Below are 57671 nucleotides of genomic sequence, written 5' to 3' on the forward strand. Positions count from 1 at the left end.
ATATTAGAATGAAAAAGGGGACTTTTAGTCCCCAGTATAATAAACCTCTGTACTTTCAGTGCAGAGTGATTTAGTTAACACAAGAGCTAAAATAGCTCATGTTTTATATTTTATTGGAATCCGTTGATGTCACAATAGTTACCTACAACAGCTCCATAACATCTAGATCCAGGGAAAATACCACCAGATAAAGTAGAAGGGTAAGAACATGTAGTTCCTCTTGTACCATCAGTTTTAGTATAGTGTCCTTCAACAGTATAGCTAGAGCTTGGTGGGCAAGGTACTCTACCTCCACCAATTAAACCTCCATTGATGTTTTTTTGCTCAGTCTTGCTTAACGACTTTCCTAAGTTTAAGATTGATTTTTTCATAATATTTGAATTTTTAAAATTTATTTTCCCTGATCATTTATAGACATTCAAGGCTTATGTCTGTTATCGCGAAAATTTCTTTAATGATCTTAAGTTGGTTGTGAGATAATAGCAGTTTAATAACGCAATTTCTTGAGGAAATAAATCATTTTAATTTATAGCTATTTTTCTCTTATCAAATTTATGAAGCGTTCGTTGGAAAAAATAGGGATTAACTTGTTTGACAAATGATATATGTGTGCTTTTTATAAAAAGTCGGATTATTTTTGTACTGTTTTTTAGGCCTTTTTTTATTAAAGAGCTTCTATTTCTTTTTGGTTTAAAGTAATGATTTTACTATTGTTGCTAGTTTTATTTAGGAAAAAAAAGAAACAGAAAACAAAAAACACATGCATTTAAAAGTTGAAATAAATCAGAGCTCTTATAACATGTGTTTTTTTATAAAATGATATGTCTTTTAATCGAGAATTTGTAAAATCCGATTGACTTTTTTCTATGAAAATCTAATGAATAGGGATTTTTATGATGTATTCTTTTTTACTGTTGTTGTTTAATTTGGTTTCCCTTAACCAAGGGTTCACTAATTTTAATTCTTTGTAGGTAATATTGTATTGTTTTGCAAAATCAGCTAAATCTGGAATAGGATAGTCAACTAATATTTCTTTTACTTCAGGAAAAGTGTATAAATCTTCTTGGTCAAATACGAAGCCATATTTTTTTGGGTTTGACATTATTTCTTTTAAAGCAAGAATTCTAAAAACATATCTTCCAGTTTCAGGATTTAATAAAAGATCATAATAACTTGTTACTTTTTGTTCTTTTAAACGTTTAGAGATTCTACCTCCGCCAGCGTTATAAGCTGCTGCAGCTAATGTCCAACTACCAAATTTATTTTTGGCTTTCTTTAAATATTCAGCAGCAACTTTTGTAGATAATTCTAAATTATAACGCTCATCTACATTGCTGTTTACTTCAAGACCATATTCTTTTCCTGTTCTAGGCATAAAATGCCAGTAGCCAGCTGCTCCTTTATATGAAGGAACTTGAATTAAAGCACTTTCAGCAACACATAAATATTTAAAATCATCAGGCAAATTGTGTTTTTTAAGTAATGGTTCAAGTAAAGGAAAAAACTTATTAGCTCTTTTCATCAATAAAAGACCATTAGATTGCCAGTATGTATTTACTAATAACTCACGATCTAAACGTTCTTGTATGTCTAGCTGATCTAAAGGAACAGGTTCTCCTGCAAATTCCATTTGCTTAGGCAATTTCACCGCTTTTACCTCATATAAATGACTAACATTTTTTTCTGTTTTCACAATAGTTGAATCTTGTAATGATTCAATTTGTTGGTTGTTTTTAGTTTTAACATTGTTTAAATTCAATAATAAAAAAACAATGCTTAAAAAAGAAAGGACGTAAAAGATGCGTAATAATTTTACCTGCATAAATGTGTTTGTATTTTTATTAGAAATGAATTTAACACTCGCATTTTTCAGCTAAAATTTTTGAAATAGTTTTAGCTTTATTTAAAATCATAATGTGAGTACCATTATCCACTTCTATAGCGTTTTTAATATGTTTAATAGGAAATACTTCGTCTTTATTTCCATGAATATGAATTATGTTATCTAATTCATAATCTTGTTTCCAATTTAAAACATTGTGTATTGCCCATTCTAAATAATCTGCGTTACGAATAGACAAGTACATTTTATATAGTTCAGCTCTTTTCTTTAAATAATCTCCAAAAAAAAGATGTTCATATTCTTCTATGTTTTCAACTATTTTAGTCGGAAACAATTTATAAGCCTTAGTCTTTTGAGCTAGTTTTAATCTGTTAGGAAGTTCTTTGTTGCTCTTCATACTAGAGATAATAACCACCTTTTTACAGTTTGTTTGCTTGCTCATTTCTTGTACCATAACTCCACCAAAAGAAACACCTACTAAAATTGAATTATCATGTTTAATAGATTCGCACATGCGCTTGGCATAACTTTCTATTGTTTCTTCAACAGATAAAGGCAAAATCCATTCCAAAAAATGGGTTTCAAAATCTTCTTTTGGTAAATCTAAGTACTCAAATATTTTCGTGTTTGCTGCTAAACCTGGTACGAAATACAAATGAGTTTTTTCCATATAATTTTTTATTCAAAGAATTTCTTTTCAAGTAAAATTCCTTCAATGTATTCATGTAGATCCATTAATTCTTCAGGAACGTCATCATTCCATAATCTAATTTTTATTTGTTTACCCTGATGTACTATGTAAGTAGAAGGTAGATCCATTATTTTAGGATTGTCATAAACAGCATTAAAGGATGAAAATTTCTTTTTGTTTAATTTATTATTTATTGTTTCTAGTTCTTTATCCGAAAGTTTAAATTCCTTTTCACCTTCTTGTAAAACATATTGTTTTCCGTTATATAAAACAACACCTTGTTTGTTTATTGTAATATCGTAACTCGGACAATCTCCAAAACAACCAGTTTTACGCATGCTTAACAAAGTGTTTTCTTCTTTTTTTATAAGGTCTTCAACAACATTTTTAGCATTTACTTTTACTGATCTGAACTCACTAGAAGAACCTAGCGCTTTAAGCCAAAAATCATATTTGTCATTTGGAATTTCTACAACTGCAATTTTAGAAGCTCCATTATCGAAAACCATTTTTTTCCATTGCACTCCACTATTTTTTAAGAACTCTTTAATTTTATCTTCACGAGTAGGATCATTTAAAACTAAAACTAATTGTCTTTTATAAAGATCAGCGTTAGTATCTTCAGTATTTATAGATGTTTCTTTTTCTGGATTTGCTTCTGTTTTATTAGTATCTCCTTTCGGAGCTCCACAGCTTAAAGCAAGTAAAAAAATAGATAGAAAAAATATTTTCATAATGTTATTGAGGTGTTTCTTGATTTTTTGTGCAAACAATTTAATGAATAACTTCCGTATCAACAAAATCGAAACGTACTAATCCATCTTCATCAATCTTAGTTAGTTTTACATTATGAATAGTGTTTACTAATTCAGGATTCCAAGGAGCTTTTACTTTTACATAATTTTCTGTGAAACCATGAATGTACCCTTCTTTATTTTCACCTTCGAATAAAACAGATAAGGTATTTCCTATTTGACTTTCGTAAAAAGCTCTACGTTTTTTAACTGAAAGTCCACGTAACATTTTACTACGTTTAGCTCTAACATTTTTAGGAACTACGCCATCCATTTCTGCAGCCTCTGTATTAGCTCTCTCAGAATATGTAAATACGTGTAAATAAGAAATTTCTAATTCAGATAGATAATTATATGTTTCCAAGAAAAGTTCATCAGTTTCCCCTGGAAAACCAACTATAACATCAACACCAATGCAAGCATGTGGCATTACTTCACGTATTTTAGCAACACGATTGGTGTATACTTTACGTAAGTAACGTCGTTTCATTTTCTTAAGTAATTCGTCACTACCAGATTGTAAAGGAATATGAAAATGAGGAACAAAAGTATCTGATTTAGAAACAAATTCTATTGTTTCATCTTTCAATAGGTTAGGTTCGATAGATGAAATACGTAATCTATGAATTCCTTTAACTTTATCTAATGCCTGAACTAATTCTAAAAATGTATGTTCGTGTTTTTTATTTCCGAATTCTCCCTTACCATAGTCTCCAATATTAACTCCAGTAAGTACAATTTCCTTAATTCCTCTTTCAGAAATTTCTTTGGCGTTTTTTAAAACATTTTCTAAAGTATCACTTCTAGAAATTCCTCTAGCTAAAGGAATTGTACAATAAGTACATTTATAATCGCATCCGTCTTGTACTTTTAAGAAAGCACGAGTTCTATCTCCAATAGAATAAGAACCAACATAAAAATCAGCATCTTCTATTTCACATGAATGAACTTCTCCGACATCATTTTTTGTTAAATCATTAATGTAACTAGTTACATTAAATTTTTCAGTAGCACCCAAAACTAAGTCAACACCATCTACAGTTGCTAATTCTTCAGGCTTTAATTGCGCATAACAACCTACAGCAATTAAAAAAGCTTCGTCATTTTGTTTAAGTGCAGACTTAACAATTGTCTTAAATCGCTTGTCTGCATTATCTGTTACAGAGCAAGTGTTAATTACGTATATATCAGCTTTTTCTTCAAATTCAACGCGTTCAAAACCTTCGTTAACAAAGTTTCTAGCGATAGTAGAAGTTTCAGAGAAATTTAGTTTACATCCTAATGTGTAAAAAGCTACTTTTTTTTCCGCATTCATTCTTGTACATTTAACCGACTGCAAAAGTACAATATTGAAAATGATTTTTGAAACTGAAAGACTAGAAGTTAGATATCTAAAATTAGAAGATATAGAAGGATATTATAAATTACAAAGTGATCCTTTAGTTTTGAAATACGCTACAGGAGAAGTTGACACTTACGAAGGTGTTCAGCAGAATTTAAAAGAAGTAATAGCTAAATATACATTGCCGAATAATGATTTCTGGATTTATGCAATTGAAGATAAAAAAACTAAGAATTTTTTAGGAACACTAGCACTAGTAAAAGATGAACAAAATGAAGATGAAATAGGTTATCGATTTATTAGAGAGTATTGGGGTAATGGATTTGGATATGAAATTTGTGAAGGATTAATAGCGTATGCTAAGCAAATAAAAATGACAAAGCTGATTGGTAATGTTGTAAATGAAAACATAGCCTCAGCTAAAATTTTAGAAAAATTAAATTTTAAACCAGTACATCAGTTTGTAAGCAAAGACATTGGCTTACCTGAAACTAAATACGAATTAAAATTATGATAGCGAAAATTTTTACAGCACCATATTACGCAGTAATATTTACAACAATATTAACAGATGATATAGAAGGATATCATGAAATGGCAGAAAAGATGGATAATTTAGCTAAAGAACAAGAAGGATATTTAGGAATAGAATCTGCTCGAAGTGAAGTTGGTATTACAGTGTCGTATTGGAAAAGTTTAGATGCTATATCTAAATGGAAAAATAATGTAGAACATACATATGCAAGGGAAATGGGACGACAAAAATGGTATCAACAATATCAATTACGAATATGTAAAGTAGAACGAGAATATGGTTTTGAGAAATAGTTTTATACTATTATTATATGTGTTTTTAGGATCTTGTAAGAATGAATCTTCTAAGTTTAAAGATGATCAAGTATTTCGTTATAATGAGCATTCTAATATTTCTTCTTTAGATCCGGCTTTTGCAAAAGATCAGCCTAATATATGGGGAGTCCATCAGTTATTTAATGGTTTAGTACAATTAAATGATAGTTTAAAAGTAAAACCAGATATAGCTAAAAGTTGGACTATAACTGAAGATGGATTAACATATAGATTTGTATTACGAAACGATGTTTATTTTCATAAACATAAACTTTTTGGTGATCGTAAAACAAGAAAAGTAGTAGCTAAAGATTTTGAATATTCATTTCGTAGATTATTAGATGAAAAAGTTGCTTCTCCAGGTAGATGGGTTTTACAACACGTAGATAATTTTAAAGCGATAAATGATTCCATATTTAAAATAGAATTAAAACAACCTTTCCCGCCTTTTTTAGGTTTGTTAAGTATGAAATATTGTTCTGTGGTTCCTAAAGAAGCTATAGATTTTTTCAAGAATGATTTTAGGTCAAATCCTATAGGAACAGGACCTTTTCAATTCAAATTATGGGTAGAAAATACTAAGTTAGTTTTAAGAAAAAATAAAAAATATTTTGAAAAAGATAAAGAAGGAAATTCTTTGCCGTATTTAGAAGCAGTAGCTGTTACTTTTTTACCAGATAAACAGAGTGAGTTTTTACAATTTATTCAAGGGAATATAGACTTTATGAAAAGTTTAGACGCTTCTTACAAAGATGAGATTTTAGCTACTGATGGAACTTTACAAAAAAAATATAAAACTAAAGTAAATATGCAAAAAGGAGCATATTTAAATACAGAGTACTTAGGGTTTTATATGGATGTTGCTAATGAGTACCCCACAAAATCAAGGTTAATTAGAAAAGCTATTAATTACGGTTTTGATAGAGAAAAAATGATGAAATTCTTGCGTAATAATATAGGGAAACCTGCAATACATGGTTTTATTCCTAAAGGATTACCATCGTTCTCTGGAATGAAAGGTTATACATATCAACCTGAAAAAGCGAAACAACTAGTAAATGATTTTAAAAAGTCTACAGGAAGAAAAGAAGTAATAATAACAATTACTACGAATAGTAATTACTTAGATTTATGTGAATTCATTCAAAGAGAATTACAAAACATAGGTTTAGATGTTAAAGTAGAAGTGATTTTACCATCTACTTTACGACAAGGGAAAGCTAATGGTAAACTTCCTATATTCAGAGCAAGTTGGATCGCAGATTATCCTGATGCAGAAAATTATTTATCACTGTTCTACAGTAAAAATTTCACTCCTAACGGTCCAAATTACACACATTTTAAAAACGAAACTTTTGATTCTTTATACCAATTAGCGATTAAAGAGACAAATAATGTTAAACGTTATAAGCTCTACAATAAAATGGACAGTATAATAATTAATGATGCTCCAGTGATACCTTTGTATTATGATGAAGTAATTCGTTTTTCAAAGAAAAATATACAAGGCTTAGGTATAAATCCTGTAGATTTGTTGGTTTTGAAAAAAGTAAGGAAAAACAAATCTCTTGTTATTGATTAAATGTTTATTTAACATTGTTTTTGTTAAATTTTTAAAAATTTAAGTTAAAATAAAACAGTTTTGGCTTTTTTGTTGGTTTTGGAAGTAAATTATTTTTAAAGAATTGATTTTGATATTTTTAGGATAGTTAACCTTTCAAAATTAAAACAAAATGAAAAAAATCTACCTTGTTGTAGTGCTATTTCTGGCGCTACAATTGAGTTATTCCCAAAACTCAACTAAAGATTTAAGTGTTTTAGATCAACATTTTAAATCACTTCAAAAAAAAAGTGAAGATACTCCAACAGACTTTAAGGAGTGGAAAGTAACAAGTACCGCATCATCACTTAAAAAAGGCCTTACCCATTACTATGTAACACAGTACTACAAAGGAATTCCCATTGTAAATGCAACATCTAATCTATCTGTGTTTAATAACAAGATTAATTTCGAAAAAAATCAATTTATTACAGGTTTAGAAGCTAAAATTCCACTTCAAAGAGGTGGAGGAATAAATGAAGAAACTGCTATTAATACAGTGATTCGTTCTCATAACCTAAAACCTGCGTTGCGATTAGTTAAAACTTTGAGTCGTTCTTCAGAAGGAGATAATTTAAGTATATACTCAAATACAGGAAATACTCAAGACAACGAGCCTATAACTGTAAAGAAAGTATATATTTCTCATGAAGGTAAACTTCACTTATGTTGGAATGTAGCTTTATACGAAGAAGGAGGGCAAAACTGGTGGAATAGTTTTGTTGATGTTACTTCAAATACTATCGTAACTGAAGATAACTGGGTTATCTCTTGTAGTTTTGGAGATCATGATCATACTCATGTTTTAAAGCATAAAGAACATAAAAAAGAAGAAAATCATGTAATGGCTCCGTATGCTAATACTTCTATGATGTTTGCTCCAGATTCTTATAATGTATATGCAATGCCTTTGATTAATCCAGACGATGGAGGAAGAAGTATTGTAACAAATCCTGCTGAAGCTACAGCTTCTCCTTTTGGATGGCATGATACCAACGGTGCTGCAGGAGCAGAGTTTACTATCACAAGAGGTAATAATGTTTGGGCTCAAGAAGATGCTAATGGAAATAATGGTACAGGAGCTTCACCAAGTGGAGGTTCTAGTTTAGATTTTGATTTTCCTGTAAATTTAAATCAATCGCCAAGTTCTTATAGAGATGCTTCTACAACAAACTTATTTTATTGGAATAATATTATGCATGATGTATGGTACCAGTATGGTTTTGATGAAGCTAGTGGTAATTTTCAAGAAAATAACTACGGAAGAGGTGGTACTGGAAGTGATTCTGTAAATGCAGATTCTCAAGATGGAAGTGGAACTAATAATGCAAACTTTGGTACACCACCAGATGGAAGTAATCCAAGAATGCAAATGTTTTTATGGAATAGAACTAACCCAGGAAGAGATGGATCTTTCGATAATATAATAATTGCGCACGAATATGGGCATGGTATTTCAACTAGGTTAGTTGGTGGAAGAAACTCTAATGTTTTAGGAGGTTCTGAGCAAATGGGAGAAGGTTGGTCTGATTGGTTTGGATTAATGTTAACCATGAAAGCAGGAGATCAAGGTGCAGATAGAAGAGGAGTTGGAACTTATGTATTAGGCCAAGGTTTAGATGGTTTAGGAATTAGACCAACAGTGTATTCTACAGATAGATCGATAAATGATACAGATTATGCTGATATAGGAGGTTTAGCAAGACCTCATGGTGTTGGATATGCATTTGCAACAATTCTATGGGATATGACTTGGTTATTAATCGATCAAGAAGGTTTTGATCCAGATTTTTATAATGGTACAGGTGGTAATAATATCGCAATGGCTTTAGTAATTGAAGGATTAAAAAATACAGCTGCAAATCCTGGTTTTGTTTCTGGTCGTGATGGAATATTACAAGCAGATCAAGATTTATATGGAGGACAGTATAGATGTTTAATCTGGAAAGCTTTTGCTGAAAGAGGAGTAGGTGAAGGAGCTAATGAAAATAATAATGGTGGTTCGAACGGACAAACAGATCAAACGGTTTCATTTACAAATCCATGTGATGGTGGAGGACCAGATCCAACGCCAACAGATTGTACATCTACAGTAGATACTTTCCCATATAGTGAAAGTTTTGAAACAAACGATGGTTGGACTCAAGTTACCAATGATGATGGAAATTGGGTAAGAGATGCTTCAGGAACTCCTTCTTCAGGTACAGGTCCTAGTTCAGGAGCAGATGGAAATTTTTATATGTTCTTAGAAGCTTCAACTAATGGAAGTACAGGACAAATAGGTAGTAATGCTACAGCAATTTTATTAAGTCCGTGTTACGATCTGTCTGCGCTTAGTACTGCTACGTTCTCATTTAGTAATCATATGTTTGGTACAAGTGTAGGTTCTTTAACATTAGAAGCTTCTACAGATGGAGCAACGTGGACAAGTATTTGGAATCAATCAGGTAATCAAGGTAATCAATGGAATGCAGTTAATGTTGATCTAGCGTCTTACTTAGGTGAAACTGCTGTACGATTACGTTTTGTAGGAACAACAGGTTCAAGTTGGTCTAGTGATATTGCAATTGATGCAATTTCGTTATCAACTGGAGGAACAGATCCTGATCCAGATCCAGGATGTGCAACGTTAAACTTTAATGATTTTACTATAACTCCATTTTCAAATCAAGATGCTGCAGGTGATTTCTCTATAGGATCAGGAGGTGCATCGTTAACATTAACAAATAATACATGGAAGTATATTCCATTAAATTATACTGTAACTCCTAATACTGTAATAGAGTTTGAATTTAGTAGTACATCGCAAGGAGAAATTCATGGAGTTGGTTTTGAAGATGATAATACATTAACTTCTACGCGTTATTTCAAAGTTCATGGAACACAAAATTATGGAATTACCAATTTTGATAATTACAGTAGTGGAACAACTACTTATGTAATTCCGGTTGGAGATTCTTACACAGGAACGATGGATCGTTTAGTATTTATTAATGATAATGATGGTGGTTCAGGAAATAATTCAACATTTACAAATGTTAGAATTTATGAAGGAACTTGTAGTAGTTCGTCTGCTGTTGTTGTGAATGACTTTGGAACTAGAGTAGATGTTTTAGGTGATGAAGATGAAGGAATTTTAACTTCATTAACAATAGCTCCAAATCCTGTTCAGAAAGGATATTTACTAAACCTAATAGGTGGATCTGATAAAGAATTATCGAACACAACATATACTATTATAAATATGTTAGGACAAGTAATTGAAAAAGCTCCTTTAGGAAAGAAAAGAACAATTAATATCGATCGATTTGAATCTGGTGTATATATTTTAAGACTTGAAAATGAAAACACAAAAGTGAATAACCGATTTATTATCAAATAGTTTGTAGAGAACTAATTTTTTAACCTCTTGAGAAATCAAGAGGTTTTTTTATGCGCTTCAGTTAAGAATAAAAATCAAACGGTAAAGTTTAAATTATATGCCTTTAAGGTATTTGTTTGTTTTTGAGTGATTTAAATTTAGAAATTAGAAGTAACTAATCAATACACAGCGGCCACTGTTTTAAGAAAAGTGATGGCGTCACCTGAAAAGCCAAAAAATAAATAGAGTAGGGAATTAAAAAACAAAATTATGGGATTTTACGGTAAAGAACCAGTTACTCAAAGTGAGTGCAAAGTAGTGTATGTATGGACTGGATTAGGAACTCCAGGTTTCTTCAGTGTTTATGTTCAAGGAGAAGCTCAAAATTATTCTTACGGATTTGATTTGGTAAGAGATCCACATTTCGTTGGAGGATTAAAAGTTGATGTTATGGGATGGACAGGACCTTTAGGTGAAGGAACAACTCCTTATAAAGTTCACGGAACTTTCCAAGGTGCTTTTCAAGAAGAAATTATTATTTCAGGATCTAATGGGGATTTCACAGTAAAAGTAGAAGAAATTCCTCACGATGAAGTAGAGAATTATATTAAATCTAAGTCTTTAGAAGAAGCAAACTACTAAAATACTTAAGTTTTAATCATTTGTTGTTAACAGATTATTACTGTTCTTAGAAAAACCACTTGATGTTTCAGGTGGTTTTGTTTTTTAATTAACAATAAGATCATAAATACTTAATTATAAGGTTTTCTTTAGTTTAAAAGCCCAAGTTATTTTTATGAAACTTTCATTAAACTAAAAAAATGAGTAAGCTACAAAACTGGTTTTTTCATCAAATACACGGAAAAAAATTAATTTATAATGCTTGTTGGGAAGATCCACGATGCGATCGAAAATTATTACAATTAAATAAAAATAGTAAACTTGTTATGATCACAAGCGCTGGTGATAATTTACTAGATTATCTTTTAGATGAACCTGCAGAGATTCATTCTGTAGACATGAATTTTAGGCAAAACGCACTTTTAGAGTTAAAAAGAACTATGTTTCAATATGGAGATTATGAAGCATTGTTTCAATTTTTTGGGGAAGGAAATTTTAAAGAAGCTAAAAGTTACTACAGAAAATATTTGAGAGAAAATTTACCAGATTATGCAAAAGAATATTGGGACGAACACATTCATTATTTTCAAGGGAAAGGAAAGAGGAATTCGTTTTATTACCGTGGAGCTTCAGGTGCTTTAGCTTATCTGTGTAGAAGATATTTATATATGAGTAAGAAGATAAGACAGAATTTAGAAAACTTCATGACTTCAAATACCTTAAAGCAACAAGAGAGTTATTACACAATGTTAGAAGAAAAGATATTTAATCCTTTTATTTCATTATTGTTGAATAATCATTTAACGATGTACTTAGCTGGTGTTCCTAAAGCTCAGCAAGCATTAATACAAGAAAGTTATTCTGGAGGAAATGTTGCTTATATCAAAGAATCGTTCAGAAATGTATTTACACAACTAGATATTGGAGATAATTATTTTTATCAAGTGTATTTAAAAGGGTTTTACACTCAAGAATGTTGCCCTGAATATTTGAAACAGGAGAATTTTTTAAAGTTAAAAGATCAGCAAAACAACGCATACAGCTACACAACTACACTAAGTGATTTTTTAAAAGAAAATCCAGCTGAATATTCTCATTATGTGCTTTTAGATCACCAAGACTGGCTTGCGGCCAATAATGTGCCAGCATTAGAAGAAGAATGGAGTTTGATTTTAAAAAATAGTAAACCAGGAACTAGAATATTAATGAGGTCAGCGGCCAAAGAGATCGACTTTTTTCCTGATTTTGTTAAAGATAGAGTTGATTTCGATAAAGAACTTTCAGGTCAGTTACATAGAGAGGATAGGGTAGGAACTTATGCGAGTGTATATTTAGGAATAGTAAAGTAATATGGACATGAATGTAGAAAACTCAATCAAACAGAATCAATTAATTCAGAATTATTATCAATTTCAATCTGCAATTTACGATGTTACTAGATGGTCATTTCTTTTTGGAAGAAAATTAATTATAGATAAGATTGCTGAGGTTTGTGCTCCTAAAACTATTTTAGAAATTGGTTGTGGTACAGGATATAATTTGAAAAACTTAAGTAAGAAATTTCCTGAAAGTAAAATTATAGGAATGGATGTTTCTAGAGATATGCTTAGTATCGCAGAGAAAAAAGCAAATAAATATTCGAATATTGAATTAATTGAAAGTCCTTATGGAGATTTAAATGTTTTAAATAATGTTCAACCAGATGTTATTCTATTCTCATATATGTTAACTATGGTAAATCCAGATTTTTCGTTCATGATATCACAAGCTTACAAAGATTTAAAACCTGGAGGCTATATAGCAGTTGTAGATTTTTATAACTCTAAACACGAATGGTTTCGTAATCATATGGGAAATCATCATGTACGAATGGAAGGCCATTTAACACCTGTTTTAGAGTCTAAGTTTGAAACAGAGCATAATGAAATTCACCATGCATATTTCAATACTTGGCAATACTTTACATTTTTAGGAAAGAAATAAAAAAAAGAGTTAGTTTAAAATACTAACTCTTTTACTTTTTTAGTAATTGCTTGTTTAATATCGGTCGGATAAGAACGGTCGCCATGAAAAATATCAGCCATGGCATCACTAAATCTTTGTCCATATTTTTTCAATAATACATTACGAATTGTTTTTTGTTCGTAAAACCATTTCGCTAACCATAATCCAGTTTGAATTTCAGGAATCAATCTTTCGTTCAGTTTTTCTAAGTATAATTCACTAGCTTTTCCAACATTCGAATTACTTTCACTAATGGCTTCAGCAACCAAAACTCCACTGTAAATAGCGTTAGAAATTCCTTCCGCAGTAATTGGATCTGCAAAACCAGCTGCATCACCAATTAAAAACACATTGTTTTTTACAAAACCATCTGTTCTCGGAGCAATAGGAATTTGAAAACCATGCTGAGATTCACTAAGTATATTTTTAATACCTAACGTTTCTAAATATTCTTGATAGTATTTTTTTAAGTTGATTCTAGCTTTTTTAGTAGAAGCTACACCAATTGATAAGTGATTTTTCTTAGGGAAACTCCAAGCGTAACCATAAGGAATAGCGTCGATATCAAAACGTACACTATCTTTTAATCGGTTAAAATCTTCTTCAGAAACTTCTACTTCATATTCTAAAGCAGGAATTAATTTTCGAGTTTCTTCATTCCATCCCGCCATTTTTGCTGTCGGACTTAAAGCTCCATCTGCAGCAATAACAAATTGAGCAGAAATTTGTTGGTTATCAGTGGTAACTATTGTTTTTTCATCTTGAAAATCTAACCCAATTAGCTTGTTGTCTTCAAGTAAAGTAACTCCTAGTTTTTTAGCTTCTTCAACAATTAAATTGTCGAAAGAATCACGCATAATCATAGTGATAGTAGGATCTTTACGTACAGTTTTAAAATGAAGTTTTTTACCTAATAAAATATCAACTGTATTAAATTCTCTTTCAACTACGCTAGAAATATCAAAAGGTAAATCCTTTCTACCTCTATACACAAAACCACCACCACAAGTTTTATAACGTGGTAATTTTTCCTTTTCTATGATTACTGTTGAAATTCCTTTTTTAGCTAAATGAAAAGCAGTTGAAGCTCCCGAAGGACCACTTCCTATTACTGCAACTTCAAAATGTTTCATAAAGAGTAAATAGTTTAGTAGACTGCTAATATAAACTATTCAAAATTTATTCGAGACATGATTGGGAAATGATCTGAATATTTTGGGGTGTAGGTTTTAAAATTATTGATGTTTGTAGATTCATCAGTTAAAATGAAATCAATACGCATAGGGAAAAAGTAATTAAACGATTTTCCAAAACCATTTCCAGCTATTTCAAAAGCATCTTTTTTGCCTTTACATAATTGTCTGTAAACCCAAGAAAACGCTGTGTTGTTAAAATCACCACAGATGACTTTTTTATGATTCCATTGTTTTTCGTGAGCAAGAAAAACTTCAACTTGTGAAGCTTGTTTTATGAAACCATTTTTTATACGTCCAATTAATTTTTCAGAGCTAGACTCACCAAAATTTTCTTTTTTAGGGTTTAAACGTAAAGATTGTAAGTGTAAATTATAGACTCTAATAGTATCTTTATTTTTTACAATATCAATATAAATTGCATTATTAGCACTGTTTTTAAAATCCAAAGAACCTTTATTAACAATTTTATATTTGGAGAAAATAGCTAATCCAAAATTGTTTTTCTTCGACTTTGGAACGTAATATGAATATGGAAATTTTAAATTTCTTTTTTTAGAATGATGATATTCTTGAATGGCTAAAATATCTGGATCTTTTTCTTTAATAAATTTAGTGATTTTCTCGCTGATTCCTTCTTCTTTTATCCAGTTATAAAGGTTAAACATTCTCACATTGTAACTCATTACTTTTACATCTGTATTTCTTGCTGTATTTTTTGAAGAAAATTTAATGAAAGGAGGAAGGAACAACCATCCAAGTAATAATATTAATCCAGATAAAATAAAATGTTTCCTTAATTTAAAAATCCAATACACGCAAAAGATGGTATTAGCTATGATTAAAAAAGGTACAGCTAAACTTGCCACAGAAAAAACAGGAACTGTTTTAGGTGACACGAAGGCTAAAAAGTAAGATAAAAGTAATGCTGTAGCAACGATAGAATTTATGAAGTACAGTAATTTATCTAAAAACGAATATTTCTTTTTCTTTGGCAACGTGTTTTATTTTTTTCCTTGTTCAAATAAAAAATCTTTTTCTTCTTGAGTTAGGGAATCATAGCCAGAGTCTCCAATTTTTTCCAAGATAGTATCGATTTTCTTCTGATTGTTAGATTTTGTTCGATATGGTCCTCTAGGATTTAAATTATCTGATTTATGTACAGTTTTAAGGTTTGTTTTTTTCTTCTTAGAAGTTCGTTTAAATGAAGGAAAAATATCGAGTTCTTTGTTACCTGCGTATTTCACATAAAGAAAACCAAATAAAGCACCTCCTAAATGAGAAAAGTGACCACCACCATTTCCACCAGATAAACTAATTAAATCCATAAGAATGAAAAATAATGCCAAATGCCAAACTTTTACATAGACATTAATTAAAGGAATTCGTAATTCGTAATTAGGTATATGAGTTGCTGTACCAATAATAATTGCTGAAACCCCAGCTGAAGCACCAACTATTATATGTTTTGTATTTTGAAAAATAGGAAAAGAATTCATGGCAATTAAAAAAGCCATACCACCAAAAACAGTTCCTAATAGGTAAAAGTTCAGTAGTTGTTTGTCGGTGAAATATTCAAGAAATAATCTGCCGAATATATATAACCAAATACAATTGAATAATATATGGAGAAATCCAGCATGTAAAAAACCATAAGAAACCAATGACCATGGTCTAGTGATAAAATTATCTAAATCAGACGGTAAGGCAAACCATTCAGTTAAAAAACTAGTTCTTGTTCCGTATAGTCCAGAAAAAGAAATAGTTAACAAGCCTATTATAAACACAGCTATGTTTATATAGATTAGTTTCTCTAACATTCCGGCATTAAGGAATCGCTGTTTTAAATTATTAATAGTCTCCATTAGTAATGTCTAAATTGATTTTTTTTCCAATACCAAGCAATAATAAACCCAATAATTGCACCACCAACATGAGCAAAGTGAGCAACATTTCCAATTGAGTATTTTGTCAATCCAAAGAATAAATCACTAACTATGATAAGAGGCACAAAATACTTTGCAGCTACAGGCACAGGGAAGAATATCATAGCAAGTTTTGCATTAGGAAAAGCCAAAGCAAATGCTACTAACACTCCATAAACAGCTCCAGAAGCACCAACAGCAGGTGTATGATAAAGTGAATAAAATTCAGACATTTGTTTGCTGCCTAATGTGATAATCTCATTGTTATATCTACCAGATGTTAGTATTTCTTGGATGTCGTTGCTGGATAATCCTAAGTTTAAAAGCTGTTGAAAAATACCATTAAATTGATAGTAATTCACTAAAGTATAAATTAAACCAGCACCTATACCAGCGGAAAAATAGAAGAATAGGAACTTATTTTTTCCCCACATTTGTTCTAAAGGAGTTCCAAAAGCCCATAAACCATACATGTTGAATAAAATATGAGCTACACTTCCATGCATGAATATATGTGTTGCATATTGCCAAAAACCAAAATGATCATTTTGAGGAAAATGTAAGGCAAGAATATTTGTTAAATCTAAATTCAGCAGTTGAGGTGCAAAAAATAGAATAGCATTTATTATAATTAGGTGTTTAATAGCAGGTGTTAATTGTTGCATAACTAATTACTAAAAATATTATCAATTTCTTGTAAAGTTAAGGTTTTAAATGTTGGTTTCCCAAGGGGAGAAACACTAGGTTCTTTACAAGAAAATAAATTATTTACTAAAGTTTCTTGTTCTTTTACAGATAAAATAGTTCCAGTTTTTATTGCTAAAGATTTAGCAAATGATTTAGCCATAACATCATAATGGCTAAAGCTAGCATCTGGAACTTCTAATTTCAAATCATCTAAAAGTTGTTCTAAAATTAAACTAATTTGACTCTCAGATATAGATGTTGGAATTCCACCAATAACAACACTTTCTTTTGTAAATTCATTAAACACAAATCCAGCACTTTCTAAATCAGATTTTATACTAAAAATCATTTCAATGTCTGATGAAGAGAATGAAATGTTTATTGGAAATAATAACTGCTGACTATTAGCATCTTTAATGGTAATATTCGTTAAAAACTCTTCGTATAAAACGCGTTGATGAGCTAAGGACTGGTGAATTAAAACAACTCCAGATTTAATAGTACTTAAAATATATTTCTTTTGAATTTGAAATGTTTTACCTGTTTCTGTTTCTTTTTCACTTTCAAAAAGTTTCTCTTGTTGAGTACTTTCATATGTGTTTACATATAAAGATTCCCAACTTCCTGCGTCTTTTTTGTAGTCAGTTTTAAAAGATGGTGTCTTTTGAACAGAAGACGATGATGGTATCGATTCTCTTTTTTGACTTACTGGTGCAGGAGAACTAATTTGTTCGTTTTTAAAAGGGTTAAAATCAGGATCAACAATTATTTTAGGTGTTGAAACAGCTGGTTTGTCTTTAAACGTATACGGCGTGTCTAAAGTTGCATCTCTATTAAAATCTAAAACAGGAGCAACACTATATTGCCCTAAACTATGTTTAACTGTTGCTCTTAAAATGGCATACAAAGCTTTTTCATTGTCAAATTTCACCTCAGTTTTAGTTGGGTGAATGTTAATATCTATAGTGTTAGGTGGAACATCAAAATATATGAAATAAGTTGGATGATAACCATTTTCCAATAAACCGTCAAAAGCGCTATTTACAGCATGGTTTAAATACGAACTTTTTATAAAACGATCATTAACAAAAAAGAATTGTTCGCCTCTTTTTTTCTTTGCGTATGAAGGTTTTGCAACAAAACCTCTTATTTTCATAATGTCTGTTTGTTCATCTAAAGGAACTAATTTTTCATTCATTTTGTTGCCAAAAATAGCAACAATACGTTTTCTTAAATTACTTTCTTTAAGATGGTAAACTTCATTTCCATTATGGTGTAACTGGAAAGCAATGTCAGGATGAGCCATTGCAACACGTTGAAATTCATCAATAATATGTCGAGTTTCAACGGTGTCTGATTTTAAAAAGTTTCTTCGTGCAGGAATATTATAAAACAAGTTTTTAACAGCTAAACTTGTTCCTTTAGCTGTAGAAACTACATCTTGAGATATTACAGAGCTTCCTTCAATTTTAATGGCTGTTCCAACTTCTTCGTTATGTTGTCTTGTTTTTAATTCAACATGAGCAATCGCTGCAATAGAAGCTAAAGCTTCTCCTCTAAAACCTTTAGTGTTTAGATTAAATAAATCTTTAGCATCTTTAATTTTAGAAGTAGCATGTCTCTCAAAACATAAACGAGCATCTGTGGTGCTCATTCCTTTTCCGTTATCGATTACTTGAACTAAAGTTTTACCAGCATCTTTTAAGAGTAATGTAATGCTAGTCGAACCAGCATCAATTGCATTTTCTAGTAATTCTTTTACAACTGAGGCTGGACGCTGAACAACTTCACCTGCTGCAATCTGATTTGCAACATGATCGGGAAGTAACTGAATAATATCTGACATTAATTATTTGCTAAAAAATATAGATAGATCAAAATCTATCACGTATAAAAATATAAAAGTTAAGATAGAGGCAATAATAACGATAGTTTTGTTTATTCCTCCGTTTTCTGAAGTTTTAAATTCGTTAATAGCTGCCGTAAATTTATCTTTTAAGTTTTTCTTTTTTCCAACAGTGGTTCTGTACTCATCAAACTTGTGTTTGAATTCATAAGGATTTCCATCTCCCTTATAATAACGAGGTTTGTACTCAAAAACATTATGAGTCTTTCCTTTAAATTTACTCCATCCTAACATAATAATTGATTTTAAAATTTAAGGTATCAATTCAAAAACCACACCAAAAAACATATTAATTCAAAATTACGAATAAAAGATAAGCTATCAAATCGTATGTTTATGAAATTAAAATAGCCAAGTATACAACTTGGCTATTTTAACATATCTTTTTAAAAATTTCTTCTAGAAACCTAAAGTATTCTTCTTTATACCGATGTTCTTTAATGCAGCCATTTTTACTGCAGCTACTGCACATTCAATTCCTTTGTTTCCTAGTTTTCCACCAGAACGATCAATAGATTGTTGTCTGGTATTGTCTGTTAATACACAAAATATTACAGGTACGTCGTAAGCTGTGTTAAGATCAACAATACCTTGAGTAACACCTTCACAAACAAAGTCGAAATGTTTTGTTTCTCCCTGAATCACATTTCCAATAGCAATAATGGCGTCAAGTTTTTCAGTTTCGATCATCTTTTTACAACCATAAACTAACTCAAAACTACCAGGAACATCCCAAGAAACGATATTCTTTTCTTCAGCTCCACAATCGATTAAAGTATCAACAGCTCCCTTGTGTAAATTCTTAGTGATTTCAGGATTCCATTCTGAAACAACAATCCCAAATCGAAAGTCTTTCGCATTTGGGATTGTGTTTTTATCGTAATATGATAAGTTCGTTGTAGCCATATCTTATTTAGCGTATTTAGCGCTGTTTAAGTACTTATCAATATCTCTACCTATTTGAGTAGTAGCGTATTTTTCTTTGATTGTAGTAAAATACCCTAAAGCTTTATCATGCTTGTCTAATTTCATTGCAGTTTGTCCTGCTTTGAATAAGAACATAGGAGTAGTAAACTCGTTATTTTTTTTGTTTGCAGCTTTTTCATAATATTCTAAAGCTTCAGCAGGTTGATCAATATCAGCAAAAGCATCTCCAATAGCACCTAAAGCAGTTGGTCCTAATAATTCATCATCAGAATTAAAGTCACTTAAGTAAGAAATTGCTTGTTTGTAATCTTTTTGTCTTAAATATGTGATACCAGCATAATAATTCGCTAAGTTTCCAGCTTTAGTTCCACCAAAAGATTTAGAAATATCTAAAAATCCATATTTTCCATCAGCTCCTCCTTTTAAGCCTAAGTTGTATAAACTATCAGCTTTAGCACCAGCAGCTTTTTCTGCTTGATCAAAGAAAGATCTTGGGTAAGCTAATTCGTTAGCAGCATTAACTTCGTTTGGTTCAGAAATAAATTTGTTGTAAGCTAAGTACACTAAGATTAATGCAGCGATACCTACTAATCCAATGAATAATGGTTTGCTGTTTTTTTCAATCCATTGTTCTGATTTGTTGGCAACTTCATCAAGGCCGTCAAAGGTTTTTGCGACGTCACTTTGTGACTCGTCAAATGTTTCTTCAATAACTTCTTCTACAACCTTTTCTTTCTTAGGTTTATATCCTCGCTTTTTATATGTTGCCATAACTTTTATAAAATTAGTGGCGCAAAAATAGTTTTTTTAATTGGATTTTAAAAGACGATTTTTCGTTATTTTGCATTTCCTGTCTGAAAACGAATAGTGTAGTGTATTTAGAGAAACTGTCTTTAGTGAATTTTAAAAATATTGAAGCCCAAACATTTAATTTTGAGAAAAAGATTAATTGTTTTGTGGGAAACAATGGCGTGGGAAAGACTAATATTCTCGATGCGATCTATTATTTGTCTTTCGCAAAAAGTTATTTTAACCCAATTGCTGGTCAGAATATTCGACATAATGAAGATTTTTTTATGGTTGAAGGTGATTATTTGGTGAAAGAACGCTCCGAAAAAATTATTTGTTCTTTAAAAAGAGGTCAGAAAAAAGTATTGAAGCGAAATGGTAAAGTTTATGATCGCTTCTCAGATCATATAGGTCAATTTCCTTTGGTTATTATTTCTCCAGCAGATAGAGATTTAATTATTGAAGGAAGTGAAACACGACGTAAGTTTATTGATGGTGTTATTTCTCAACAAGATAAAAAGTATTTGTCTTCTTTAATTGCTTATAATAAAATTTTAAATCAAAGAAATGCTTTGTTGAAATTTTTTGCAGCTAATCGAACTTTTGATGCGTTAAATTTAAAAGTTTATAATGAACAATTGATTCAGTATGGAGAAGAAATTCACGAGAAAAGAAAAGAGTTTTTAAAGAAATTTACTCCAATTTTTAACGAGAAATATCAAGTGATATCTAACGATAATGAACAAGTGAATTTATCTTATAAGAGTCAGTTAAATACAACATCTTTTAACGATTTATTGGATTTGCAATTAGAGAAAGATAAAATTTTGCAGTATACTTCTGCAGGGGTTCATAAAGATGATTTAACTTTTGAAATCGGTTCGTATCCAATCAAGAAGTTTGGTTCTCAAGGACAACAAAAATCATATTTAATCGCTTTAAAATTAGCTCAGTTTGAGTTTATAAAAAAGCAATCGGAATTAACACCAATATTGTTATTAGATGATATTTTTGATAAGCTTGATGAAAATAGAGTAGCACAAATAGTGGATTTGGTAAATAACGATGAATTCGGACAGATTTTTATAACAGACACACATTCTGAAAGAACAGAGAATGTAGTAAAACAGAGTAATAAACCATATCAGATATTTAATCTTTAAGCTATGGCAAAAAGACAAAACAATAGTATTTCGATAAAAGATTTAATGGGAGCTTTTATCAAAGAAAATAAGTTAGAAAAAGGTTTTCAAAAAATAAAAATTGAAGAAGCTTGGGAAAAATTAATGGGCCCAGGCGTACATTCTTACACTAGTGAAGTTAAACTTCAAAATGGAACTTTAATTGTTAGATTAAATTCTTCTGTTTTACGAGAAGAGTTAAGTTATGGGAAAGAGAAAATTATAAATATGCTTAACCATGAAATGGGCGAGGCTGTAATTAGAAAATTAATGTTAGTTTAAAAAACTTAACTAGAAGTATAAAAAAACTCGCTATTTTTCAATAGCGAGTTTTTTGTTTTATATCTTAATGTTCTTAGAACATCTCTCTACCAGCAAAGTGGAAGTTACTTTCGATTTCAGCATTCTCATCAGAATCAGAACCGTGAACAGCGTTTTCTCCAATAGAAGTAGCGTAAAGTTTTCTGATTGTTCCTTCAGCAGCTTCAGCAGGGTTAGTAGCACCAATTAAAGTTCTAAAATCTTCAACTGCATTATCTTTTTCTAAAACAGCAGCAATGATAGGACCACGAGTCATAAATTCAACTAACTCTCCGAAAAAAGGACGCTCATTGTGTACTGCATAAAAAGTTTCAGCATCACGCTTAGTCATTTGCGTTTTCTTTAATGCTACAATTCTAAATCCAGCAGCATTAATTTTTTCTAATATAGCTCCAGTATGTCCGTTTTCAACAGCATCTGGTTTAATCATTGTAAAAGTTCTATTTGTTGCCATTTTATTTTTTTGTCTATTTTAATTTCGCGCAAAAATACGCTTTTTAATGTTACGAGCAAGTTAAGGATAAATTTGTGAGAATTCTTGTAAAATACTATTACCATCGCTACGCATTTGAAAACTTACTTTTTTGTTGTCAAAATCAAACTTTAATACCCCAAAACTTTCTCTAAAAACTACGTTTCCAACACGATTACTGTTTAATTCACTTTTAAAACCTCTGTAAGCATGAGTCAACCCACTGGAAGTAAATTAGATTAAAGGGTAAGGTAAGTTTTTAATACTAATTTTAGAAAATTCAGAAATGTGTCTGTCTCCGGATAATAATATGGTGTTTTTAGCTTTTGAAGTTTTAATTAACTCAAATAATCGTTTTCTCTCATGAGGGAAATTTTCCCATTTTTCAAATCGATGTTCACTCGAAATTACTTGAATACTACTCATGATAATGTTGAAGTCCGCTTTTGAATCATGTAATTCGTTAGTTAGCCAATTCCATTGTTTTTTACCGAGAATAGTTCCCTCATTGAATTTACTAGAGATATATTTTTTTTGACTACTATTCTTATCTTTTGTTAAAGAACTTCTATGATAACGCGTATCTAAAATGATAATTTTTACAGCCCCTTTTTTAGTTTTAAATATTTCAGAATGATATACACCTTCACGTTTTCTTCTTGAGTCTGATGTGTTCACTTGTAAGAAATCTAGAAACAATTGTTGGCTTTCTTTTTTCATTTTATATTCTTCACCAGCATCATTTTTTCCATAGTCATGATCGTCCCAAGTTCCTAAAATCTTAACTTTTCTTGTAAGTTCTTTGTATCCTTTCTGGTTCCATTGTGCTTTGTAAAAAGCTTTCATCTCTTGCATGTTATTGGTGTCAGCATAAATATTATCGCCACCCCAAATCCAAACATTTGGGGCTAGAGATACTATATCGTCCCAAAATAAGTTCTCTATTGAAGATTTATTACAAGAACCAAAAGTAATGGTGAAATCATTTTGACTATAAATGAATGAATTAAAACAAATGCTAAGAAGTAGGAGAAATATTTTTTTCATAATTGTTTTTAAATGATCAACAAATTAACAAATCAGATATTATTAAATTTTTAAAAGAATATTAAATTGTATATTCGCTGTCTATGATTCTAAAGAATTTTAAAGAACTTTCTAAGTACCTTGAAACGTCTAGACGTATCGTAATAATAGGACATAAAAACCCTGATGGAGATGCCGTTGGATCTACCTTAGGATTAAAACATTATTTAGATAAAAAAGGACATCAGACTCAGGTATTAATGCCGAATGAGTTTCCTGATTTTCTACATTGGATACCAGGAGTAGAAACTGTTTATCGCTTTGATCGTCAAAATAACCAATGTGTAAAGGCGTTGGCAAAATCAGATATTATTTTTCTTTTAGATTTTAATGCTTTACATAGAGTTGGTGACGATATGAAAAATACGTTAACGAAATACGAAAATGATTTTGCTCTGATTGATCATCATCAACAACCAGATGATTTTGAATATATGTATTCAGATACAACAATGTCTTCTACTTGTCAAATGGTATATAATTTCATTGAAATGTTTGATGATTTAGATCTTATTGATGAAAACATTGCTACAGCATTGTATACTGGAATCATGACAGATACAGGTTCTTTTCGTTTTCGCTCTACAACAAGTAAAACGCATAGAATTATTGCAGATTTGATAGATAAAGGAGCGCAAAACGATCGAATTCATAGTGATGTTTATGATGCCAATTCTCATAGTAGATTAATGTTATTAGGACGAGCATTGAGTAATTTAAAAGTTCTATCAGAATATAAAACTGCTTATATCACATTAACTCAAAAAGATAAAGACGAGTTTAATTATGAAAAAGGAGATACAGAAGGTGTTGTAAATTATGCTTTATCTCTTAAAGGAATTGTATTTGCAGTTATTTTTATTGAAGATGTAGAACAACGAATTGTGAAAATATCTTTTAGATCGAAAGGAAGTTTTTCTGTAAATAAATTTGCAAGAAATCATTTCAATGGAGGCGGGCATGATAATGCAGCAGGAGGAAGGTCTGATATGAATATTGATGAAACTATTAAGAAGTTTACATCACTATTACCCGAATATAAAAACGACTTATTTAATTCATATGAATAGTAAGTGGATTATTATACCGATTGTAAGTGTTTTTTTAGCAACTTGTAGTTCACCTGAAGCTAGGAGACCTAAAAAACATACAACCTCTAATTTTTATAAAGAAGTAATAGAAGAAAACATAAAATTGAATCAATTAGAGAAGAAACAAATAGAAAATAGTTTAGCTAAAGATACTTTAAATAACTATTTAAGTTCTCCAAATGGTTTTTGGTATATGTACAATAAAAAGGACACGTTAAACTCTATTACACCTAAAAAAGGTGATGTAGTAACGATTAAATATACCATTTCAGATTTTAATAATACTCCTTTGTATAATGAACAAACTATCGAATATAAGGTAGATAAAGAAGATTTTATACCAGCATTGCAAGATGGAATAAAGTTGATGAAAAAGGGAGAAACTATTACATTTGTCATTCCTTCTTATAGAGCTTATGGAGTTACAGGTGATGGAGGAAAAATAAGAATGAATCAAACGTTAAAAAGCAAACTAACATTAATCGACATTAAAAAAGTAAATAATGAAATTAACTAAAGTTTTGGCTGTTGCAGCCATGGGTATGACTATTGTTTCTTGTAACAATAATCAAGTAAAAACAAAAGCAAGTTTAGATACATATATAGATACGGTAAGTTATGCTATTGGATTAAACACAGCAATGAGAATGAGTGTTGATGCAGCAGCAAAGGAGTTAGATCCAGATTTATATATTCAAGGATATTCTGAAGGAAGAGATTCTTCGAACACAACTTTAATTGACAGAAAAGAAGCTGAGAAGATCATTAGTAGCTATTTCCAGAAGTTAAGAATGGATCAAATGAAGAAGAGAGAAGAGGATATGAAGAAAAAAGCTGAGGCTGATTTCAAAGAGTATAAAGAAGAAAATGAAAAATTCTTAGCAGAAAATAAATCAAAAGAAGGAGTTAAAACTACAGCTAGCGGATTACAATATAAAGTAATCAATGAAGGTAGTGGAGATGCACCTAAAGTTACAGATAAGGTAAAAGTTCACTATCACGGAGCTTTAATCGATGGAACAGTTTTCGATAGTACTATGGAACCTCAAAAAGATCCAGCTGAATTTGGAGTTACTCAAGTAATTAAAGGATGGACTGAAGGTTTACAATTAATGAAGCCAGGAGCAAAGTATAAATTCTTTATACCTCAAGAGTTAGCTTATGGTTACCAACAAAGAGGACCAGTTTTAAAGCCTTTTTCAACATTAGTATTTGATGTAGAGTTATTAGAAGTTGTTCCTCCAGCACCATTAGGAGACGGACACACTAAAGGAGACGGACACGGTCACTAATAAAAATATTAAAAAAGACATTGGTTATTTTTATCAATGTCTTTTCTTTTTTTAATTTTAAAATATGAAATCAATAAAGTTTTTAATAGCATCATTAGTCGTAATTATATTTTCATCTTGTAAAACTGTTAAGTATCCAGAATTAAAAGATGGGTTATATGCAGATATTCAAACCAATAAAGGTGATATTTTAATTAAGTTACATTCGGAAATTGTTCCAATGACTGTAGCTAACTTTGTTTCTTTAGCAGAAGGAAATAACCCTAAAGTAACAGATTCTTTAAAAGGTAAACCTTTTTATGATGGAATTAAATTTCACAGAGTTATTAAAAATTTTATGATTCAAGGAGGAGATCCTACAGGAACTGGAAGAGGTAGTGGAGGATATCGTTTTGATGATGAATTTCCTTTAAACGAAAAAGGAGAGTTAATCTTTAAACATGATAGCGCGGGAGTTTTGTCTATGGCAAATTCTGGTCCAGCTACAAATTCAGCTCAATTTTTTATTACACACAAAGAAACTCCTTGGTTAGATGGTAAACATTCTGTTTTTGGAAAAGTAACTTACGGACAAAATATTGTAGATACTATCGTACAAAATGATTTAATTAATAAAATTGAAATTATTAGAGTAGGAAAAAAAGCTAAAGACTTTAATGCTCCAGAAGTTTTTCTTACAGAATTATCAAATTCAGAAGAGCGTAAAAAAGAAAGAGAAAGAAAAATTAAAATAGCAAAAGAAAATCTAAAGAAAGAATTAGATTACTATAGCGCTATAACTACTAAATCTGGACTTAAAGTTGTTAAGATTAAGGAGACTTCAGGGAAAAAAGTTAATCCAGATTTACCAACAACAGTACATTATGTATTGTTAGATGATTTAGGTAATAAAATAGCTTCAAGTATAGACCAAAATCAGCCTTTTACATTCACAATTAATGATCTTAATTATCCATTAATTGCAGGATGGAAAGAAGGTGCTGCTATGCTTAAAGAAGGTGAAAAAGCACGTCTTTTTATACCAAGTTATTTAGGATACGGTGAAGTTGGTCGTTTACCAGTAATTAAGCCGAATACAGATCTTATTTTTGAAATAGAAGTTCTTAAAGTTGGAAAATAGTTTACTCGATGCGCTTATAGAAAAAGACAAAGCGCTTTTAATTTATCTGAATAACCTAGGAAACGAGCAATGGGATAATTTATGGTTGTGGATTACACATCAATTTAATTGGATACCGTTATTTGTTGTAATACTAGGGTTGTTAGTATGGAAATTTGGTGTCAAGAAAACGTTATTCACTCTATTGTTTATTGCAATTTTTGTAGCTTTTTCTGATCAATTTACAAATTTCATTAAAAACTTAACAGGAAGAACTAGACCTTGTAATGCTGTAGAAATGCAAGAGTATTTAAGGCAATTTTCATACAAACCTAGAGGTAAAAGCTTTTGGTCAGGTCATGCTTCTTTATCAACAACATTTACAACTTTTATTATTCTATTATTACGTAAGAGAATAAAATATATCTACATATTAATTTTATTTCCTTTAGTATTTGGATATAGTAGATTGTATTTAGGGGTTCATTATCCAATAGATGTTTCCACAGGATATGTTTCCGGAATTATACTTGGAACGTTATTTTATAAGTTATACAAAATTATATTTCAAAAGATATTTAAAGAAACTTTATAAGTTTCTTTAAATATTTATTCTTGGTAAGAACATTTAGTCATGTTGCTAAATCTTAACGGAATTATTTTAGAATTGGTTGTTCCTGCTATTTGAATATGTGAAGGAGACCATTCTAATTTTGGAGTAGTAAATACAATTGTATTGTCTATTAACTTTGCTTGAGTTACCTCTCTCTCTCTTTCGAATTTGAAAATGATATGAAGTTCTAAACCTTTAAGTTCAGAAATCAATTCTTTATCATAAGAAACCTTAATAACTGATTCTCTTTCTTTATTTATTACGGGACTTTCTAAAGTAAATTCAGCTTTAGCTCTTTTGATATATCCGTTAGTATTGTGCTCAATATATAATAAACTTTTATTCTTTTTAAGAATAGAATCTGTAGCATTTCCACTTCTATCAAATGTTATGAGAGAAAACCTATCTAAATTAAAGTTCTGATTGTATTCATATAAATCATATTGATTTTTTCTACTTCTCCAAGAATTAATTTGAAAAGGTTTTTTACCAGAGTAAAACCAGTAAATAGATGTGTTTTGATAAGAATTAAGAAATAAAGGAGTTGAACCTTTAAGTGCATTGTCTAGTTTTTGAACCCATTTTTTATTTCCATGCATTTCAAATTGTTTAGGTATAATTCCATCATTTGCAATAATAATTCGTAGCGTTATGGTTACAAATATTGTTATAAAAGCTAGAATTTTAAAAGCTTTTATTTTCTTAGGATTATCGATTAAATAATAAAATGGAATTATTACTAGAGGAATAGATATAGGAACAACCCATTGTGCTTGTACTCGACTTTTAAAAGAAGAAACAAAAAAGAAGATTGCAAATCCTAAAACTAGATAACGTAACGCTTTTTCAAACTGATCCTTTATTTTTAATCTTTTGAAAAAGGCTAAATAGACAATAGGAAAGGTAAGTCCAATAATTGCGACAAGATTTAAAATATGATTTGTTGTATAATCAATTCTGTAACTTTTAGTATTTCTCTCAAATAAATGATATTTAATTGAAGCGAAATCATTAATATATTGCCAATATAAATGAGGAGAAAATAAGATGATTGTTGCTAATGTTGTTACCCAGATTCTCCAATCTTTTAATACTTTTAAATTCGAAAGTAAGACAAAGAAAATAATTAGAACTGCATGATATTTACTGTATAGCATTCCAGCCATAGCTATGGCTAGAATAGCATAGCTACTGAAGTTATTTTTAGTGATGTATTTTTTATATCCTAATAAAAAGAGAGAGAAAAAGAAAAGTAGAGGTGTATCAGGAACTGTTATGAATCCGTAAACATTAAATAATAATGTAGTGATTATTAACAATAAAAACAACCAAGTAAATTCTCTTTTCTTGTGGTGTTGAATAAGCAACCAAACAAAATAAAAAGAAAAGGATAAAGATATCGCTGAGAAAAAGCGAACACTTAGTTCTCCAGAGCTAAAAAATAATTTTGAAATAGTTATCCATAAAGCTATCATTGGTGGATGATCAAAATACCCCCAATCTAAATTTTTACTGTACGCCCAATAATATGCCTCGTCAGCCAATAACTCAGTAGAATACCCCTGAAGTATGTTAATTAACACTAAGAAAAATAAAAAAACAGGAACTGTATATTTAGATTGTAGAATAGCTTTCATTCAAGCAAAACTAAAAAAATAAAGTACGTTTTTAGGAGAATCACCTATAGTTTTTTAGGTTAAATACCTAAAAGTTGGTAGTAATTTTGAAGATAGTTTTTATATTTTTACAAAAACTAACAATACGATTAACAATGAAGAAGTTCTTATTATCACTTTTTGTATGTTCTACAATTAGTTCATTTTCACAAGAGTTAGAGACAATATTATTAGCCAGAGAAGATGCTGCTAAAATAACAGATGCTTATTTACAACCAGCATTCAAAGGTTTTATATTTAGTATGAATAACGGATGGTATCATACAGCAAAAGTGCATAAGAAATTTGGTTTTGATATTACAATAGGGGCTAGTGCTTCTTTAGTTCCAGAAAAAGAAGAGATTTTTGATTTATCTGCTATTGGATTATCAAATTCAACAACTTTTGATAGAAATATGACTCCAACTGTAGCAGGAGATTCAAATACACCTGCTACAATAACATATCAATCTACTGTTGCGGGTCAAAATGTTTCGGCTAATTTTCAAATGCCTAATGGAGTAAAAGAAGATTTACCATTAAACTCAGTTCCAGCTCCATCTATTCAAGTTGGTATTGGTTTGCCATTTAAACTAGATGCAATGGTTCGATATACACCTAAAGTAGGTTCAGATGACGTGAAAGGAAGTGTCTTTGGTATTGGTTTGAAAAAGGAAATAACAGATTGGTTAGGGATAGTAGGAAAAACACCATTACATATTTCAATATTAGCGGCTTATTCTAATATGAATGTAGATTATGTAATTGGAGATGTAAATGAGCAAGAAATCTCTACTCGTAATGCTTTAACAGAGTTCAGACTTAATGCTTATACTTTTCAAGCAATAGCTTCTTTAAATTTACCTATTATTAATTTTTATGGAGGTGTAGGTTTTAACTCAGGAAGTACAAATCTAAATATGTTAGGAGAGTATACTTTAAGATATAATACGGGAAATCCTCTTTTACCAAACGTACAAGAAACAGTTACAGATCCATTTTCTTTAGAGCAAGATGCAAGTAGTTTTAATGCTACTGTAGGAGCTAGAATTAGTTTAGGATTCTTTAAAATATTTGGAAGTTATACACTGCAAGAATACAGTTCGTTAAATGCTGGTATTGCTTTTAGTTTTAGATAAATAACAGAACGAAAATATACTTTTAAAAGCCTAGGGAAACCCTAGGCTTTTTGTTATTCAATTATTTAGTTAACTTAGCATCGAATAACATAAAATCAATTATGAAGACAAAATTTTTATTAATTACATTATCATTAATTACTTTTTTAGGGTACAGCCAAGAAGAGAAAAAAGATAAAAAAGAAGGTAACGGAAAAGATTTATTTGATAAAGTCTACAATCGCTATTCAGGGAAGAAAAAATCTATTGTTGTTCTTAAAGATGGAACTAGAATAGAAGGGTTTAAGAAAGATGTAGATAGAAAGAAAGGACAGATTTATTATATTAAATTAAAAGAAGAAAAATCAGGAAAAAAAATAAAGTTAGATTCTGATGAAATTAAAGAAATGTATCTTTATCCAAGTGGATTCGAAAAATTCACAAAATCTTGGAGACATGTATATGATGTTCGTCAATGGGAAAGATCAGATATGGATAATGATGTAATCAACCAGGGATATATTTATTTCAAGAATCAAAAAGTATCATTAAAAAACAGAAAGAAGGAGAAAGAATATATGATGCAATTAATAAATCCAACTTTTAGTAAGTATATAGAAGTTTTTGGAGATCCAAATGCTAAAGAAACTACTAAATTAGGTGCTTTTGGTTTTAACGTTGCAGGTGGTTTAGCTAAATCTTATTATGTGAAAAAAGATGGTAAAATCTTTTGGTTACGTAAGAAAGATTTAGATGATAAATACGAAGAGTTATTTGGTGATTGTAAAGAGTTCATGGAGAAAAATCCAGTTAAGAAGATAAAGTGGCGTTATTTTAGTCAATATGTATTAGACTATACAAAAATGAAAGCTAAAGAATAATACTCTAAAATAAATTATAAAAACAAAAACTCATGGTCATTTCCATGAGTTTTTGCTTTTATTTCATTTCGTAAATAGCTATTTTTGCTCATCTTAGATTATTAATTTTCAATAAAAATATATAAAATGAAAGTAACAGTTGTTGGAGCAGGTGCCGTAGGTGCAAGTTGTGCTGAGTACATTGCGATTAAAAATTTCGCTTCAGAAGTAGTATTAGTAGATATTAAAGAAGGTTTTGCTGAAGGTAAAGCAATGGACTTAATGCAAACTGCTTCTTTAAACGGATTCGATACTAAAATCGTAGGAACTACAGGAGATTACAGCAAAACTGCAGGTTCAGACATCTGTGTTATTACTTCTGGTATCGCTCGTAAGCCAGGAATGTCTCGTGATGAATTATTAGGAATTAACGCTGGTATTGTAAAATCAGTTTCTTCTAGTTTAATTGAGCATTCTCCAAATACAATTATCATCGTAGTATCTAATCCAATGGATACTATGACATATTTAGTTCATAAAACTACTGGATTACCAAAGAATAGAATTATTGGTATGGGAGGAGCTTTAGATTCTGCTCGTTTCAAGTACAGATTAGCTGAAGCTTTAGAAGCACCAATTTCTGATGTAGACGGAATGGTAATTGGAGGTCACTCTGATAAAGGTATGGTTCCATTAACTCGTTTGGCTACTCGTAACTCTGTTCCAGTTTCTGAATTCTTATCAGAAGAAAGATTAGAGCAAGTAAAGCAAGATACTAAAGTTGGTGGTGCTACATTAACTGGATTATTAGGTACTTCTGCTTGGTATGCTCCAGGTGCTGCTGTATCAGGTTTAGTTCAAGCAATTGCTTGTGATCAAAAGAAGATTTATCCATGTTCTGCTTTATTAGATGGAGAGTACGGTTTATCTGATTTATGTATCGGAGTTCCTGTAGTGTTAGGAAGAAATGGTATCGAAAGTATAGTAGAAATTAACTTAAGTGATGCTGAAAAAGAACACTTAGCTGCTTCTGCTGATGCTGTAAAAACAAATAATGCAAACTTAGAATTATAATAAATTTTAAGTGGACAATATTAAAAAGCAATCTCATTTGAGATTGCTTTTTTGTTTTATCTTAGTAATAAAATTTTCGAAAGTGAGTGTAATTTATAGAAAAGTAAAGTTAGAAGACAATCCATTCTTAGCAAAGGTAATTCGCAATACAATTGAAGAGTTCGATGCACCAAGAACAGGAACTGTGTATTCAGATGAGTCTACAGATAATTTGTTTGAATTGTTCAATATCCCAAAAGCAATTTTATGGGTTGCAGAACTAGATGGAAAAGCTGTAGGTTGTTGTGGTATTTATCCTACAGATGGTTTAGAAGAAGGAGTTTGTGAATTGGTAAAGTTTTATATTTCTACTTCTGTTAGAGGAAAAGGTATAGGTAAAGAATTAATGTTGAAAAGTATTGATTCTGCCAAAGAATTAGGGTATACAAATGTTTATTTAGAAAGTTTGCCACATTTTTCTAAGGCAATAGCTATGTATGAAGAATCTGGATTTAAAACTTTAGATACACAATTAGGGAATTCTGGACATTCAAGTTGTAATGTTTGGATGTTAAAAGAACTGAAGTAAGTAACTATAAATGTGAAAGAAATGTTAAAGTCAAAAAGGTTTTGTAAGAAGGTAGATAAAGCTCCGTCTACATTGCCAGAGACGTATTTAAAGTTTCTTTTTCATAGTTTTTCATAGCAATTTCCCGCTTCTACTTTGAAGCGGGTTTTTTATTTAATTTTCTGAACAGATATTTAGACATTCCTAAAATCCAGAAAAAAATAATAAATAAAGTATTTGAGTTTTTGATTTTTAAACGAATATCTTCTCTGTATAAATTCCAATCATAGTTTTTTGAAATTCCTTCAGCGCCACATATAGCTATAGTTTCATTGATTTTTATGTGATTAATCTTTTTATTGTACAGATACAAGTTGAAATGATAATCTGATAAAACCTTAAACGAAGTGTCGTATTTTCGTGTTTTAAATAATATCTTTTTATAGAATACAGATTGATGGTGTAATGTGTTTTTGATCCATAATTTACTAGAAAAACTAGAGTTAAAATTTTGATTTCCATCATAGGTAACATTACCAATAATTAATTTCACATCATCAAAATTTTTTGAATAAAATATTGAAAATAAAGTAAGGTTAGAGAACAGTTTGTCATCAGCTCCCATAAAATATAACCATTCTCCATGTGCTAAATCAATTCCTTTATTCATGGCATCATAAATACCATTGTCTTTTTCTGATATAAATTTAAACTTTGACGGTAATGTCTTTAAAAAATCTATTGTCCCATCTGTGGAAGCCCCATCAATTATCCAAACTTCAAATTCTGTATAGCGCTGAATTTGTAGGCTAAATATACATTGCTTTAACTTTTCTAAGTTATTAAATGTAGGAATGATTATGGAAACTTTAGTTTTTATAATGTAACTAATTAAAGTATGAATCTAATTTCAATTGTTCTTTTTCCCAACACAATTCTTCTTTTGCTATTCTTTGATTTTGCTTTATTTCATTAATTAATGTTTTGTCATTAAGAATAGAAGAAACAGCTTTAGCAATAGCTTCAGGTTGATAGGAATCTACGGCAATACCAACATTGTATGTGCTAACAATATTGTTAATTTCAGGTAGATTACCAGAAATTAATGGCAATTCAGCATGAATATAATCAAATAATTTGTTAGGTAAAGAAAACTCGAAGCTCTTACCAAGAGGTTCTTCTAATACCATACCAAGATCTGCTAGTTTTGTATAGTTTGGTAGTTTTTCGTGAGCAACTCTACCTAAAAAATGAACTCTTGATTCTAGATTTTCTAATTGAACAAAATCTTTTAATTCTTGTTCTACTTTCCCATAGCCAATAATAACTAAATCAATACCTGAAAGTAAATGTAGAGCCTTAATCATGGGTTTAATTCCTCTTCCGGGATTTAATACACCTTGATATAAAATCACTTTATTTTTTGTAGGAAAGCTTACTTTTTCTTCAATAATTTCTCTGTGAAGTCGAGGTAAGTTTCGAATTAGTCCCATATGATTGTTATGTCGATCATTGTAAAACTTAACAATAGATTGACTAACAGTGTAAGATTTTCTAATTCTTGGTAAGAAAAAGTATTCTAATTTCCGCCAAAACCCTTGTACAAATTTACGTCCTTGTAATTCAGGACCTTCAGAAAATAATTCATGACTATCATATACTAATTGTGTATTTCGCTTTATAGAGCTTGCGAAAAAGCAAGCAGGTAATGTATCTAAATCATTAGATAAGATGTAAGTGTATTTACGAAAAAGTAAATAGAAAAATAATCGAACATTATATTCAGCGTAAAAAAGAAAATTATTGTTAAACCAGTGTTTTTTTCGAACTATTTTATAAGGTCGATCAATTTCAATAGTATTGGGTAAAACTCTACCATATACCAAAACGTCAAAGTTGTTTTTTAAAAGATAAGTACAAACTTTATGAACTCTTTGATCTGTAGAAATATCATTAGTAACAGCAACAAAAATCTTTTTCTTCAATAACTAAGTGTTTTCGTTTTCTTTTTTATCCTGGTTTTTTGTAGGCGGAGTCTGTTGAACAACTTCAAATAGTTTTCCACCTTCACATTTTACCGTTTTTTGCTTAAATTTTACAATTAACTGATAATCATGAGTGGCCATAAAAATAGTTTTTCCACTTTTATGAATCTCATTTAAAAGTTCCATTACTTCTAAAGAGGTTCTTGGATCTAAATTACCAGTTGGCTCATCTGCTAAAATTAATTCAGGATCATTAAGTAAGGCTCTAGCTATGGCCACACGTTGCTGTTCACCACCAGAAAGTTCGAAAGTTTTTTTGTAGTATTTTTCTTTCATACCAACTTTGTCCAGAACTTCGTAAATTTTCTCTTTACGTTCGTTTTTATCTTTCCAGCCTGTAGCTTTCAAAACAAATTCAAGATTATCAAAAACATTACGGTCATTTAATAACTTAAAATCTTGAAAAACAATTCCTAGTTTTCTTCTTAAGAAAGGAATGTCTTTTTCTTTCATTTTCTTTAAATCAAAACCAACAATGCTACCTAAACCACGTTGTAGTCTAAGATCTCCGTATAATGTTTTTAATAAACTACTTTTTCCACTACCAGTTTTACCAATCAAATAGTAAAAATCACCTTTATTTAAAGTGAAATTAATTTTCGATAAAACTAGAATGTCTCTTTGGTAGATATCTGCATTTTCTAAATGCAGTATTGGCTCTTGCATAAAAAGAAAGTTTTTACAAATCTATTATTTATTATCAATTTAAACCACTTTTTTTATTTTTGGCGATTATTGATCAAACAAAACAAAAAAAATAGCGTTATCTTACAGGGAACGATACAAAGATAAATTCTAAAATGAAATATAAATATTTATTTATAACACTTTGTTACTTTTTAAGTTTTTTAAATGTTGAAGGGCAAAATACTGAAGTTCAAACTAATATTGATGCGAGGTTTCACAGAGCGATAACTTTGTATAACAATAAAGCGTATTCAGGGGCACAAAGAGTATTCAAAGAAGTATCAGAAAATACAGCGAAACACAATCTACAAACCGATGCAGATTTTTATGATGCCATGTGCGCAATTAAGTTAAATCAGACAGATGCAGATAAAAAAGTACTCGATTTTGTAAAAAAACATCCTTATAGTAGTAAAAAGGAGAAAGCTTTTTTAAATGTTGGAAATTATTATTTCGCAAACAGAAAAGCTTCACATTCTTTAAAATGGTATTCTAAAGTAAATCCTGCTTTATTAAATGTTGAAGAGAATAAAGAACTGAATTATAAAATGGGATACGCACTTTTAGTTTCTAACTATTTTGAAGATGCTAAAAAGAAGTTTGCAAAGTTATTGGGAGATCCTAGATATGGAAATGATTCAAGATATTTTTACGGATATATAGCGTATAGACAAGAAAACTACGGAGAGGCTGAAGATAATTTACAACAATTATCAGATAATGAAACCTATAAATCTGAAGCGAATTACTATCTGTTAGATATGGCTTTTAAAAGCGGAAAGTTTGATAAAGCAGCTCAAATTGGAGAAAAGATTTTTCCAAAAGCTAAGGAAAAGCAAAAATCAGATATCAGTAAAATTATCGGAGAAAGTTATTTCAATTTAGAAAAATATGATAAAGCTGTTCCTTATTTGAATCAATATGAAGGAAAAAAAGGGAAATGGACAAATACTGATTATTATTATTTAGGATATTCTTACTATAAATTAGAAGATTACGAAAGTGCAATCGGCCAGTTTAATAAAATTATAAACGGTCAAAATAGTGTTGCTCAGAGTGCTTATTATCATTTAGGAGAATGTTATTTAAAAGCAGGAAAGAAGAATGAAGCTTTAAATGCATTTAAAAATGCAAGTGAAATGAATTTCAATCCTGTAATTACTGCAGATGCTGATTTTAATTATGCAAAATTAAGTTACGAAGAAGGTAACCCGTATAAAAGTGTTCCAGATGTCTTAAAAGCATATTTAGCAAAATACCCACAATCACCAAATTCAAAAGAAATTTCAGGATTATTAATTACTTCTTACTTAAATCAGAAAGATTATCAAGGTGCTATAGACTATTTAAGAGCAAATCAAAATCCAGATAATGATGCTTTAGCAAACGAGGTTTCATTATACAGAGGAATCCAATTGTTTAACGAACAAAAGCTAAAAAAATCATTACCACATTTTTTAATTGCTACAGATGCGGTAAATGATACAATTAAAAATAAAGGTCATTATTGGTTAGGTGAAACAAATTATCTGTTAGGTAATTACGATAACGCTGTTGCATCTTTTTCTAAAATTGAAAGTTCAAATTTTGAAGAAGCTAAATACTTAAATTATAATATGGCTTATGCTTTTTTTAAGCAAAAGGACTATGATAATGCTACAACGTACTTTGAAGAATTTTTGAAAGAAAATATTGATGAAAATGATCTAAATGATGATGCATCAAATCGTTTGGGAGATTCTTATTATGCTACGAAACGCTATGGAAAAGCAATGCAAGCGTATGATAAGGTAATCCAAGAAGGAGGCGCAGGATCAGATTATGCTCAATATCAAAAAGCAATGAGTGATGGTTTAATTGGAGATAGTAGCGAGAAAATAAATGATTTAAAAAAGTTGATTAAAGATTATCCAACTTCAAATTTAAAAGATGATGCATTTTATCAATTAGGAATTACATATACTTCAAAAGGAAATGCAAATCAAGCTAAAAAGGCATACAATCAATTGTTAGAAGAGCATAGTCAAAGTGGTTATGTACCAACAGTATTATTACGCCAAGGATTATTAGAGTACAATAAAGGAAATAATAGAGACGCACTTGTTAAGTTTAAAGAAGTAGTTGCAAAATTCCCTAATTCTAATGAAGCTAAACAAGCGGTTGCTAGTGCGAGAAATGTTTATGTAGATACAGGAAAGGTAAATGAATATGCGACTTGGGTAAAAACTATCGATTTTGTAAATGTATCTAATAGTGATATAGACAACACAACTTATGAAGCTGCAGAAAATAAATTTTTAGAAAATGATAAAGTAAGGGCAATTAGCGGATTTAAAACATATTTGCGAGATTTTCCTAACGGAATTCATGCTTTAAAAGCAAACTTCTATCTAGGTCAATTATACTTTAACGGAACAAAAAAACAAACAGCTGTTCCACATTATACTTATGTGATTAAAGCTGGGGTTAATGAGTTTTCAGAAGAAGCTTTAGCTAAACTAAGTCAATTATATTTAGAGAAAGAGAATTGGAAAAAAGCAATTCCATTGTTAGAGCGCTTAGAACAAGAAGGTAATATTGATCAGAATTTAATTTTCGCTCAAAGTAATTTAATGAAAGGATATTATGATAGAAAAGATTATGAGAAGGCAGTTACTTATGCAGAGAAAGTATTAACCAATGGTAAAATAGATCAGGTTGTTGGTGAAGATGCGCAAATTATTTTAGCACGTTCTGCAATTGAAACAAATGACTTTACAACAGCTCAAGATTATTATAGTGCTTTAGATAATACAGCTACAGGAGAACTTAAAGCCGAAACATTATATTATAAAGCATTCTTTTTACATGAAGATAAAGCTTATGAAAGTTCAAATGAAGAAATTCAAAATTTAATAGCTAATTACTCTAAATATCAATATTGGGGAGTAAAAAGTTACATTATAATGGCAAAGAACTATTATAAACTAAAAGATGCTTACCAAGCTACATATATCTTAGATAATATCGTGAAAAATTTTACTCAGTTTAAAGATCTTAATGAAGAAGCTAAAAACGAACTTAATAAAATTAAGAGTAAAGAAGCGAAAACAAATGAATCAATTAACTCTAAACAATAAAAGTTAAAAGAGAATGAAAAGAGGAATAGTAGTCACTATAGCAATGTTTGTAGTAAGCTTTAGTATAGCTCAAAATAAACCAAAGACAGAGAAATCTAAAGATTCAATTATAAAAACAGAAGTAGTAGAGGTAGTAACTTCTTATGCACCAAAAGTTACAGATGCTTTTAAAATTAAAAAGAAACCTGTAATTAAATTATCAGATAAAGCTAAACGTAAATCTTTAGAATATAAGATTCAACCAGTTTCAGTAGCGTCTAAATTTAAACCTAAGAGTGGTGTTTTAAAAGGAATTGATGTTGGTGAACGCGAGCGTTTATTTGATAATTATTTTTCTTTAGGTTTCGGAAATAATTTAACTCCTTTTGTAGAAGCTTATTTTCAAAACACAAGTGCTTTTGAATATGAATATGGAGGTAAAATCAATTTTATTTCGTCTAAAGATCCTGTTCAAAACACAATATTAAACAGCAGTTATTATAATGCAAGTGTTGATTTATTTTTAAAGCAAGAAATGCGAAATTTCGACTGGAAAGTTGGTTTAAACGCTTATAGAAATAAATATAATTGGTATGGTTTACCTTCAGATATCGTCTTTTTAGATCCAACTATTGGTACTATAGAAGAAGAGCAATTATATAAATATTATAATTTAAAAGGATCTATTTATTTTCCATACAGTGCAACAGAAGAAGTAAATACATCGATAGGGTATTTTTCAGACGACCAAGATTCTGATGAGATTCATGCTGATGTAGATGCAAAGTTTGCTATTCCTTTAGGAAGATTCGGATTGAATTATGAGGATTTAGACCTAAGGACGTCTATAAACTTTATCATGGGAGGTTTTGATAGAGCATATTCAGATCCTCTTCAAAAAATAAACTATAGTTTCGCAACGGCTGGAATTCATCCTACTTATGCTTTTTCATTCAAAGATTTTGATATCAAATTAGGAGGAAAAGCATATTATTCTTTCGATTTGGAAAATACAGAAGGAAAGTTCTTTGCATATCCAGATGTAGAAGTAAATTATCCAATTATTCCTAGGTATGCTAATATTTACGCTGGAGCAAAAGGAGATTTAACTGTAAATTCTTATGAGAGTTTTTCTAGAGAAAACCCATATGTTTCTCCAACATTAAACATTCAGCAATCTAGTGAAGCTTTTGATGCTTTTGGTGGGTTCCGAGGAATTTTAAGTGGAAACTTAAACTACAATGTTAGAGCTAGTTTTAAGAAAGAAGAAAACAGAGCATTTTTTGTGTTAAATGAATCTGCTTCAAACGGAATTACAATAGGTTTTCCAAGTGGAATTTTATTCAGAGGATATAATTTTGGAAATTCATTCGACGTAATTTATGATGATATTACTACAGTTGGTTTCTTTGGAGAAGTAACTTATGATTTTTCTAGAAAATTAAACTTAGGTTTAAACGCAGAGTTCAATTCTTATAGTACAACAAATCAAGAAGAAGCTTGGAATTTACCACAAATTAAAGCTGATGTTTTTGCAAACTATAAAGTGAAGAAATGGTATGCAGGTGCAAATTTATATTTTGTTGGGAGTAGAAAAGGAGCTCAACGAAATGGCGCAGCATATACAGCAATAGATTTAGATGCCTATATCGATTTAAATCTTAATGGAGGTTATCATTTTAATGATTTATTTTCAGTTTTCTTACAAGCAAATAACATCACAAATAGTAGTTATCAAAGATTTACTAATTTCGATGCTCAAGGATTCCAAATTATTGGAGGATTCATTTGGAAGTTTGATGCGCTGTTTTAGGTAAACACTACTTTTTAAAATATAACAAAACACAACTATAATTTTTGGTTGTGTTTTTGTTTTGATAAAAAAACGTACCTTGAAAATATGTTAATTCATATTTCAAATTATATTACAGCAATTGTATGTTTAATTACTTTTTTTGTAATTCAGCGTGTTTATCGCAAAGAAAAATCTAAAAGTCAAACTTCTACTTCAGTAGAAGGTATTAAGTGGTTTGCTTTAGCTATTTTTTCTTGGGGAATTGGAGCTTTTTTGAACATAATGCTTATTGATTTCTTTAATCTATCCGCATCAAATAGTATCATAATTAGTATCGGAGTTTTTTTCTCACTGTTAAACTCATTATTTATATTATTATCAATTCCTTCAATTCAACATAATGAAAAAAGAAACATTGTAATTCGAATTATAGAACGTTTTACAAATAAAGAAGTATTTGTAATCTTCGGAGGTGTTTTGGTTATGATCGCTTCCGTTTTTCTGATTTCATTTTATACAAATACACAATCAAACTCAAGTAATAATGTCATTTGGCTAATCGATATTCCGATATCTATCGTGGTTGCATTTGCACTTTTACAAGAGTTGAATAAAGCATTTAAAAATAGAGGAATGCGTTTTATGGTATTACCAACTCTAGCTTTATTTTTATTAATTGTTGTTGCAGTTACACATCGTATTTTTCCCGAAGAAAGCATATCAAGTTGGATTGATACCAATATTTGGAGTGTTCTAGGTATAGTATCAAGTATTTCATTTAAGTTTTTATTCATACTCTTGTTTACGATCTTACTATATAGTTGGAAATTATTAGCTGAGAAAGAAGAAAAACAAACAGAATTACAAAATACAAAGCTCTTGCAAGAAGATTTAATTCTTGAGAATGAAAAGCTACAAATAGCGAATGAAAGTCATTTAAGCACAATAAAAAGTTTAAAATCAGAAATTTTAGCTGAGAAAAAGAAATTAAAAGAACTGCAATTAGCTTCTAAAGTAGAGTTATCTGATCGTCAAAAAGAAGTATTAGGAAATTTAGGAGTTTGTGGTGAAGAAAAATCATATACAGAAATTGCTGAGGCTATGAATATAAGTGTCGACGGATTTCAAACTCATATTTATCAAATCAAAAAAGTACTTAATATTTCAGGAGCAGGAGGAAAAGAACAATTAATTATTTATGCTAAAGATCACGAATTACTTGATTTTGCTACGATTCAGCATGATTAACCATATGCTTAATCATTCCTGCTTTTAAAAAGAGCATTGTGTAACCTTTACATGTTTTGTCTTTACAAACATTTTTGTGTGAAACATTTTAATCACACAAATTATGGCATTTCTCATTCAAGAAACACAAAGTTTAGATCAGCAAATCAATCAATCTTTTCATGAAGCGACGAGTTGGTTTACCGATGCAATCTTATATCAAATACCGATAACAAATACCATTTCCATTCCTTGGGTATTAATTATTCTTGTACTTGGTGCATTGTATTTTTCAATCTATTTCAAAGGAATAAATATCCGTAGCTTTTTAACTTCAGTAAATATTATCAGAGGAAAATATGATCATATTGATATTCCAAATCAAGAAGATATTAAAGAAACAGTGCGTGTTGAAGGTAATGGAGAAGTTTCGCATTTTCAGGCGTTAACAGCAGCTCTCTCAGCAACAGTGGGTTTAGGTAATATAGCTGGAGTTGCCATTGCTTTGTCTATCGGTGGAGCTGGAGCTACATTTTGGATGATTGTTATTGGATTACTCGGAATGGCGTCAAAATTTGTAGAATGTACTTTAGGTGTAAAATATAGAGAAATTGCAAAAGACGGAACTGTTTTTGGCGGACCGATGTATTATCTTAAAAAAGGTTTAGCACAATTAGGTTTTTCTAAACTAGGAAAGTTGTTGTCGATCTTATTCGCAGTAATGTGTGTTGGAGGTTCTTTTGGAGGAGGAAATATGTTTCAGGTAAATCAAGCATTTAAACTATTCGAATATGTTACTGGAGCAGAAGAAAGCTTTATTCATGGGAAAGGTTGGATTTTCGGATGTGTCATGGCCATTTTTGCGGGAATAGTAATTATTGGTGGAATTAAAAAAATAGCTAAAGTAACAGACAAAGTTGTGCCTGTTATGGTGGTCGTATATGTATTAGCTGTTATTGTAGTTTTATTGACTAATTTTTCTGAAATTCCTAATGCGATATCACAAATTATTAATGGAGCGTTTCATACTGAAGGAATCGCAGGTGGTTTTATTGGTGTAATGATTCAAGGTTTTCGTCGTGGTGCATTTTCAAATGAAGCTGGAATCGGATCTTCTTCTATAGCACATGCAGCGGTAAAAACAAATTATGCAGCCAGTGAAGGTTTAGTAGCTTTATTAGAACCTTTTATCGATACTGTAATTGTTTGTACCATGACAGCCCTAGCGTTAATTATAACAGGACAAATAACTGCTGGAAATGAAGTGTCTTTTGAACAAGGAGCAATTTTAACTTCTAAAGCTTTAGAAAGCAGTATTTCTTGGTTTCCGTATGTATTAACTATAGCTGTGATTTTATTTGCGTTTTCTTCTATGATTTCTTGGTCGTATTATGGTTATCAAGCTTGGACGTTTCTCTTCGGAAGAAATAAAACCATCGGAAATATTTACAAAGTTATCTTTTGCATATTTACAGTTGTTGGAGCAGCAGCTACTTTAAATGCCGTAACCGATTTTTCTGATGCTATGGTTTTTTCTATGATGGTTCCTAACATGATAGGTTTAGTAGTTTTAGCTCCACAAGTATTAAAAGAACTAAAAAAATATAAATTGAAGATTAAGGAAAATAAACATTAATCAAAAATATGTTTATAAGAACATGGAACTTACTATGAAAAAAAATAAAACCGTAATTTTAAACTCCATTAATTAAACCAAAACATGAAAAAAACTCTCATTTTTTTATTGGCAGCAACTGTAATTGGTAGCTGTAATACAGATAAAAAAGAAAAAGCTGATGAAACGAAAGCTGTTGCTATTGTAAATAAAGCAGAGCAAAAGAAAGACAGTGCTAATATTAAACATTTTTTTAATGCAGCATTAACTGAAGGAAAGTCATACGAATGGCTACGTGATTTAACTCAAAATATTGGAGGTCGTTTATCAGGTTCTCCACAAGCTGCTAAAGCTGTTGTTTGGGGTGAACAACTAATGAAAGACGTAGGTTTAGATTCTGTGTGGTTGCAACCTGTTATGGTGCCACATTGGGTTCGAGGAGAAAAAGAAGAAGCGTATTATACCGTAAACGGAAAGAAAAAAGATGTACCTGTTTGTGCTTTAGGTTTCTCAATTGCTACTCCTGCAACTGGAATTAAAGCTGAAGTTATTGAAGTGAAAAGTTTAAAAGAAGCTGAAGAGTTGGGTGACAAACTAAAAGGAAAAATAGTATTCTTTAATGGTGCTTTCGATGAAACTTTAATTAATACTTTTCAAGCTTACGGAGGTTGTGTCGGACAACGTTTTTCTGGAGCTAGAATTTGTGGACAGTTTGGTGCTAAAGGAGTAATTGTTCGTTCAATGACTAACGGAATTAACGATTATCCTCATACCGGAACAATGAGTTACGGAGAAATGCCAAAAGAACAATATATTCCTGCAGCAGCAATTAGTTCGAGAGCAGCAGAAAATTTAAGTGCAGATTTAAAAAAGAATCCAAGTTTACAGTTTTACTTCAAGCAAAGTTGCGAAACATTACCAGATGCGCCATCTCACAACGTTGTTGGTGAAATAAAAGGAAGTGAAAATCCAGAGAAAATTATTGTTGTTGGAGGACATTTAGATTCTTGGGATTTAGGTGAAGGTGCTCACGACGATGGAACAGGAGTTGTACAATCTTTAGAGGTAGCCTACTTATTAAAGAAGAATAATATAAAACCTAAAAATACAATTCGAATCGTATTCTTTATGAATGAAGAAAACGGAACTCGTGGTGCTAAAGAATATGCTAGATTAGCAAAATTGAATAAAGAAATTCATGTTGCTGGTTTAGAAAGTGATGCGGGCGGACACACTCCTAGAGGTTTTTCTATTGATGCAAATGCTGAAAATACAGCTTTGGTTCAAAGTTGGAAAACATTATTAGCTCCTTATGGTTTACACGATTTAATTAAAGGTGGAAGTGGAGCAGATATTTCTCCGTTAAAAGATGATCATGTTACTTTAGCAGGATACAGACCAGACAGTCAGCGTTATTTTGATTATCACCATACGTCTACAGATACTTTCGATAAAGTAAATAAAAGAGAATTAGAGTTAGGTAGCGCGTCTATGACAAGTTTAGTATACTTAATGGATAAATATTTGTATACAGACGAAAAAGTAAAACCATAATATGGAGCAGATGTTTTTGTATTCAAGGTTTCTTATGGCGGTAATGTTAATAGCTATAGGATTTCATCATTTTTATAAACCTAAATTTTATTATCCGATCATACCAGCTTTTTTTCCTAAGCTTTTTGTTACGTATGCTTCAGGAATAGTAGAACTAGTAATAGGATTAGGTTTGTGTATTCCAAATTATCAGAAATATGCAGCTTTAGGAATGGCCTTGCTTATGATTGCTTTTTTACCATTACACATTTGGGATATTACAAGAGAAAAACCAGCAATGAAAACAAAAAAAGGAGCTTACATTAGGCTTGTTATTCAATTTGTTTTGATAGCATGGGCATGGTTCTTATTCAAAAAACTAAACTAACTTAAATGAAAAAAATAATTCTATTATCAGCATTAGGATTCTTAGCATATTCTTGTCAACAAAAACAAAAGGTTGCTATTATTGTTAAAAATGCGAATGCTTATACCGTAAATGAAAATTTCGAAACTGTTGAAAGTTTTGCCATTCAAGATGGGAAATTTGTAGCGGTTGGATCGACGTCTGAAATTGAAAATAAATATGAAGGAGCTTCAGTTATTGATGCTGAAGGAAAAGCAGTATATCCAGGTTTTATAGATGGGCATTGTCACTTTTTTAGATTCGGATTGCAATTACAAAAAGTAGATGTTACAGGGACAGAAAGTTATGATGCTGTTTTAGAGAAATTGGTCGCTTTTCAGAAAGAAAAAAACCTTCCTTTTATCACAGGTAGAGGTTGGGATCAAAATGATTGGGAAGTAAAAAAGTTCCCTACTAAGGAGAAACTAGATCAACTTTTCCCAGATACTCCAGTAGCTATCACAAGAGTTGACGGACATGCAATGTTGGTAAATCAAAAAGCTTTAGATGTTTCAGGAATTACAAACGATTCTAAAGTTGAAGGAGGAGAGTTTATCAAAGAAGATGGAAAACTAACAGGAGTATTAATCGATAATGCAATGGATTTTGTAAAAGTTCCTGTGGCTTCTAAAGCAGAACAAATTCAGGCATTAAAAGATGCTGAGAAAATTAATTTTTCTTATGGATTAACAACTGTTGTTGATGCAGGTTTAGATCAAGAAACAATCGAACTAATCGATAGTTTACAGCAAGCTGATGATTTAAAAATTAGAATGTATGCCATGGTTTCTGCAACACAAAAGAATTTAGATTACTACATTAAAAAGGGAATTATTAAAACAGACCGTTTAAACGTTCGTTCTTTTAAAGTTTACGGAGACGGAGCTTTAGGTTCTCGTGGAGCTGCACTTAAAAAACCATATAGCGATCGTCATAATCATTTCGGAGCATTAATTTTTTCTCCTGAACGTTATAAGGAAATTGCCAAACAAATTGCTGATTCAGAATATCAAATGAATACACATGCAATTGGAGATTCAGCAAATTATTTAATGTTGAAAACGTATCAAGAAGTTTTAAAAGGTCAAACTGATAGGCGTTGGAGAATCGAACATGCACAAATTGTAGATCAACAAGATTTCGATTTGTTTAAAAATGTAATTCCATCTATTCAACCTACACACGCAACTTCAGATATGTACTGGGCAGCAGATCGAGTAGGAGAAGAAAGAATAAAAGGAGGTTATGCTTTTAAACAGCTGTTAAATGTTTATGGAAAAGTTGCTTTAGGTACCGATTATCCTGTAGAAAAAGTAAATCCGTTTTTGACTTTTTACGCTGCTGTTGCAAGAAAAGATTTAAATAATTATCCTGAGAACGGATATCAAATGGAAAATGCGTTAACCAGAGAAGAAACTTTAAAGGGAATGACAATTTGGAACGCCTATGCTAATTTTGAAGAAAATGAAAAAGGAAGTATAGAAGTAGGTAAAATGGCAGATTTCATCATCTTAGATCAAGATATTATGACTGTTGAAATTAATAAAGTTCCAAATACAAAAGTTTTAGAAACTTACTTAGCTGGACAAAAAGTAAAGTAATTTTACAAGTCAATAAAATAAAAGGATACTATTAGCGTTAGCAATTTGGCTGAAAACTATTTAAAGGGTAAAAACTTAAATTCTTTTGTCAGAAATAAAAATAGTTAACAGCTTAGTAGTAATTAAAATAGTTATAAAGGGTTATTTTTATATTCTGTAAGGAATTAAAAAATAACCCGTTTTTTATATTATGAAATCAATAAAACTAATAATTGTATTCTTTTGTGTCATATTTGTAGTAAATGCTCAAGAATCAGAAAAACAAGCATTGCAAAAACTTTCATTTTTAATAGGTGATTGGCAAGGAACTTCAATTTCTTACGGTAAAGATGGAGTTAAAAAAGTATCCGTAACAGAAAATGTTAGTTATTTAATGGATGGTAATTTAATTCAACTTAACGTGAAATCTCCATGGATTGCTTTACATACTATTGTCAGTTATAATCTTAAGGACAAAAATTATTACTATTATCCATTTACAAAAAACGGAAATAAACAAGGTTATAAAGGTGAAGTAGTAGATGGAAAGTTTATGGTATATTTTAATGAAAGCAGACGTTTAACATTTACAAAAACAGAAAATGGAGAATTTCATGAGTTTGGAGAGCGTTTAGTAAATGGTGTTTGGGAAAAGTACTTCGAAGATATTTTACAGCTTCAAGAAAAATAATTTTACAAGTTTGCATCTTTTTCACAAGAATAATGTCTATTGTATGAAGTTAAAAAATAGATATTATGATATACAAAGGAGAATGCACATGTAATTGTGATGGATGCAAAACAGGGAATTGTTCTAATTGTACATGTGATAACTGTACTTGTTCTAACTGTAATTGTTAATTAAAATAGTTTAAAACAGAGTTTCAATATGTAATTATTGAAACTCTGTTTTTAGTAAATTATCTTTGTAAATATGAATACTAATGAGGTTTGGACGAATTACAGTGAAGATTTAAAACGTTTTATTCTTAGTAAAGTAAAAGAAGAAGCAACATTGGAAGATATCTTGCAAGACGCTTTTATTAGAATTCATAGTAAATTATCCACATTAAAAGAGCCGTTAAAATTAAAGTCCTGGGTTTTTACAATTGTTAGAAATACAATGTACGATTACTTTAAATCTAAAGGTAAAACAATAACATTCGATAACATAGATATCGAGTTTGAAGAAGAAAGTAACGAGCATACAGAAAGAGATTGCTTGCCAGGAATAATTAAAAATTTACCTGAAAAATACAGAACTCCACTTTTATTATATGATATTAAAGGAGTAAAACAGCAAGAGATAGCAAAACAATTGAATTTACCTTTGCCTACAGTTAAATCTCAAATTCAAAGAGGAAGAAAATTAATAGCAAAAGGTTTTATGGATTGTTGTGGTTATACGATAAATGAAAATGGTAAATTAGTGGGCGAAATACAGGACAAAAAAGACTGTAAAGTGTGTAAATAATGTTATCGGAAACCATTGTAAATACTATTTTTAAAACTCTTGATTTAAAACAAACAGAAAAAGATAATATACTTTCTAAGTTGGTGTATGTTCAGGTGAAAAAAGGAGAGCTGTTGTTAACGCAAAATCATGATGTTAAAGATCAGTTTTTTGTGTTGAATGGTTGTTTAAGAACTTATCATCTTGATGATTCTGGAAAGGAGCATACATTACAGTTTGCTATTAAAGATTGGTGGATAAGTGATTATATAGCCTTATGGGCGAATAGAAAATCTGTTTTAAATGTTGCTTGTATTCAAGATGCAGAATTAGTAAAAATAAGCCAAAAAGATTTAGATCAACTTTTTTCTGAAGTCCCAAAATTAAATGCTTTTTTTCGATTAAAATTACAGAATGCTTTTGTTCGTCAAGAAAAAAGAATTTTAGCAAATCTTACAAAAACGGCAAAAGAAAGATATATAGACTTTTTAAAAGTATATCCAGATTTCGAAAAACATATTAAAAACTTCCATATCGCATCTTATTTAGGAATTACTACTGAAAGTTTAAGTAGAATACGAAAAGAAATTTCATTAAAAGTATAAATTACCATACATCAATTTTTATCTCTGAGTTAGATTTTAAATTTGTAATATAATTTATATCACTTAACTCATGAAAAAAGTATTATTTGTTTTAACTAGCCACGATAAGCTAGGAAATACAGAAGAAAAAACAGGTTTTTGGATAGAAGAATTTGCGAGCCCTTATTACTATTTAGCAGATAAAGAAGTTGAAATAACATTAGCTTCACCAAAAGGAGGTCAACCTCCAATTGACCCAAAAAGTGAATTGCCAGATTTTCAAACACCATCAACAGAACGTTTTAATAAAGATGAGCAACTTCAAAATAAATTAGCTAATACAAAAGTATTGAGTGAAGTAAAATCAGAAGATTTTGATGCTGTTTTTTATCCAGGAGGACATGGACCACTTTGGGATTTAGCAGAAGATAAAGATTCAGTTCGTTTAATTGAAAATTTCTATAATAGTAACAAGCCTGTAGGAGCAGTTTGTCACGCACCAGCTGTTTTGAAAAACACAACAGCTAATGGAGAATCTTTAGTTAAAGGAAAAAAAGTTACAGGTTTTAGTAATACAGAAGAAGAAGCTGTACAATTAACTGAAGTAGTTCCTTTTTTAGTAGAAAATATGTTACAAGAAAATGGAGGTGAATATTCTAAAGCAGAAGATTGGCATCCGTATGCAGTAGAAGACGGACATTTAATCACCGGACAAAATCCTGCGTCATCAGAATTAGTTGCAGAATTATTATTGAAGCAATTATAATAAGAGTTAAATAAAAAACCACTCAATTACTTGAGTGGTTTTTTTCTCCATGAAAAAGAAAAACTACTATTAAAAACTACGAAACAACATATAATATTTTATAGTTTGTTTTAAACAGTGTTTAATAAAAGTCTTATTACTGTTTTTAATGTCGTAAAGCATAACCTGCTGCTTTACCTAATTGCTTTAAATTCATTAAAATTATTTTTATTAAATCTCTCATAATCATTTATAATTAATTGGTTAATTATTCCTTTCATTACAAAAGTACATTCAAGATCTAAGTTGTTTTTGCTCAAAAGATTTAGATATTAACTCATTTGCAATTTTGAGTTAAAACTGGAGTCATTTCATTATAAATGTTACATTTGGGTATAAGTAAGGTTCTTTTTGTAGAACTATAAACTAGAATATTTATAAAAATAGTTTTGGAACACACATTAGCACTTATTCGTTATATCAATAAAATAGTTGAGCTAAATTCAAATGAAGAACAAATTATAATTGATGCTTTAATACATAGAAAATACTTAAAAGATCAATATATAGTTCAGCAAGGAGACGTTTGTAAATGCATCAATTTTATATTGAAAGGATGTACTAAAACATCTTACTTAGATTCCAATGGTCATGAGCATATTGTAATGTTTTCTATAGAAGATTGGTGGACTTCAGATATGGGGAGTTTTATAACCCAAACACCCGCAGATTATAATATTCAGTGTATTGAAAATACAGAGTTGCTACAATTGAACTACATTACAGTAGAAGAATTATTTAAAAAAGTTCCAAAGTTAGAACGTTGTTTTAGAAAAATAACAGAACGTGCTTTAGTAGCTTCTCAAAAGAGAATTATTACAAACTTCAGTGAAACTGCTAAAGAGAGGTATTTAATTTTTAAAGAGAATTATCCAGAAATAGAAAAGAGAGTTCCGCAATATTTATTAGCATCTTATTTAGGAATTACAAAAGAGTTTTTGAGTAGAATAAAAAGTCAACTAGCCAGAGAAACAAAAAGTTAAACTAGTTTAACATCATTTCATAAAATAGATCATTTTTACCTTCGTCTTTCTTGCAGAAATTTGTCGTATAATTTTTATTAAAAACAAATACGATGAAGAATTTATTCAAAAAAGGATTAGGAATTGCTTTAATAGCTCTGTTTACAGTTTCTTTCACAACGATTAAAAAAGAAAGAAAACAAATTAATATCAGTGAAAGTAATGTTGAGTGGAAAGCTTATAAAGTAACAGGTTCTCACAAAGGAATAGTGAATATTAAATCAGGATATTTAAGTTTTGATGATGGTAAATTGTCTGATGGATCAATAACGATTGACATGACAACTATCAATACTACAGATTTAACAGGAGAGTATAAAAACAAGTTAGATGGTCATTTAAAGTCAGGAGATTTCTTTAGTGTAGAAAAATACAATACTTCAACTTTAGATTTTACTAAAGTGAAGGTTAAAGGAAAGAATGCATATGAAGTAACAGGGAAATTAACTATTAAAGGAATTACGAAATCTGTGAAATTTTTAATTTCTATTTATGGAAATAAAGCTACAGCTTCATTAAAAGTTGATAGAACAAAATATGATATTAAATACGGTTCCTCTAGTTTCTTCGATAACTTAAAAGACAAAGCAATTTATGATGAATTCGATTTAGTTGCTGATTTACAATTGAAATAAAGAGATATAGTTTTACTTTATATTTTTCAAACACCATTTTAAAACATAAGTTTTGAATGGTGTTTTTTTATACATTAGATGTGTAGATAATTGTATAGTTGATATGAAATCTTTAGAAGAGTTTTATTACAATCAAGAAGATGAAGTAAAAGAGTGTTTACTGGCGTTAAAAAGTATTATATTGAATTATAATGATGAGTTTACACACAAATGGTATTATCGATTGCCTTGCTTTATGTATAAGAATCAGATATTTTGTTATTTGTGGATCAATAAAAAAAGTAAAACACCTTATATCGCTATCGGAAAAGGAATTCATATCAATCATCCAGATTTGATCAAAGAAAAACGAACCTTTACATCAAAATTAATGGTTGAAATACACCAAGATATTCCAACCACTAAAATTTATGCTATTTTCGATGAAGTAATGAAGTTGTATTAAATTACCTTCTTCTTTTCTTTTTAAATCCTTTGTTCTTTCTTCTCGATTCTTTTACGCTAGTTACTGTGTCGTTAAACGTATTTTTTGTTTTTCCAGGCTTGTTTTTACGCCAAGAATTATCTTCAGGTAATAGTTTCTTAATAAGATCTGTTTTACCAACTTTTGATAACGTGTCTTTAATCCACTTTCTGTTTTCCTTTTTATACCAAAAGAAAAATTTATGCTGATCTAATTTTTCCTGACGCGTTTTTGCAGTTTTAACTGGTTTTAAAGTATACGGATGATAACCACTGTAGTAAATAACTGTAGCAACAGTCATTGGAGTAGGAGTAAATCCTTGAACTTGTTCTAACTGGAATCCCATATCTTTAGTCTCAGCAGCTAAGTTTGCCATGTCTTCTGGTTCACAAGCTGGGTGACTAGAAATAAAATAAGGAATTAACTGAAGTTTCAGTTTGTTCTTTTTATTCAAACGATCAAAACGATCTTTAAACTTATGGAAATACGTAAAAGATGGTTTACGCATTAATTTTAAAACAGGATCTGAAGTATGTTCCGGAGCAACTTTTAATCGTCCAGAAACATGATTTTTCATCACTTCTTCAGTATAATCATCTAATTCTTGCGGATCAGCATTTTTATTGAATTCAGGAACCAACATATCATGACGAATTCCACTTCCAATAAATGATTTTTTTACTTTCGGGTGCGCATCAACAGCTTTATACAATTCTGTTAATGGTTTATGTGAAGTATCTAAATTACTACAGATAACAGGTGAAATACAAGATGGAGCAACACATTTGTCACAAATCGATTGTATTTTTCCCTTCATTTTATACATGTTAGCAGAAGGTCCACCGATATCAGATAAATATCCTTTAAAGTCGTCCATTTGGGCAACTTTATCAACTTCTTTTAAAACAGACTCCTGACTTCTACTAGCAATAAACTTTCCTTGATGTGCAGAAATTGTACAGAAACTACAACCTCCAAAACATCCTCTATGAATATTAATAGAGAATTTAATCATTTCAAAAGCAGGAATTGGTCCACGCTTATTGTATTTTGGATGCGGTAACCTTGTATAAGGTAAATCAAAAGAAGCATCAATTTCGTTTTCCGTCATTGTTGGAAAAGGAGGATTGATCACTAGTTTTTTATCTCCAATTTGTTGAAAAATACGTCGAGCAATTAACTTATTAGATTCTTGCTCAATGATTTTAAAATTAGATGCAAATGTTTTTTTATCTTTTAAACAAGCTTGATGAGAAGCAATTTCTACATCTTCCCAATTTTTGTTTTTAGGAGTTTTCTCATCAGGGTTTACTAAAAAAGCAGTTTGTTTAATCGTTCGTAAACTAGAGAAAGGAACACCTTTTTGTAATAATTCTACAATTTCACGTAAAGGTTGTTCTCCCATTCCATACACCAACATATCTGCTTTAGAAGTTTCTAAAATAGAAGGAAGTAACTTATCCGACCAATAATCGTAGTGTGTTACTCTTCGTAAAGAAGCTTCAATTCCACCAATAAGTACAGGAACATCCGGAAATTTTTCCTTTAATATTTTAGAATATACAGAAGTTGCATAATCTGGTCTAAAACCAATATCACCATTGGGTGTATATGCATCTTTATCTCTTTTCTTTTTGTTAGCCGTGTAATTACTAACCATAGGATCCATGCATCCACCAGTAATAGCAAAGAAAAGTCTTGGAGTTCCTAATTTTGAGAAATCCTGTAAGTTATCGTTCACATTAGGTTGCGGAACAATAGCTACTCGTAAACCATAGCTTTCTAAAATTCGTCCAATTACTGCAGGACCAAATGATGGATGATCTACATATGCATCTCCGCTAAACAAAATCACATCTAATTCATCCCAACCACGAAGTTTTACTTCTTTGTTAGTTGTTGGTAACCAGTCAGAAAGTCTTCTTATCCTCATATTTTGCAAAAATACGGTAATATTGGTTAATTCTCATATATTTGAGCAGGATAAACTCAAGTAATTGTAAAGATGAAGTGTAAAAATTGTAATGAAACAATAGAAAATGATGCCTTGTTTTGTGATCATTGTGGAGCTAAAGTTTTAAAAGATCGTATTACATTTCGTTTTTTACTAAAACAACTCTTTGCAAGTTTTGGTTGGGACAGTTATTTTATTGTAACGATTAAAAAAATGTTTACCGAGCCTCATATTGTTTTAAGAGAATACATTAGTGGTATTAGAAAAAGATACTTAAACCCTTTTACTTATTTGGCTATTAGTGCAGCATTATCATTAATTGTTTTTAATCTTTTTGCTCAAGACTTTATAGAAATTCAAAATTCTATTAATTCGGTTGAGATAGAAACTTTAAAAAAGATAGCTAATCAAGATTTATCAGAATTAAAGGATGTATCTGCTGAACAACTAAAAAAAATGAAAGTAGAAAAAATGACGGCAGATATAAGGTTAAAAGTACAAGATAAAATAATGACATTGTTTTTAAAGTATTTTAATTTAGTTACTTTTTTATTAATTCCAATCTATGCATTAGTGAGTAGTTTTACATACAGAAAGCCATATAATTTTGGAGAGCATATTGTTATAAATAGTTATTTAGTTGGTACTTCAATGTATGTTTCTATAGTAATGTTTTTTCTTGCCTTATTAGTACATCCTGGTTTTTATTTTTCGAATATCGTTGTATTTACCATTTACTATTTGTATGTGTTAAATAAATTACATGGACTTAATTTTAAGCAAGGAATAATTCGCTTTTTTAGATTTTTACTTGTGCTAACAATTTTTGCTATAATCTTCTTTTTAATTGTTGTAGTTTTAAGTCTAATTATAGGTGTTATTATTGGGTTTAAAAATCCAGATATATTTAAAATGTAGGATTATTCTACAATTAAATGCGGAACTTTAGTAACATCCCAATCAATTACTAATCCACCAGAAATAGATTTAGCAATGTCTTTTCCGTATAAAAGTTCACATAAATATAGAGCAGCTTCGAAAGATTTCGCACCACCTGCTGAAGTGATATATTTATCATCATGAACAAAAAGCACTTCTTTTCTGATATCTAAATCAGGAAACATTTTACGCATCTTATCAATATCTGAAGGAAATGTAGTAGAAACTTTTTTGTCAAGTAAGCCAGCTTTAGCTAAAACAAAAGCACCATCACAATGTGAAGTAATAAATTTAGCATCTTTAGCTACTTCTTGAACGAAGGCTATCATTTCTTTGTTCTCTAAATCAGTATCTAAATGATGTTCAGCACTTGGTACAACAAGGATATCAATTTTAGGTAGTTTATCTTTAAGATAATTAAAATCAGGAATAATTCGCATTCCTTCAAAAGTGGTAACAGGTTCATCTTTGTCTGCTACGGTAAAAACATTCATTGGTTTTATTCCTTGTCTAAAAATGGTATGTTGAAAAATATCGTAAGGAGCAGTAAGTTCTGTATTATAAGTTCCATCCATAATAAGAAATGCAACATTGTACCTATTAGGTTTTAACTCAGGGAAAGTTTTAGGAGTTTTTTCTGCTTTTTTGGTTTGTTGACAAGCAGTTAAGGTGATAATGAATGCAAAAAGTAAAATTTTTCTCATTTCTTTAATATTATGATAAATTTCAATGTTTAAAAATAAGTATTTTAAATAAGTTCTGTTTTTATTAAGAATAATTATAGTTCTTTAACATATTATTAAGAGCCTATGGAATACCCATTTGTTAATTTCGATAAATTTTTTTCAACTAATTTATATGAATATAAGATTAATAACAAGGGCGCTTGCTATTCTTATTACTTTAGGTGTTACAGTTAATGTAGATGCTCAAAGAAAAAAAAGAAAGAATAAGAATAAAACGCATCATAGCAAAAAAGAGGACAAAAAGGCTGCAAAGCCGCCAATGAAGCGACCTAAAAAAGGAGGAATACAACCTTACGGAAAAGTAGTAACAAAAAAGCACAAAACTGACGAAGGTTTATTTAAAGTACATTCTAAAGATCAAAGTTATCTTTTCGAAATTCCAGATTCTTTATTAGGTAAAGAAATGTTAATGGTAACTAGAATAGCTAAAACTGCAAGTGGAATTGGTTTTGGTGGAGGTAAACAAAATACTCAAGTTTTAAGATGGGAGAAGAAACATAAAAATGTTTTATTACGAGTAGTTTCTCATTCTGTTGTAGCAGATAGTATTTTACCAGTTCATGAAGCTGTTGTAAATTCTAATTTCGAGCCTATTTTATTTTCATTTCCAATTAAAGCGTTTAGTAAAGATTCTACAGCTACTGTAATCGATGCTACTCCTTTATTTTCAACAGATGTAAAAGCATTAGGTTTTCCTCAATCTAGAAGAAGACAATTCAAAATCACTAGAATGGATAAAACAAGATCTTTTGTAGATCGTGTTAGTAGTTATCCAAAGAATATTGAAGTTCGTCATGTAAAAACTTATTTTTCTAGTCAACCACCATCTAATGGAAGTGTAGGTTCAATTTCTCTAGAAATGAGTAATTCTATGATTTTACTTCCAGAAAAACCTATGAAACGTCGTTATTTCGATCAAAGAGTAGGTTGGTTTGCTAGGTCTCAAACAGATTATGGTTTAGATGTGCAAAAAAGTAAATCTGTTCGTTACTTAGATCGTTGGAGGTTAGAAGTAAAGGATGAAGATATAGAAAAATTCAAAAGAGGTGAATTAGTAGAGCCAAAGAAACCAATTGTTTACTATATAGATAGAGCTACTCCAAAAGTATGGAGAAAGTATATTAAGCAAGGTATTGAAGATTGGCAAGTTGCTTTTGAAGCAGCAGGATTCAAAAACGCTATTATAGCTAAAGATCCTCCAACTAAAGAGGAAGATCCAGATTGGAGTCCAGAAGATGTACGTTATTCTGTTGTACGTTATTTAGCTTCTCCAATTCCAAACGCAAACGGACCTCACGTAAGTGATCCTAGAACAGGAGAAATTTTAGAATCAGATATCAATTGGTATCACAATGTAATGACTTTATTACATAATTGGTATTTTATTCAAACTGCAGCAATTAATCCAGAAGCAAGATCAAATCAGTTTAAAGATGAAATTATGGGACGTTTAATTCGTTTTGTTTCAGCTCACGAAGTTGGTCATACGATTGGTTTACCTCATAATATGGGGAGTTCTGTTGCTTATCCAGTAGATTCTTTACGTTCTGCTTCATTTACAAAAAAATATGGAACAGCACCATCTATTATGGATTATGCTCGTTTTAATTATGTGGCTCAGCCAGAAGATAAAGGTGTGGCGTTAATGCCAAATATTGGTATTTATGATAAGTATTCTATTAAGTGGGGATATCGTCCTATTTTAGATAAAACAGCTGAAGGTGAAAAACCAGTTTTAGATCAGTGGATTTTAGAACATGCAGGAGATCCTATGTATCGTTTCGGTAGACAACAGTTTGGAGTTATAGATCCAAGTTCACAAACTGAAGATTTGGGAGATGATGCTGTGAAAGCAAGTAAGTATGGTATAGCTAACTTAAAACGAATTTTACCTAATTTAATTAAATGGACGGCTGAAGATGGTCAAAATTATAGTGAATTAGGAACAATGTATGGTCAGTTATTAGGTCAGTATAACAGATATATGGGACATGTTTCTTCTAATATTGGAGGCGTATATGAGCATTATAAAACATATGACCAAGAAGGAGCAGTATATACTCATGTAAGTAAAGCACATCAGAAAAAAGCAATGAAATTTTTACAAGATGAATTGTTTAAAACTCCAACTTGGTTAATTGAT

At 30.2% G+C, this 57671-nt stretch carries 55 protein-coding genes (1 of these 55 running past the window's edge); 34 read left to right on the forward strand and 21 right to left on the reverse strand.

Features of this window, described 5'->3' with window-relative positions; translation table 11 throughout:
• Positions 1-110: 110 nt before the first annotated feature.
• The 5 genes from Q1A46_RS13855 to mtaB form a co-directional block, all read right to left on the reverse strand.
• Entirely contained in the window at positions 111-371 is a 261-nt protein-coding gene (locus tag Q1A46_RS13855; protein ID WP_299679804.1) for a hypothetical protein, read from the reverse strand.
• Between the two features lie 503 nt (positions 372-874).
• Positions 875-1822 (reverse strand): lytic transglycosylase domain-containing protein, encoded by a 948-nt coding sequence (locus tag Q1A46_RS13860; RefSeq protein ID WP_299679807.1) that lies wholly within the window; start codon positions 1820-1822, stop codon positions 875-877.
• 31 nt (positions 1823-1853) lie between these two features.
• A complete protein-coding gene (locus tag Q1A46_RS13865) occupies positions 1854-2513 on the reverse strand; it encodes an alpha/beta hydrolase (protein ID WP_299679810.1) in 660 nt (219 codons plus the stop codon).
• Between the two features lie 8 nt (positions 2514-2521).
• Entirely contained in the window at positions 2522-3268 is a 747-nt protein-coding gene (locus Q1A46_RS13870) for a DUF6438 domain-containing protein (RefSeq protein ID WP_299679813.1), read from the reverse strand.
• A 40-nt stretch (positions 3269-3308) separates the two neighbouring features.
• Positions 3309-4643, reverse strand: a complete 1335-nt coding sequence (mtaB, locus tag Q1A46_RS13875) for a tRNA (N(6)-L-threonylcarbamoyladenosine(37)-C(2))-methylthiotransferase MtaB (RefSeq protein WP_299679816.1) — start codon at positions 4641-4643, stop codon at positions 3309-3311.
• A gap of 40 nt (positions 4644-4683) precedes the next feature.
• Between mtaB and Q1A46_RS13880 the strand changes: the two genes are divergently transcribed.
• The 7 genes from Q1A46_RS13880 to Q1A46_RS13910 all read left to right on the forward strand — a co-directional run bounded on the left by Q1A46_RS13880 (position 4684) and on the right by Q1A46_RS13910 (position 13084).
• The gene (locus tag Q1A46_RS13880; RefSeq protein ID WP_299679819.1) at positions 4684-5184 is read left to right on the forward strand and encodes a GNAT family N-acetyltransferase; all 501 of its coding nucleotides are present in this window, start codon (positions 4684-4686) and stop codon (positions 5182-5184) included.
• Positions 5181-5498 carry an antibiotic biosynthesis monooxygenase gene (locus Q1A46_RS13885; RefSeq protein WP_299679822.1) on the forward strand — a complete coding sequence of 106 codons (318 nt, stop codon included), beginning with the start codon at positions 5181-5183 and terminating at the stop codon, positions 5496-5498. Before Q1A46_RS13880 ends, Q1A46_RS13885 begins: the two co-directional genes overlap by 4 nt.
• A complete protein-coding gene (locus tag Q1A46_RS13890) occupies positions 5482-7101 on the forward strand; it encodes an ABC transporter substrate-binding protein (protein WP_299679825.1) in 1620 nt (539 codons plus the stop codon). The genes Q1A46_RS13885 and Q1A46_RS13890 overlap by 17 nt, the downstream gene beginning before the upstream one ends.
• 151 nt (positions 7102-7252) lie before the next feature.
• Positions 7253-10501 (forward strand): M36 family metallopeptidase, encoded by a 3249-nt coding sequence (locus Q1A46_RS13895; RefSeq protein ID WP_299679827.1) that lies wholly within the window; start codon positions 7253-7255, stop codon positions 10499-10501.
• A 249-nt stretch (positions 10502-10750) separates the two neighbouring features.
• The gene (locus tag Q1A46_RS13900; protein WP_299679830.1) at positions 10751-11122 is read left to right on the forward strand and encodes a hypothetical protein; all 372 of its coding nucleotides are present in this window, start codon (positions 10751-10753) and stop codon (positions 11120-11122) included.
• Positions 11123-11301: 179 nt separating this feature from the next.
• Positions 11302-12450 carry a DUF3419 family protein gene (locus Q1A46_RS13905; RefSeq protein ID WP_299679833.1) on the forward strand — a complete coding sequence of 383 codons (1149 nt, stop codon included), beginning with the start codon at positions 11302-11304 and terminating at the stop codon, positions 12448-12450.
• A 7-nt stretch (positions 12451-12457) separates the two neighbouring features.
• Positions 12458-13084, forward strand: a complete 627-nt coding sequence (locus tag Q1A46_RS13910) for a class I SAM-dependent methyltransferase (protein ID WP_299679836.1) — start codon at positions 12458-12460, stop codon at positions 13082-13084.
• 14 nt (positions 13085-13098) lie between these two features.
• Here the strand turns inward: Q1A46_RS13910 and Q1A46_RS13915 are convergent, their stop codons facing one another.
• The 8 genes from Q1A46_RS13915 to Q1A46_RS13950 all read right to left on the reverse strand — a co-directional run bounded on the left by Q1A46_RS13915 (position 13099) and on the right by Q1A46_RS13950 (position 20514).
• On the reverse strand, positions 13099-14238 hold the full coding sequence (locus Q1A46_RS13915; RefSeq protein WP_299679839.1) for a geranylgeranyl reductase family protein: 1140 nt from the start codon (positions 14236-14238) through the stop codon (positions 13099-13101).
• A 35-nt stretch (positions 14239-14273) separates the two neighbouring features.
• Complete coding sequence (locus Q1A46_RS13920) at positions 14274-15296, reverse strand: endonuclease/exonuclease/phosphatase family protein (protein WP_299679842.1); 1023 nt, start codon at positions 15294-15296, stop codon at positions 14274-14276.
• 6 nt (positions 15297-15302) lie between these two features.
• A complete protein-coding gene (locus tag Q1A46_RS13925; protein WP_299679845.1) occupies positions 15303-16163 on the reverse strand; it encodes a rhomboid family intramembrane serine protease in 861 nt (286 codons plus the stop codon).
• Positions 16163-16888, reverse strand: coding sequence for a rhomboid family intramembrane serine protease (locus Q1A46_RS13930; RefSeq protein ID WP_299679848.1), 726 nt, complete (start codon positions 16886-16888; stop codon positions 16163-16165). Before Q1A46_RS13930 ends, Q1A46_RS13925 begins: the two co-directional genes overlap by 1 nt.
• Before the next feature lie 2 nt (positions 16889-16890).
• Positions 16891-18756, reverse strand: coding sequence for a DNA mismatch repair endonuclease MutL (gene mutL, locus Q1A46_RS13935; protein WP_299679851.1), 1866 nt, complete (start codon positions 18754-18756; stop codon positions 16891-16893).
• A gap of 3 nt (positions 18757-18759) precedes the next feature.
• On the reverse strand, positions 18760-19050 hold the full coding sequence (locus Q1A46_RS13940) for a riboflavin synthase subunit beta (protein WP_299679854.1): 291 nt from the start codon (positions 19048-19050) through the stop codon (positions 18760-18762).
• 165 nt (positions 19051-19215) lie between these two features.
• Positions 19216-19722, reverse strand: a complete 507-nt coding sequence (gene ribH / locus Q1A46_RS13945) for a 6,7-dimethyl-8-ribityllumazine synthase (protein ID WP_299679857.1) — start codon at positions 19720-19722, stop codon at positions 19216-19218.
• Between the two features lie 3 nt (positions 19723-19725).
• Entirely contained in the window at positions 19726-20514 is a 789-nt protein-coding gene (locus Q1A46_RS13950) for a tol-pal system YbgF family protein (protein WP_299679860.1), read from the reverse strand.
• A 101-nt stretch (positions 20515-20615) separates the two neighbouring features.
• Between Q1A46_RS13950 and Q1A46_RS13955 the strand changes: the two genes are divergently transcribed.
• A complete protein-coding gene (locus tag Q1A46_RS13955) occupies positions 20616-21695 on the forward strand; it encodes a DNA replication/repair protein RecF (RefSeq protein ID WP_299679863.1) in 1080 nt (359 codons plus the stop codon).
• Between the two features lie 3 nt (positions 21696-21698).
• A complete protein-coding gene (locus Q1A46_RS13960) occupies positions 21699-21995 on the forward strand; it encodes a DUF721 domain-containing protein (RefSeq protein WP_299679866.1) in 297 nt (98 codons plus the stop codon).
• Between the two features lie 73 nt (positions 21996-22068).
• On the opposite strand, the gene Q1A46_RS13965 is transcribed toward Q1A46_RS13960, so the two are convergent.
• Positions 22069-22488: a nucleoside-diphosphate kinase gene (locus Q1A46_RS13965; protein WP_095073662.1), complete on the reverse strand. Its 420-nt coding sequence runs from the start codon at positions 22486-22488 to the stop codon at positions 22069-22071.
• A gap of 252 nt (positions 22489-22740) precedes the next feature.
• A complete protein-coding gene (locus Q1A46_RS13970; RefSeq protein ID WP_299679871.1) occupies positions 22741-23553 on the reverse strand; it encodes an alkaline phosphatase D family protein in 813 nt (270 codons plus the stop codon).
• An 83-nt stretch (positions 23554-23636) separates the two neighbouring features.
• Between Q1A46_RS13970 and Q1A46_RS13975 the strand changes: the two genes are divergently transcribed.
• From Q1A46_RS13975 to Q1A46_RS13995, 5 genes are all read left to right on the forward strand, one after another.
• A complete protein-coding gene (locus Q1A46_RS13975) occupies positions 23637-24662 on the forward strand; it encodes a bifunctional oligoribonuclease/PAP phosphatase NrnA (RefSeq protein ID WP_299679875.1) in 1026 nt (341 codons plus the stop codon).
• Positions 24655-25200: a gliding motility-associated peptidyl-prolyl isomerase GldI gene (gene gldI, locus Q1A46_RS13980; RefSeq protein ID WP_299679878.1), complete on the forward strand. Its 546-nt coding sequence runs from the start codon at positions 24655-24657 to the stop codon at positions 25198-25200. Before Q1A46_RS13975 ends, gldI begins: the two co-directional genes overlap by 8 nt.
• Complete coding sequence (locus Q1A46_RS13985) at positions 25187-25975, forward strand: FKBP-type peptidyl-prolyl cis-trans isomerase (protein ID WP_299679881.1); 789 nt, start codon at positions 25187-25189, stop codon at positions 25973-25975. The genes gldI and Q1A46_RS13985 overlap by 14 nt, the downstream gene beginning before the upstream one ends.
• Before the next feature lie 64 nt (positions 25976-26039).
• Entirely contained in the window at positions 26040-27095 is a 1056-nt protein-coding gene (locus Q1A46_RS13990) for a peptidylprolyl isomerase (protein WP_299679884.1), read from the forward strand.
• Positions 27085-27669 carry a phosphatase PAP2 family protein gene (locus tag Q1A46_RS13995; RefSeq protein ID WP_299679887.1) on the forward strand — a complete coding sequence of 195 codons (585 nt, stop codon included), beginning with the start codon at positions 27085-27087 and terminating at the stop codon, positions 27667-27669. Before Q1A46_RS13990 ends, Q1A46_RS13995 begins: the two co-directional genes overlap by 11 nt.
• Before the next feature lie 14 nt (positions 27670-27683).
• Here the strand turns inward: Q1A46_RS13995 and Q1A46_RS14000 are convergent, their stop codons facing one another.
• Positions 27684-29324: a glycosyltransferase family 39 protein gene (locus tag Q1A46_RS14000; RefSeq protein ID WP_299679890.1), complete on the reverse strand. Its 1641-nt coding sequence runs from the start codon at positions 29322-29324 to the stop codon at positions 27684-27686.
• Between the two features lie 134 nt (positions 29325-29458).
• Between Q1A46_RS14000 and Q1A46_RS14005 the strand changes: the two genes are divergently transcribed.
• The 4 genes from Q1A46_RS14005 (at position 29459) to Q1A46_RS14020 (ending at position 32962) form a co-directional block, all read left to right on the forward strand.
• A complete protein-coding gene (locus tag Q1A46_RS14005) occupies positions 29459-30481 on the forward strand; it encodes a DUF6588 family protein (protein ID WP_299679893.1) in 1023 nt (340 codons plus the stop codon).
• A 101-nt stretch (positions 30482-30582) separates the two neighbouring features.
• The gene (locus Q1A46_RS14010) at positions 30583-31341 is read left to right on the forward strand and encodes a hypothetical protein (protein ID WP_299679896.1); all 759 of its coding nucleotides are present in this window, start codon (positions 30583-30585) and stop codon (positions 31339-31341) included.
• 126 nt (positions 31342-31467) lie between these two features.
• Entirely contained in the window at positions 31468-32394 is a 927-nt protein-coding gene (gene mdh / locus Q1A46_RS14015) for a malate dehydrogenase (RefSeq protein WP_095073642.1), read from the forward strand.
• Positions 32395-32476: 82 nt separating this feature from the next.
• Positions 32477-32962, forward strand: a complete 486-nt coding sequence (locus tag Q1A46_RS14020) for a GNAT family N-acetyltransferase (protein ID WP_299679901.1) — start codon at positions 32477-32479, stop codon at positions 32960-32962.
• 130 nt (positions 32963-33092) lie between these two features.
• Here Q1A46_RS14020 and Q1A46_RS14025 read toward each other — a convergent pair whose 3' ends face one another.
• The 3 genes from Q1A46_RS14025 to Q1A46_RS14035 are packed head-to-tail and all read right to left on the reverse strand — an operon-like array spanning position 33093 to position 35652.
• On the reverse strand, positions 33093-33845 hold the full coding sequence (locus Q1A46_RS14025; RefSeq protein ID WP_306420531.1) for a glycosyltransferase family 2 protein: 753 nt from the start codon (positions 33843-33845) through the stop codon (positions 33093-33095).
• Complete coding sequence (locus Q1A46_RS14030) at positions 33829-34926, reverse strand: glycosyltransferase (RefSeq protein ID WP_299679903.1); 1098 nt, start codon at positions 34924-34926, stop codon at positions 33829-33831. The genes Q1A46_RS14025 and Q1A46_RS14030 overlap by 17 nt, the downstream gene beginning before the upstream one ends.
• Before the next feature lie 3 nt (positions 34927-34929).
• Positions 34930-35652 (reverse strand): cell division ATP-binding protein FtsE, encoded by a 723-nt coding sequence (locus Q1A46_RS14035; protein WP_299679905.1) that lies wholly within the window; start codon positions 35650-35652, stop codon positions 34930-34932.
• A gap of 134 nt (positions 35653-35786) precedes the next feature.
• On the opposite strand from Q1A46_RS14035, the gene Q1A46_RS14040 reads away from it, so the two are divergent.
• From Q1A46_RS14040 to Q1A46_RS14105, 14 genes are all read left to right on the forward strand, one after another.
• Positions 35787-38792, forward strand: a complete 3006-nt coding sequence (locus tag Q1A46_RS14040; protein WP_299679907.1) for a tetratricopeptide repeat protein — start codon at positions 35787-35789, stop codon at positions 38790-38792.
• Between the two features lie 13 nt (positions 38793-38805).
• Positions 38806-40584, forward strand: a complete 1779-nt coding sequence (locus Q1A46_RS14045; protein WP_299679910.1) for a hypothetical protein — start codon at positions 38806-38808, stop codon at positions 40582-40584.
• Positions 40585-40671: 87 nt separating this feature from the next.
• Positions 40672-41814: a hypothetical protein gene (locus Q1A46_RS14050; protein ID WP_299679913.1), complete on the forward strand. Its 1143-nt coding sequence runs from the start codon at positions 40672-40674 to the stop codon at positions 41812-41814.
• Between the two features lie 103 nt (positions 41815-41917).
• Complete coding sequence (locus tag Q1A46_RS14055) at positions 41918-43429, forward strand: sodium:alanine symporter family protein (RefSeq protein WP_299679916.1); 1512 nt, start codon at positions 41918-41920, stop codon at positions 43427-43429.
• Between the two features lie 84 nt (positions 43430-43513).
• A complete protein-coding gene (locus Q1A46_RS14060; protein ID WP_299679919.1) occupies positions 43514-44962 on the forward strand; it encodes a M20/M25/M40 family metallo-hydrolase in 1449 nt (482 codons plus the stop codon).
• A 1-nt stretch (position 44963) separates the two neighbouring features.
• Entirely contained in the window at positions 44964-45329 is a 366-nt protein-coding gene (locus tag Q1A46_RS14065) for a hypothetical protein (protein WP_299679922.1), read from the forward strand.
• Between the two features lie 5 nt (positions 45330-45334).
• Positions 45335-46948 (forward strand): amidohydrolase, encoded by a 1614-nt coding sequence (locus tag Q1A46_RS14070; protein ID WP_299679925.1) that lies wholly within the window; start codon positions 45335-45337, stop codon positions 46946-46948.
• 190 nt (positions 46949-47138) lie between these two features.
• The gene (locus tag Q1A46_RS14075; RefSeq protein ID WP_299679928.1) at positions 47139-47618 is read left to right on the forward strand and encodes a hypothetical protein; all 480 of its coding nucleotides are present in this window, start codon (positions 47139-47141) and stop codon (positions 47616-47618) included.
• Positions 47619-47861: 243 nt separating this feature from the next.
• Positions 47862-48401 (forward strand): sigma-70 family RNA polymerase sigma factor, encoded by a 540-nt coding sequence (locus Q1A46_RS14080; RefSeq protein WP_299679931.1) that lies wholly within the window; start codon positions 47862-47864, stop codon positions 48399-48401.
• On the forward strand, positions 48401-48985 hold the full coding sequence (locus Q1A46_RS14085) for a Crp/Fnr family transcriptional regulator (protein ID WP_299679934.1): 585 nt from the start codon (positions 48401-48403) through the stop codon (positions 48983-48985). The genes Q1A46_RS14080 and Q1A46_RS14085 overlap by 1 nt, the downstream gene beginning before the upstream one ends.
• Before the next feature lie 70 nt (positions 48986-49055).
• The gene (locus tag Q1A46_RS14090) at positions 49056-49730 is read left to right on the forward strand and encodes a type 1 glutamine amidotransferase domain-containing protein (RefSeq protein WP_299679937.1); all 675 of its coding nucleotides are present in this window, start codon (positions 49056-49058) and stop codon (positions 49728-49730) included.
• A 428-nt stretch (positions 49731-50158) separates the two neighbouring features.
• The gene (locus Q1A46_RS14095) at positions 50159-50752 is read left to right on the forward strand and encodes a Crp/Fnr family transcriptional regulator (RefSeq protein WP_299679940.1); all 594 of its coding nucleotides are present in this window, start codon (positions 50159-50161) and stop codon (positions 50750-50752) included.
• Positions 50753-50844: 92 nt separating this feature from the next.
• Entirely contained in the window at positions 50845-51426 is a 582-nt protein-coding gene (locus tag Q1A46_RS14100; RefSeq protein ID WP_299679943.1) for a YceI family protein, read from the forward strand.
• A gap of 103 nt (positions 51427-51529) precedes the next feature.
• A complete protein-coding gene (locus tag Q1A46_RS14105; protein ID WP_299679946.1) occupies positions 51530-51871 on the forward strand; it encodes a DUF1801 domain-containing protein in 342 nt (113 codons plus the stop codon).
• A gap of 1 nt (position 51872) precedes the next feature.
• Here Q1A46_RS14105 and Q1A46_RS14110 read toward each other — a convergent pair whose 3' ends face one another.
• Positions 51873-53822 (reverse strand): YgiQ family radical SAM protein, encoded by a 1950-nt coding sequence (locus Q1A46_RS14110; protein ID WP_299679949.1) that lies wholly within the window; start codon positions 53820-53822, stop codon positions 51873-51875.
• A 72-nt stretch (positions 53823-53894) separates the two neighbouring features.
• On the opposite strand from Q1A46_RS14110, the gene Q1A46_RS14115 reads away from it, so the two are divergent.
• A complete protein-coding gene (locus tag Q1A46_RS14115) occupies positions 53895-54761 on the forward strand; it encodes a DUF3667 domain-containing protein (RefSeq protein ID WP_299679952.1) in 867 nt (288 codons plus the stop codon).
• A gap of 2 nt (positions 54762-54763) precedes the next feature.
• Here Q1A46_RS14115 and Q1A46_RS14120 read toward each other — a convergent pair whose 3' ends face one another.
• The gene (locus Q1A46_RS14120; RefSeq protein ID WP_299679955.1) at positions 54764-55486 is read right to left on the reverse strand and encodes a DJ-1/PfpI family protein; all 723 of its coding nucleotides are present in this window, start codon (positions 55484-55486) and stop codon (positions 54764-54766) included.
• Positions 55487-55640: 154 nt separating this feature from the next.
• Between Q1A46_RS14120 and Q1A46_RS14125 the strand changes: the two genes are divergently transcribed.
• On the forward strand, positions 55641-57671 hold the 5' portion of the coding sequence (locus Q1A46_RS14125) for a zinc-dependent metalloprotease (RefSeq protein ID WP_299679958.1). 489 nt of this gene lie beyond the right edge of the window; 2031 of the gene's 2520 nt are visible here — the first part of the coding sequence; its start codon is at positions 55641-55643; its stop codon lies off the right edge, out of view.

It is taken from the genome of uncultured Tenacibaculum sp., assembly GCF_947502995.1.
GTDB lineage: Bacteria > Bacteroidota > Bacteroidia > Flavobacteriales > Flavobacteriaceae > Polaribacter.

Bases quoted from the DNA above. Each gene is read 5' to 3' on its own strand.
- Q1A46_RS13855 (WP_299679804.1), bottom strand. From the start codon at position 371: ATGAAAAAATCAATCTTAAACTTAGGAAAGTCGTTAAGCAAGACTGAG.
- Q1A46_RS13860 (WP_299679807.1), bottom strand. From the start codon at position 1,822: ATGCAGGTAAAATTATTACGCATCTTTTACGTCCTTTCTTTTTTAAGC.
- Q1A46_RS13865 (WP_299679810.1), bottom strand. From the start codon at position 2,513: ATGGAAAAAACTCATTTGTATTTCGTACCAGGTTTAGCAGCAAACACG.
- Q1A46_RS13870 (WP_299679813.1), bottom strand. From the start codon at position 3,268: ATGAAAATATTTTTTCTATCTATTTTTTTACTTGCTTTAAGCTGTGGA.
- mtaB (WP_299679816.1), bottom strand. From the start codon at position 4,643: ATGAATGCGGAAAAAAAAGTAGCTTTTTACACATTAGGATGTAAACTA.
- Q1A46_RS13880 (WP_299679819.1), top strand. From the start codon at position 4,684: ATGATTTTTGAAACTGAAAGACTAGAAGTTAGATATCTAAAATTAGAA.
- Q1A46_RS13885 (WP_299679822.1), top strand. From the start codon at position 5,181: ATGATAGCGAAAATTTTTACAGCACCATATTACGCAGTAATATTTACA.
- Q1A46_RS13890 (WP_299679825.1), top strand. From the start codon at position 5,482: ATGGTTTTGAGAAATAGTTTTATACTATTATTATATGTGTTTTTAGGA.
- Q1A46_RS13895 (WP_299679827.1), top strand. From the start codon at position 7,253: ATGAAAAAAATCTACCTTGTTGTAGTGCTATTTCTGGCGCTACAATTG.
- Q1A46_RS13900 (WP_299679830.1), top strand. From the start codon at position 10,751: ATGGGATTTTACGGTAAAGAACCAGTTACTCAAAGTGAGTGCAAAGTA.
- Q1A46_RS13905 (WP_299679833.1), top strand. From the start codon at position 11,302: ATGAGTAAGCTACAAAACTGGTTTTTTCATCAAATACACGGAAAAAAA.
- Q1A46_RS13910 (WP_299679836.1), top strand. From the start codon at position 12,458: ATGAATGTAGAAAACTCAATCAAACAGAATCAATTAATTCAGAATTAT.
- Q1A46_RS13915 (WP_299679839.1), bottom strand. From the start codon at position 14,238: ATGAAACATTTTGAAGTTGCAGTAATAGGAAGTGGTCCTTCGGGAGCT.
- Q1A46_RS13925 (WP_299679845.1), bottom strand. From the start codon at position 16,163: ATGGAGACTATTAATAATTTAAAACAGCGATTCCTTAATGCCGGAATG.
- Q1A46_RS13930 (WP_299679848.1), bottom strand. From the start codon at position 16,888: ATGCAACAATTAACACCTGCTATTAAACACCTAATTATAATAAATGCT.
- mutL (WP_299679851.1), bottom strand. From the start codon at position 18,756: ATGTCAGATATTATTCAGTTACTTCCCGATCATGTTGCAAATCAGATT.
- Q1A46_RS13940 (WP_299679854.1), bottom strand. From the start codon at position 19,050: ATGTTAGGATGGAGTAAATTTAAAGGAAAGACTCATAATGTTTTTGAG.
- ribH (WP_299679857.1), bottom strand. From the start codon at position 19,722: ATGGCTACAACGAACTTATCATATTACGATAAAAACACAATCCCAAAT.
- Q1A46_RS13950 (WP_299679860.1), bottom strand. From the start codon at position 20,514: ATGGCAACATATAAAAAGCGAGGATATAAACCTAAGAAAGAAAAGGTT.
- Q1A46_RS13960 (WP_299679866.1), top strand. From the start codon at position 21,699: ATGGCAAAAAGACAAAACAATAGTATTTCGATAAAAGATTTAATGGGA.
- Q1A46_RS13965 (WP_095073662.1), bottom strand. From the start codon at position 22,488: ATGGCAACAAATAGAACTTTTACAATGATTAAACCAGATGCTGTTGAA.
- Q1A46_RS13970 (WP_299679871.1), bottom strand. From the start codon at position 23,553: ATGAAAAAAATATTTCTCCTACTTCTTAGCATTTGTTTTAATTCATTC.
- Q1A46_RS13975 (WP_299679875.1), top strand. From the start codon at position 23,637: ATGATTCTAAAGAATTTTAAAGAACTTTCTAAGTACCTTGAAACGTCT.
- gldI (WP_299679878.1), top strand. From the start codon at position 24,655: ATGAATAGTAAGTGGATTATTATACCGATTGTAAGTGTTTTTTTAGCA.
- Q1A46_RS13985 (WP_299679881.1), top strand. From the start codon at position 25,187: ATGAAATTAACTAAAGTTTTGGCTGTTGCAGCCATGGGTATGACTATT.
- Q1A46_RS13990 (WP_299679884.1), top strand. From the start codon at position 26,040: ATGAAATCAATAAAGTTTTTAATAGCATCATTAGTCGTAATTATATTT.
- Q1A46_RS14000 (WP_299679890.1), bottom strand. From the start codon at position 29,324: ATGAAAGCTATTCTACAATCTAAATATACAGTTCCTGTTTTTTTATTT.
- Q1A46_RS14005 (WP_299679893.1), top strand. From the start codon at position 29,459: ATGAAGAAGTTCTTATTATCACTTTTTGTATGTTCTACAATTAGTTCA.
- Q1A46_RS14010 (WP_299679896.1), top strand. From the start codon at position 30,583: ATGAAGACAAAATTTTTATTAATTACATTATCATTAATTACTTTTTTA.
- mdh (WP_095073642.1), top strand. From the start codon at position 31,468: ATGAAAGTAACAGTTGTTGGAGCAGGTGCCGTAGGTGCAAGTTGTGCT.
- Q1A46_RS14035 (WP_299679905.1), bottom strand. From the start codon at position 35,652: ATGCAAGAGCCAATACTGCATTTAGAAAATGCAGATATCTACCAAAGA.
- Q1A46_RS14040 (WP_299679907.1), top strand. From the start codon at position 35,787: ATGAAATATAAATATTTATTTATAACACTTTGTTACTTTTTAAGTTTT.
- Q1A46_RS14045 (WP_299679910.1), top strand. From the start codon at position 38,806: ATGAAAAGAGGAATAGTAGTCACTATAGCAATGTTTGTAGTAAGCTTT.
- Q1A46_RS14050 (WP_299679913.1), top strand. From the start codon at position 40,672: ATGTTAATTCATATTTCAAATTATATTACAGCAATTGTATGTTTAATT.
- Q1A46_RS14055 (WP_299679916.1), top strand. From the start codon at position 41,918: ATGGCATTTCTCATTCAAGAAACACAAAGTTTAGATCAGCAAATCAAT.
- Q1A46_RS14060 (WP_299679919.1), top strand. From the start codon at position 43,514: ATGAAAAAAACTCTCATTTTTTTATTGGCAGCAACTGTAATTGGTAGC.
- Q1A46_RS14065 (WP_299679922.1), top strand. From the start codon at position 44,964: ATGGAGCAGATGTTTTTGTATTCAAGGTTTCTTATGGCGGTAATGTTA.
- Q1A46_RS14070 (WP_299679925.1), top strand. From the start codon at position 45,335: ATGAAAAAAATAATTCTATTATCAGCATTAGGATTCTTAGCATATTCT.
- Q1A46_RS14075 (WP_299679928.1), top strand. From the start codon at position 47,139: ATGAAATCAATAAAACTAATAATTGTATTCTTTTGTGTCATATTTGTA.
- Q1A46_RS14080 (WP_299679931.1), top strand. From the start codon at position 47,862: ATGAATACTAATGAGGTTTGGACGAATTACAGTGAAGATTTAAAACGT.
- Q1A46_RS14085 (WP_299679934.1), top strand. From the start codon at position 48,401: ATGTTATCGGAAACCATTGTAAATACTATTTTTAAAACTCTTGATTTA.
- Q1A46_RS14090 (WP_299679937.1), top strand. From the start codon at position 49,056: ATGAAAAAAGTATTATTTGTTTTAACTAGCCACGATAAGCTAGGAAAT.
- Q1A46_RS14100 (WP_299679943.1), top strand. From the start codon at position 50,845: ATGAAGAATTTATTCAAAAAAGGATTAGGAATTGCTTTAATAGCTCTG.
- Q1A46_RS14105 (WP_299679946.1), top strand. From the start codon at position 51,530: ATGAAATCTTTAGAAGAGTTTTATTACAATCAAGAAGATGAAGTAAAA.
- Q1A46_RS14110 (WP_299679949.1), bottom strand. From the start codon at position 53,822: ATGAGGATAAGAAGACTTTCTGACTGGTTACCAACAACTAACAAAGAA.
- Q1A46_RS14115 (WP_299679952.1), top strand. From the start codon at position 53,895: ATGAAGTGTAAAAATTGTAATGAAACAATAGAAAATGATGCCTTGTTT.
- Q1A46_RS14120 (WP_299679955.1), bottom strand. From the start codon at position 55,486: ATGAGAAAAATTTTACTTTTTGCATTCATTATCACCTTAACTGCTTGT.